The organism is Actinomadura xylanilytica, assembly GCF_030283145.1.
Lineage (GTDB): Bacteria > Actinomycetota > Actinomycetes > Streptosporangiales > Streptosporangiaceae > Spirillospora > Spirillospora xylanilytica.
The window spans coordinates 173,015-230,685 of the sequence record NZ_JASNWE010000004.1; the positions used below are offsets into that span (position 1 = coordinate 173,015).

At 73.9% G+C, this 57,671-nt stretch carries 45 protein-coding genes (2 of these 45 running past the window's edge); 19 read left to right on the plus strand and 26 right to left on the minus strand.

The features are described from left to right. The 10 genes in view from QP090_RS24570 to QP090_RS24615 are tightly spaced (at most 2 nt apart) and all read right to left on the minus strand, a layout consistent with a single transcriptional unit that may run on beyond the window. Positions 1 to 554 carry the 5' portion of a GNAT family N-acetyltransferase gene (locus QP090_RS24570; protein WP_285941670.1) on the minus strand. 166 nt of this gene lie to the left of the window's left edge, so 554 of the gene's 720 nt are visible here — the first part of the coding sequence; it begins with the start codon at positions 552 to 554; the stop codon falls past the left edge of the window. Continuing rightward, positions 551 to 2,122 (minus strand): AMP-binding protein, encoded by a 1,572-nt coding sequence (locus QP090_RS24575; RefSeq protein WP_285941672.1) that lies wholly within the window; start codon positions 2,120 to 2,122, stop codon positions 551 to 553. Before QP090_RS24575 ends, QP090_RS24570 begins: the two co-directional genes overlap by 4 nt. Beyond that, positions 2,119 to 4,884, minus strand: coding sequence for a non-ribosomal peptide synthetase (locus QP090_RS24580; RefSeq protein ID WP_285941674.1), 2,766 nt, complete (start codon positions 4,882 to 4,884; stop codon positions 2,119 to 2,121). Before QP090_RS24580 ends, QP090_RS24575 begins: the two co-directional genes overlap by 4 nt. Further along, positions 4,881 to 5,333: a phosphopantetheine-binding protein gene (locus QP090_RS24585; RefSeq protein WP_285941676.1), complete on the minus strand. Its 453-nt coding sequence runs from the start codon at positions 5,331 to 5,333 to the stop codon at positions 4,881 to 4,883. Before QP090_RS24585 ends, QP090_RS24580 begins: the two co-directional genes overlap by 4 nt. Further along, the gene (locus tag QP090_RS24590; protein ID WP_285941678.1) at positions 5,326 to 5,871 is read right to left on the minus strand and encodes a phosphopantetheine-binding protein; all 546 of its coding nucleotides are present in this window, start codon (positions 5,869 to 5,871) and stop codon (positions 5,326 to 5,328) included. Before QP090_RS24590 ends, QP090_RS24585 begins: the two co-directional genes overlap by 8 nt. Continuing rightward, positions 5,864 to 7,471 carry an AMP-binding protein gene (locus tag QP090_RS24595; protein ID WP_285941679.1) on the minus strand — a complete coding sequence of 536 codons (1,608 nt, stop codon included), beginning with the start codon at positions 7,469 to 7,471 and terminating at the stop codon, positions 5,864 to 5,866. Before QP090_RS24595 ends, QP090_RS24590 begins: the two co-directional genes overlap by 8 nt. A gap of 2 nt (positions 7,472 to 7,473) precedes the next feature. Further along, complete coding sequence (locus QP090_RS24600; RefSeq protein WP_285941681.1) at positions 7,474 to 9,201, minus strand: condensation domain-containing protein; 1,728 nt, start codon at positions 9,199 to 9,201, stop codon at positions 7,474 to 7,476. Next, a complete protein-coding gene (locus QP090_RS24605) occupies positions 9,201 to 10,040 on the minus strand; it encodes an ABC transporter permease (protein WP_285941683.1) in 840 nt (279 codons plus the stop codon). Before QP090_RS24605 ends, QP090_RS24600 begins: the two co-directional genes overlap by 1 nt. Then, complete coding sequence (locus tag QP090_RS24610; protein WP_285941685.1) at positions 10,037 to 11,065, minus strand: ABC transporter ATP-binding protein; 1,029 nt, start codon at positions 11,063 to 11,065, stop codon at positions 10,037 to 10,039. The genes QP090_RS24605 and QP090_RS24610 overlap by 4 nt, the downstream gene beginning before the upstream one ends. Continuing rightward, complete coding sequence (locus QP090_RS24615) at positions 11,062 to 11,334, minus strand: MbtH family protein (protein ID WP_285941687.1); 273 nt, start codon at positions 11,332 to 11,334, stop codon at positions 11,062 to 11,064. The genes QP090_RS24610 and QP090_RS24615 overlap by 4 nt, the downstream gene beginning before the upstream one ends. Before the next feature lie 146 nt (positions 11,335 to 11,480). On the opposite strand from QP090_RS24615, the gene QP090_RS24620 reads away from it, so the two are divergent. The 3 genes from QP090_RS24620 to QP090_RS24630 all read left to right on the plus strand — a co-directional run bounded on the left by QP090_RS24620 (position 11,481) and on the right by QP090_RS24630 (position 13,360). Next, entirely contained in the window at positions 11,481 to 11,735 is a 255-nt protein-coding gene (locus tag QP090_RS24620; RefSeq protein ID WP_285941689.1) for a phosphopantetheine-binding protein, read from the plus strand. Positions 11,736 to 11,753: 18 nt separating this feature from the next. Further along, entirely contained in the window at positions 11,754 to 12,536 is a 783-nt protein-coding gene (locus tag QP090_RS24625) for a thioesterase II family protein (protein ID WP_285941691.1), read from the plus strand. 110 nt (positions 12,537 to 12,646) lie between these two features. After that, complete coding sequence (locus tag QP090_RS24630; protein WP_285941693.1) at positions 12,647 to 13,360, plus strand: helix-turn-helix transcriptional regulator; 714 nt, start codon at positions 12,647 to 12,649, stop codon at positions 13,358 to 13,360. A 49-nt stretch (positions 13,361 to 13,409) separates the two neighbouring features. Here QP090_RS24630 and QP090_RS24635 read toward each other — a convergent pair whose 3' ends face one another. Further along, positions 13,410 to 14,300, minus strand: a complete 891-nt coding sequence (locus tag QP090_RS24635; RefSeq protein WP_285941695.1) for an EamA family transporter — start codon at positions 14,298 to 14,300, stop codon at positions 13,410 to 13,412. Positions 14,301 to 14,328: 28 nt separating this feature from the next. Continuing rightward, a complete protein-coding gene (locus QP090_RS24640) occupies positions 14,329 to 15,078 on the minus strand; it encodes an iron-containing redox enzyme family protein (RefSeq protein ID WP_285941697.1) in 750 nt (249 codons plus the stop codon). A 344-nt stretch (positions 15,079 to 15,422) separates the two neighbouring features. Between QP090_RS24640 and QP090_RS24645 the strand changes: the two genes are divergently transcribed. Continuing rightward, on the plus strand, positions 15,423 to 17,186 hold the full coding sequence (locus tag QP090_RS24645) for a serine/threonine-protein kinase (RefSeq protein WP_285941699.1): 1,764 nt from the start codon (positions 15,423 to 15,425) through the stop codon (positions 17,184 to 17,186). Here the strand turns inward: QP090_RS24645 and QP090_RS24650 are convergent. Further along, positions 17,173 to 17,817 carry a TetR/AcrR family transcriptional regulator gene (locus QP090_RS24650; RefSeq protein WP_285941701.1) on the minus strand — a complete coding sequence of 215 codons (645 nt, stop codon included), beginning with the start codon at positions 17,815 to 17,817 and terminating at the stop codon, positions 17,173 to 17,175. The two genes, QP090_RS24645 and QP090_RS24650, sit on opposite strands and share 14 nt — an antisense overlap. 97 nt (positions 17,818 to 17,914) lie before the next feature. Here QP090_RS24650 and QP090_RS24655 point away from each other — a divergent pair, with 97 nt between their 5' ends. Together QP090_RS24655 and QP090_RS24660 are read left to right on the plus strand one after the other, a co-directional pair. After that, positions 17,915 to 19,135 (plus strand): cytochrome P450, encoded by a 1,221-nt coding sequence (locus QP090_RS24655; protein WP_285941703.1) that lies wholly within the window; start codon positions 17,915 to 17,917, stop codon positions 19,133 to 19,135. A gap of 20 nt (positions 19,136 to 19,155) precedes the next feature. After that, positions 19,156 to 19,347 (plus strand): ferredoxin, encoded by a 192-nt coding sequence (locus QP090_RS24660; RefSeq protein WP_285941705.1) that lies wholly within the window; start codon positions 19,156 to 19,158, stop codon positions 19,345 to 19,347. A 435-nt stretch (positions 19,348 to 19,782) separates the two neighbouring features. Here the strand turns inward: QP090_RS24660 and QP090_RS24665 are convergent, their stop codons facing one another. Next, on the minus strand, positions 19,783 to 21,003 hold the full coding sequence (locus QP090_RS24665; RefSeq protein WP_285941707.1) for an acyltransferase family protein: 1,221 nt from the start codon (positions 21,001 to 21,003) through the stop codon (positions 19,783 to 19,785). A 530-nt stretch (positions 21,004 to 21,533) separates the two neighbouring features. On the opposite strand from QP090_RS24665, the gene QP090_RS24670 reads away from it, so the two are divergent. The 4 genes from QP090_RS24670 to QP090_RS24685 all read left to right on the plus strand — a co-directional run bounded on the left by QP090_RS24670 (position 21,534) and on the right by QP090_RS24685 (position 31,898). Further along, positions 21,534 to 22,817 (plus strand): hypothetical protein, encoded by a 1,284-nt coding sequence (locus tag QP090_RS24670; protein ID WP_285941709.1) that lies wholly within the window; start codon positions 21,534 to 21,536, stop codon positions 22,815 to 22,817. Positions 22,818 to 23,155: 338 nt separating this feature from the next. After that, a complete protein-coding gene (locus QP090_RS24675) occupies positions 23,156 to 25,816 on the plus strand; it encodes a CHAT domain-containing protein (RefSeq protein WP_285941710.1) in 2,661 nt (886 codons plus the stop codon). 111 nt (positions 25,817 to 25,927) lie between these two features. Beyond that, positions 25,928 to 27,322, plus strand: coding sequence for a hypothetical protein (locus tag QP090_RS24680; protein WP_285941713.1), 1,395 nt, complete (start codon positions 25,928 to 25,930; stop codon positions 27,320 to 27,322). 130 nt (positions 27,323 to 27,452) lie between these two features. Further along, complete coding sequence (locus QP090_RS24685) at positions 27,453 to 31,898, plus strand: Hsp70 family protein (protein WP_285941715.1); 4,446 nt, start codon at positions 27,453 to 27,455, stop codon at positions 31,896 to 31,898. 84 nt (positions 31,899 to 31,982) lie between these two features. Here QP090_RS24685 and QP090_RS24690 read toward each other — a convergent pair whose 3' ends face one another. From QP090_RS24690 to gdhA, 3 genes are all read right to left on the minus strand, one after another. Next, positions 31,983 to 32,405, minus strand: a complete 423-nt coding sequence (locus tag QP090_RS24690; protein ID WP_285941717.1) for a hypothetical protein — start codon at positions 32,403 to 32,405, stop codon at positions 31,983 to 31,985. Positions 32,406 to 32,411: 6 nt separating this feature from the next. Further along, complete coding sequence (locus tag QP090_RS24695) at positions 32,412 to 36,158, minus strand: DUF6531 domain-containing protein (RefSeq protein ID WP_285941718.1); 3,747 nt, start codon at positions 36,156 to 36,158, stop codon at positions 32,412 to 32,414. Positions 36,159 to 36,376: 218 nt separating this feature from the next. Then, positions 36,377 to 37,753 (minus strand): NADP-specific glutamate dehydrogenase, encoded by a 1,377-nt coding sequence (gdhA, locus tag QP090_RS24700; RefSeq protein WP_285941720.1) that lies wholly within the window; start codon positions 37,751 to 37,753, stop codon positions 36,377 to 36,379. A gap of 283 nt (positions 37,754 to 38,036) precedes the next feature. Between gdhA and QP090_RS24705 the strand changes: the two genes are divergently transcribed. From QP090_RS24705 to QP090_RS24715, 3 genes are read left to right on the plus strand one after another with little or no spacing between them, the layout of a single operon-like run. Next, positions 38,037 to 39,356, plus strand: a complete 1,320-nt coding sequence (locus QP090_RS24705; RefSeq protein WP_285941722.1) for an MFS transporter — start codon at positions 38,037 to 38,039, stop codon at positions 39,354 to 39,356. 9 nt (positions 39,357 to 39,365) lie between these two features. Next, complete coding sequence (locus QP090_RS24710) at positions 39,366 to 40,025, plus strand: response regulator transcription factor (RefSeq protein ID WP_285941724.1); 660 nt, start codon at positions 39,366 to 39,368, stop codon at positions 40,023 to 40,025. Continuing rightward, a complete protein-coding gene (locus QP090_RS24715; RefSeq protein WP_285941726.1) occupies positions 40,022 to 41,545 on the plus strand; it encodes a sensor histidine kinase in 1,524 nt (507 codons plus the stop codon). The genes QP090_RS24710 and QP090_RS24715 overlap by 4 nt, the downstream gene beginning before the upstream one ends. On the opposite strand, the gene QP090_RS24720 is transcribed toward QP090_RS24715, so the two are convergent. The 3 genes from QP090_RS24720 to QP090_RS24730 form a co-directional block, all read right to left on the minus strand. Continuing rightward, positions 41,536 to 42,450, minus strand: coding sequence for a TAXI family TRAP transporter solute-binding subunit (locus tag QP090_RS24720; protein ID WP_285941728.1), 915 nt, complete (start codon positions 42,448 to 42,450; stop codon positions 41,536 to 41,538). The two genes, QP090_RS24715 and QP090_RS24720, sit on opposite strands and share 10 nt — an antisense overlap. Positions 42,451 to 42,490: 40 nt before the next feature. Then, positions 42,491 to 43,150, minus strand: a complete 660-nt coding sequence (locus QP090_RS24725) for a DUF4232 domain-containing protein (RefSeq protein ID WP_285941730.1) — start codon at positions 43,148 to 43,150, stop codon at positions 42,491 to 42,493. Positions 43,151 to 43,212: 62 nt separating this feature from the next. Next, entirely contained in the window at positions 43,213 to 44,175 is a 963-nt protein-coding gene (locus QP090_RS24730; RefSeq protein ID WP_285941732.1) for a hypothetical protein, read from the minus strand. Positions 44,176 to 44,322: 147 nt separating this feature from the next. Here QP090_RS24730 and QP090_RS24735 point away from each other — a divergent pair, with 147 nt between their 5' ends. Then, a complete protein-coding gene (locus tag QP090_RS24735; protein ID WP_285941734.1) occupies positions 44,323 to 46,104 on the plus strand; it encodes a hypothetical protein in 1,782 nt (593 codons plus the stop codon). A 13-nt stretch (positions 46,105 to 46,117) separates the two neighbouring features. On the opposite strand, the gene QP090_RS24740 is transcribed toward QP090_RS24735, so the two are convergent. Then, a complete protein-coding gene (locus QP090_RS24740; RefSeq protein ID WP_285941736.1) occupies positions 46,118 to 47,665 on the minus strand; it encodes an FAD-binding oxidoreductase in 1,548 nt (515 codons plus the stop codon). Between the two features lie 397 nt (positions 47,666 to 48,062). Here QP090_RS24740 and QP090_RS24745 point away from each other — a divergent pair, with 397 nt between their 5' ends. Beyond that, on the plus strand, positions 48,063 to 49,142 hold the full coding sequence (locus tag QP090_RS24745; RefSeq protein WP_285941738.1) for a sodium:calcium antiporter: 1,080 nt from the start codon (positions 48,063 to 48,065) through the stop codon (positions 49,140 to 49,142). A 212-nt stretch (positions 49,143 to 49,354) separates the two neighbouring features. Here QP090_RS24745 and QP090_RS24750 read toward each other — a convergent pair whose 3' ends face one another. Beyond that, positions 49,355 to 50,089 carry a DUF4097 family beta strand repeat-containing protein gene (locus QP090_RS24750; RefSeq protein WP_285941740.1) on the minus strand — a complete coding sequence of 245 codons (735 nt, stop codon included), beginning with the start codon at positions 50,087 to 50,089 and terminating at the stop codon, positions 49,355 to 49,357. A gap of 246 nt (positions 50,090 to 50,335) precedes the next feature. Between QP090_RS24750 and QP090_RS24755 the strand changes: the two genes are divergently transcribed. The 3 genes from QP090_RS24755 to QP090_RS24765 all read left to right on the plus strand — a co-directional run bounded on the left by QP090_RS24755 (position 50,336) and on the right by QP090_RS24765 (position 53,666). Continuing rightward, positions 50,336 to 51,160 carry an SAM-dependent methyltransferase gene (locus QP090_RS24755; protein ID WP_285941744.1) on the plus strand — a complete coding sequence of 275 codons (825 nt, stop codon included), beginning with the start codon at positions 50,336 to 50,338 and terminating at the stop codon, positions 51,158 to 51,160. Between the two features lie 182 nt (positions 51,161 to 51,342). After that, positions 51,343 to 52,677 carry an NsdA family TPR-like regulatory protein gene (locus QP090_RS24760; protein ID WP_285941746.1) on the plus strand — a complete coding sequence of 445 codons (1,335 nt, stop codon included), beginning with the start codon at positions 51,343 to 51,345 and terminating at the stop codon, positions 52,675 to 52,677. Further along, on the plus strand, positions 52,674 to 53,666 hold the full coding sequence (locus tag QP090_RS24765) for an XRE family transcriptional regulator (protein ID WP_285941748.1): 993 nt from the start codon (positions 52,674 to 52,676) through the stop codon (positions 53,664 to 53,666). The genes QP090_RS24760 and QP090_RS24765 overlap by 4 nt, the downstream gene beginning before the upstream one ends. A 58-nt stretch (positions 53,667 to 53,724) precedes the next feature. Here the strand turns inward: QP090_RS24765 and QP090_RS24770 are convergent, their stop codons facing one another. Both QP090_RS24770 and QP090_RS24775 read right to left on the minus strand, forming a co-directional pair. Then, the gene (locus QP090_RS24770; protein ID WP_285941750.1) at positions 53,725 to 54,321 is read right to left on the minus strand and encodes a TetR/AcrR family transcriptional regulator; all 597 of its coding nucleotides are present in this window, start codon (positions 54,319 to 54,321) and stop codon (positions 53,725 to 53,727) included. A gap of 76 nt (positions 54,322 to 54,397) precedes the next feature. After that, on the minus strand, positions 54,398 to 55,165 hold the full coding sequence (locus QP090_RS24775) for a hypothetical protein (protein WP_285941753.1): 768 nt from the start codon (positions 55,163 to 55,165) through the stop codon (positions 54,398 to 54,400). A 515-nt stretch (positions 55,166 to 55,680) separates the two neighbouring features. On the opposite strand from QP090_RS24775, the gene QP090_RS24780 reads away from it, so the two are divergent. Continuing rightward, the gene (locus QP090_RS24780) at positions 55,681 to 56,670 is read left to right on the plus strand and encodes an alpha/beta hydrolase (protein ID WP_285941756.1); all 990 of its coding nucleotides are present in this window, start codon (positions 55,681 to 55,683) and stop codon (positions 56,668 to 56,670) included. Positions 56,671 to 56,703: 33 nt separating this feature from the next. Here QP090_RS24780 and QP090_RS24785 read toward each other — a convergent pair whose 3' ends face one another. Both QP090_RS24785 and QP090_RS24790 read right to left on the minus strand, forming a co-directional pair. Then, positions 56,704 to 57,336, minus strand: a complete 633-nt coding sequence (locus tag QP090_RS24785) for a hypothetical protein (RefSeq protein ID WP_285941759.1) — start codon at positions 57,334 to 57,336, stop codon at positions 56,704 to 56,706. After that, positions 57,329 to 57,671 carry the final stretch of a hypothetical protein gene (locus QP090_RS24790; RefSeq protein ID WP_285941762.1) on the minus strand. 899 nt of this gene lie beyond the right edge of the window, so the window shows 343 of its 1,242 coding nt (coding positions 900-1,242); the start codon falls outside the window, past its right edge; the stop codon is at positions 57,329 to 57,331. Before QP090_RS24790 ends, QP090_RS24785 begins: the two co-directional genes overlap by 8 nt.

A 57,671-nucleotide genomic window follows, 5' to 3' on the forward strand; every position in this document is an offset into this window, starting at 1 on the left:
CGCGGGATCGAGTCGAGCATGTCCGACAGGCCCGCCGCCGCGATGCCCCGGTAGAACTCGTCGCGCAGGATCGAGCACAGCACCGCGTCGTGGTACTCGCCGTCCAGGAAGAAGTAATCGCGGAGCACGCCCTCCACCGTCACGCCCCACTGGGCCAGGATCGGGACCACGTTCTTGTTGTACAGGCCGTAGAGGAGTTCCACTCGGTGCGCGTTCATCGCGTGGAACAGGTAGACGAGCAGCAGCAGCCCGCCCTCGGCCGCGTAGCCGTGATTGAACTGGTCCTTCTCACCCACTCCGGTTCCGATCGAGTAGCTGCCCTCGTACTCTTCCTTGCGGGTCCAGGTGACGACCCCGACGCGCCGCTTGCTGCTGTTCTCCACCACCATCATGAAATGGGTGTCGCCGTGCTGGTTCTCGTTCCTGAGATCCTCGGCGGAGATCAGTTTCGGACGGCCCGACGCGTACCAGCTCGATTCCGCGGCCAGCCATTTCGCGAGCCGCTCGTAGTCGGCGGGCGAGCACTGATCGAGTGAGACCAGGGTGCCTTTCATGGGTGTGCCTCTCGTCCGTCCGGGGGTTGTTCCAGCTCGGCCGCCAGCCGGCCGCGGTCCACCTTCCCGTTGCCGTTCACCGGGAGCGTCCGCCGATACCGGAAACGCGTTGGCAGCATGTAGGCGGGCAGCGCGCCGCGCACCAGCTCGACCAGGTCGCGGGCGGGCACCGGACGGCCCGTGTAGGCCGCCGCCAACCCCTGGTCCGCGGTGCCGAGCACCACCGCGTCGCGCACCTGCGGATGCCGCCGCAGGACCGCCTCGATCTCGCCCGGCTCGACCCGGTACCCCCGGACCTTCAGTTGATCGTCGGTGCGCCCGAGGTGGACGATCCGGCCGTCCTCCAACCGGACCCGGTCCCCGGTGCGGTACCAGCACTCCGGGTCGGACGGCGCGGGCGCCCGGGACGGGCGGGGGCCCGCCTCGCGGCGGAGGAACCGGCCGGGGTCGTCCCCGGGGTCCAGGTAGCCGGGGAACCGCTGCGGGCCGCGCAGGATCAGCTCCCCCTCATCCGCCGGGCGGCCCGCCGCGTCGAGGACCAGGTGCTCCACCGTCGGCAGCGGCGACCCGATGGGCACCGTCCCGTTGGACGTCCGGGGCCAGAGCCGCCGGTCGTCCGGCAGCCGGTAGGTCATGCAGAAGACGGTGGCCTCGGTGGGGCCGTAGGTGTTCTCGATGACGCTGCCGGGCGCCGCGTCCGCCCAGGCCGCCGCCTGCTCCGCGGTCAGCCGGTCGCCTCCGAACAGGGTCCGGCGCAGGCCGGGCATGCTGCCGGGGCGCAGGTCGCGGGCACGCAGGGCGAACGTCACCGCCGAGGGGACCGAGAACCAGTGCGTGATGCGGCGGCGGTTGACGTGGACCGACGGCCGGAGCGCCTCGTTCCCGGCCGGGACGACCACGGTCGCGCCGCTCCCCCACCCGTGGAAGAGGACGAACACCGAGGGGTCGAAGGTCAGGTCGAAGGTGAGCGAGAGCCGGTCGCCCGGTCCGATCGGCCAGCACGCGGCGGACGAGTCCAGGAACGCGTCCACGTTGGCGTGCGTCACCGGCACGCCCTTGGGCCTGCCGGTCGAGCCCGAGGTGAAGAGCGTGTAGACGACGTCCGCGCGCGCGGCCGGCGACGGCGGCGGCCCCTCGTCCCCGGTCGGCGGGACGCCGGGCAGCGCCACCACCGTCGCGCCGGTCGCCGACGCCACGGCGCCGAGGTGCCCGGTCCGCGCCCCGCCGCAGCTCGAGCCGTCCGCCAGGATCAGGTCGAGCCCGGTCGCCTCGGCCACCAGCCGGTTGCGCTCGGCGGGGACCGCCGGGTTCAGCGGGACGATCGTCGCGCCCAGCCGGAGTCCCGCGAGGTATCCGGCGTAGGCGAGGAACGTGCGCCCGCAGAGCACGCCCATCCGCCGCGGCGGCGTCCCCCCGTGCCGTTCGACGAGCAGCCCGGCGAGGCGCGCGGCGGCCCGGTCGAGGTCCCGGTAGCTCCACGCCTCACCGCCGATCTCCAGGGCGGACGCGTCGGCATGCCGCTCCGCCGCCGCGGCGAACCGCCCGAACAGCGACCAGGGCGCGGTCATCGGGCGCCTCCCGCCCGGTGCGCGGTCACGTAGGCGACCAGCCGCGGATCGCCCGGAACGTCCTCGCGCAGGACGACGGCGGCGTCGCGGACGTCGCCGTGCTCCCGGAGCACCGCCTCGATCTCCGCGGGCTCGATCCGGTGCCCGTGCAGCTTGACCTGCCGGTCGAGCCGCCCCAGGAACTCCAGGCCGCCGTCCGCCCGGCGGCGGACCAGGTCGCCGGTGCGGTACAGCACGGCCCCGGGCCCGCCGGACGGGTCGGGGACGAACCGGTCGGCGGTCAGGTCCGGCCGGCCGCGGTAGCCGGTGGCCACCCCGGCGTTCCCGATGCACAGCTCGCCGGGCACTCCGGGCGGCGCGGGCTCGTTCCAGCGGTCCAGGACCAGCACCGAGGTGTCCCCGATCGGCGTGCCGATCGGGACGTGGTCGCGCCCCGGCCGGACCCGCTCGGCGAGCGACCACACGGTCGTCTCGGTGGGGCCGTAGAGGTTCCACACCTCCGGGGCGAGGCCCGCGAGCCGGTCCGCCAGCGCCGCGTCCAGCGCCTCGCCGCCGCACCACACGCGGCGCAGCCCCCAGCGGGCCGGATCAGCGAGCAGGAGCTGCCGCCAGCCCGTCGGCGTCGCCTGGACGAGGGTCACGCCGTGGTCGCGCACCAGCCGTCCGGCCGCCTCCGGGTCGTGCCGCGCGGCCGGGGGCGCCACCACGACGCGGGCCCCGACGGTGAGCGGGAGCACCAGTTCCACCAGGGAGATGTCGAAGGCCGGGCTGGTCAGGGCGAGCACGACGTCCCGCGCGTCCAGCCCGGGGCGCCGCGCCATCGCCCGCAGGAGATGGCCGACGGCGCGGTGCGGGACCTCGACCCCCTTGGGACGGCCGCTCGACCCCGAGGTGTACATGACGTACGCCAGGTCGCGGGCCCCGCTCCTCGGCCCGCCGCCGCCCGCCCCGTGCGGCTGCGCGCGTCCCGTCCCGGCCATGACCTCGCCGACCGTCATCACCGTGACCCGCGGCGCCGCGGGCCCGTCCGGACGCGGCTCGGACGTGATGACCGCGGCGGCGCCGGAGCCGGTCACCAGGGACTCGATCCGTCCGGGCGGGTGGCCTGGGTCGAGCGGCAGGTAGGCGGCACCGGCCCGCCAGACGCCGAGCATGACGGCGACCAGGTCGGCGCTCCGGTCCAGGTGCAGCGCCACCACGTCCCCGGCGCCGAGGCCCGCCGAGCGGAGCCGGGCGGCGCAGGCCGCCGCGCGTTCGTCCAGGTCCCGGTAGGTGAGGACGGTGTTCCCGTCGATCACCGCGGGCGCGTCCGGCCGGTCCGCCATGACCCGTTCCACGAGGCCCAGCGCCGTGGGCGCCTCACCCTCCGCAGAGGCGGCCGGGGCGGGGGGCGGTTCCTGGCCGCCGGTCATCCTGAGGTCGCCGAGCGGGACGTCGGGGCGGCGCAGCGCGTCCGCGAGGAAGTGCTCGTAGTGGCCGAGCAGCCCCTCCGCCGTTCCCGCGTCGTACAGGTCGGTGCTGTAGTGCAGTTGCAGCCGCAGCCCGCCCGAGTTGGGGGTGGTCGCCGTGAGCGAGAGGTCGGTCTGGACGGCGCCGACGAAGCCCGACATGTAGCGGCAGCTCGTGCCGTCGGGCGCGAACGGCGCGTGCCCCGTGCGGACGACGTTGAAGAGCACCTGGTAGACCGGCGTCGCCGACAGCTCGCGCGGGCCGCCGGTCTCGGCGACCAGCTCGACCGGCGACACGTCTCGGTGCTCCAGGCAATCGAACAGCTCGCGGCGCACCTTCATGACCAGGTCCTGGAACGGCTCCGCCAGGCCGACGGCGACGCGCAGCGGGATCGCTCCGGAGAACAGGCCGACCAGCGGCTCGACGTCGGAGTCGTCCCGTCCGGACGTCGGCACGCCGATCACGACGTCCGCGCGGCCCGCGTAGCGCGACAGCACGGCGGTCCAGGCGGCGGCCAGCACGATGAACAGCGACGCGCGGCGCTGGTGGGAGAGCCTCGTGGCCGCGTCGAGCAGGTCGGGGCCGAGGGTCCGCTCCAGGGTCGCGCCGCCGTGCGTGGGTTCGGCGGGACGCGGCCGGTCCGAGGGGACGGTGGAGAAGGCGGGCGCGGCGGCGAGCCTCTCCCGCCAGAAGGACCGGAGCTCACCGCGGTCCCGCCCGGCGCCACCGGTGAGGCGCCGCCGCACGTGGTCGCGGTAGGTGACGGGGAGCGGTTCCGGCTCCCAGGCCCGGCCGTGCAGGAAGGCCCGGTAGGCGGCGTCGAGCTCCTCCCACACCAGGCCGAGCGACCAGGCGTCGGCGGCGAGGTGGTGGACGACCAGCAGGAGCACGGCCAGGCGCTCCGAACGCCGGATCAGCAGGGCGCGCATCAGCGGCGCGGCGGACAGGTCGAACGGCCGGCCCGCCTCGTCCTCCGCCAGCGCACGCCAGTCGGTCCCTGCTCCGGTCGCGTCGACGGTCACCAGTTCCAGCTCCGCGCCGTCGTGGACCTGGGCCACCGGCAGGCCGCCCGCCTCCCGGAACGAGGTGCGCAGCGGCTCGTGGCGGGCGGCCAGCGCCCGCAGTGCCCTGGTGAGGACGGCGACGTCGAGCGGCCCCTCGATCTCGTGCGCCGCGGCCAGGTTGTGCATCGCGGTGCCCGGGATGAGCCGCTCCCGGAGCCACATCGCCTGCTGCTCGCGCGACAGCGGCCCCCCGGCCGCGTCCTGCGCGGTCACGGCGTCCTGCGCGGTCACGGCGTTCTGCGCGGTCACGGCGTCCTCCCTTCGCGCACGGCGGCGGCGATCCCGTGGACACTCGGTGCCTGGAAGAACCGCAGTGCGGGCACGCGGGCGTCCAGCCGTTCGGCGATGCGGGCGATGGCCTGGACGGCGTGCACCGACGTCCCGCCGAGCAGGAAGAAGTTGTCGTCGGCGCCGACCCGCGCGAGTCCGAGGACCTCCGCCAGGACGGCGGAGATCCGCGCCTCGATCTCGTCTTCCGGGGCGGCGGGCCGGCCTGGCGCCGTTCCCGGAGCCGTCCCCGGAGCGGTCCCCCGGGCCGTCTCCGGACGTGTCTCCGGGATCGGCAGGGCGGCGCGATCGAGCTTGCCGCCCGCGGTCCGGGGCATCTCGTCCAGCTCCACGATCACGCTGGGCGCCATGTAGGCGGGGAGGCGGCGGGCCAGCAGGTCGCGCAGCTCCCCGGCCAGGTCGTCAGTCATCGTCCGCGGCGATCCTGGCCGCCAGCTCCGCGATGGTCGCCAGCTCGAACAGGTCCGCCAGGGACACCGCGGGCCCGGCCTCCCCCGCCAGCTCGGCCATGATGACGGCGGCGGCGCGCGAGTCGCCGCCGGCCTCGATGAAGTCGTCGTGCACGCCGATCCACGGGCGCTCCAGCACCCGGCACCAGACCTCCGCCAGCCGCCGTTCGGCCGCCGTGCGCGGGAGCGCGAAGCGGTACACGCTCGGCCAGGACTCCAGCTTGGCGCGCAGCTCCCCGACGTGCACCGTCCCGTCCGCCGCCCTGGGGATTCGCGGGAGCAGGACGATGGTGGGCGGCACCGCGTCCAGGCCGAGCACCGCGGCCACGTGGCCCGCCAGCTCGGGCCCGCTGGCGTAGCCGTCCGGCACCACCACGGCCACCTCGCCGTCCTCCAGCGCGCCGGGGGCGAGCACCGCGGCGTCCAGCACCTCCGGGTGCGCGCCCAGCAGCGTCGCGAGCGGGTGGGCGCGGGCCGCCGGGGCCATCGAGTCAGACACCTGATCCCTCCGTCTCCATGAGCCTGCGGCGGTGCAGCTTGCCCGCCTCCGTGCGCGGCAGCCGCGTGACGAACCGGACGTCCCACGGCACCTTGTGCGGCGCGAGCCGCGCCTCGGCGTGCGCGGACACCGCCTCGGCGGTGAGCCCGGCGCCCGGCCGCGCGATCACCAGGGCGAGCAGCCGCGCGCCGAGCGCCTCGTCCGGCCGGCCGATCACCGCGGCGTCGAGCACGTCCGGATGCTCGGCGATCGCCGCCTCGACCTCCGCGGGGTAGACGTTGCCGCCGCCCACGATCACCAGGTCGTGCCGGCGGGCGCCGAGGTGGAGGTAGCCGTCCCGGTCGACCCGGCCGTGGTCGCCGACGCTGAAGAAGCCGTCCACGGTCCGCTTGAGGCCGGACGGCCCGCCGCCGGACGGGGCGACGTCCCGTCCGACCGGGGCGTGCCGGGCGGTGCGCCGCATGTACACCTCGCCCTCCGCGCCGGGCGGCACCGATCCGCCGTCCTCGTCGAGGACGCGCACCTGCGTGCAGAAGCCGCGGCCCACCGAGCCGGGATGGGCGAGCCACTCGTCGCCGCGCAGGAGGGTGGTGCCGATCGCCTCGGTCGCCCCGTAGATCTCGAAGAGGCGCTCCGGGCCGAGCAGGTCGATCCAGGCCCGCTTCAGCTCGGCGGGACACGGCGCCGCCGTGTGCACCACCGCGTTCAGCGAGCCGAGGTCGGCGTCCTGGGTGCGCAGGGCCGTCAGCGCCCACCTCAGGTGGACGGGGGTGAGCTGGGCCCACTGGACCCGGTGGCGCTCGATCGCCCGCAGCATCTCCCGCGCGTCGAACCGCGGCAGCAGGACGAGCGTGTTCGCGTCGAGCAGCCCCTCCCAGCAGCACATGAACGGCGCCGCGTGGTGCAGGGGCCCCGCGATGAGCTGCCGCTGCGCGTGCCGCCATCCCACCGCCCGCAGCATCATGCTGGGCACCCGGACCGGATCGTGGTCGAGCGGCGCGGGATGCGCGATCACGCGCGGCCGTCCCGACGAACCGCCGGTGGCGAGCAGGTACCCGGCCTCCTCACCGGGCCGTGGCCGCACGGACGGGCCCTGCGGGGCGGACGGTCGCGGCGCGGCGGACGGTTCAGGCGGGGCGGACGGTTCAGGCGCGGCGGGCGGTTCAGGCGGGGCAGGCGGTTCAGGCGGGGTGACGCCGTCCCGTGCGTCCGCCAGGCGCACCGGCCAGTGCGCCGGGGCGAGCGCCGCCATCACCTGCCCGGCCTCGGCGGCGGGCGCCAGGGGGTCCAGCGGCAGGAACGGGATCCGGGCGCGCATGCACGCGGCGAAACCGATCACGGTGTCCGCCGAGTTGGTCGCGTCGATCACGACGACCGGCCGCCGCACGGCCCCGGCGGCCAGCGCCCCGAGCCGGGCCGCGAGTTCGGCGGACGCCCGGTCCAGCTCGTCCCAGGTGAGGACGGCGTCCTCGCGCACACGGCTTCCGGCGGCGCCGCCGGCGCGGCCTCCGGCGACGACGATGACGGCCGGGTCGTCCGGGCGGGCGCGGGCGATGTCGCGGACGCGGTCGTCGGCCGACGTCGGGGTGTCGTCGCGCATCGTCATCTCCGCTCCGGGGCCGGGGGAAGGTCCGGGTTCCGTTCCTGGGCCGGGCGCAGCTCGGCGGCGACCGCGCGCAGGCTCATGGGGGTCTCGACGTGCTCGGCCCGCAGCCCGTGGTGGCCCCGCCGGGCCAGCTCGTGGACGACCTGCGGCACCAGGCGCAGGCGCCCGCCCGCTCCGACGTAGTCCCGCGCCAGTTCCACCCGTTCCAGCGGGTGGGTCGCGAGGATGGCCGCCGTCACCGCGGCCTCGGCCGACGTCCCCGGCGCCCCCGGCGTCCCGCCGGATTCGGAGCTGGGCGCGGGCTCGGGCGGTGCGCCGGGCGCGGACTCGGCGGCGGTCCGTCCGTTCACCCGGGGCGCGATGTTGAGCAGCCGGCCGAGGTCGCACAGGCGGACCTCCGGCTCGGCCGCGAGCCGCCGCATGGCGAGCGCGGTCCAGGACAGCAGCCGGTCGATCTCCGGGGCGGGGAGCATGGCGGTGTCGGCGTCCAGGGTCAGCGCCATCTCCTCCCCGACGGCCTGGGCCTGGAACAGGGAGTAGCCGGCGCGCCCCTGCTCGCTTCCGCGATGCTCGATCGGTACGGAGACCCCGGCCCCGGGACGGGCGCCGAGCGGCCCGGGGCCGTGCCCGCGCCGTACCGGCGGCCCGCCCGGCACGTAGTCGAAGTCGAGCTGGAAGGCGGGCGCGAAGCCGCGTTCGCGGGCGTGCCGGACGAGGAGCTCGCGGAACTCGTCGGGCGGGTACTCGGTGTGCCGGTACGCGCTGACGCTCTCGCGCCAGACCTGGCCCAGCAGGTCCGGCATCATCACGTCCGCGGGGATGTCCAGGACGAGGTGGGCGGGCTGGTAGAGCCCGAGGAGGCTCGCGCGTTCGGCGGCGGACGTGCGGTTGGCGCTGATGCTGCGGACGGGGAGGGCCCGCCGCCCGGTGCGCAGCCGGAGCACCGCGGCCAGGACGGCCAGGATCGCGCTCGGCCTGGTCGTCCGGTGCCTGCGGCAGACGTCGTCGGTGTCGGCGAGGAGCCCGGCGGACCGGAGCACGGCCGCGGTGAAGCGGGGCCGCCCCGCCGGTCCGTCCGGGCCGGGGAACAGCGCCGGGGGGCAGCGGGAGAGGACCCGCTCCATCCAGAGCAGCGCCGCGCCGGCCTTGGCCCTGCCCTCGTCCGACCGCTGCCAGGCCGCCCGGTCCAGGGGATTCAGCGGCTCCGCGTCCGGCCCCGCCGGTGACGGCGGCCCCGCGGGCGACGGCGGCCCCTGGAGTGCCTCGAGGAACCGGCGCCGGAGCTCGATCACGCTCCAGGCGTCCATCAGGAACCGGTCGCCCGCGAAGCCCACCGCCAGGACGCGGCCGTCCTTGACGCCCAGCACCGCGCGCCAGCGGGGCCGCCCGAGCGACCTGCGGTCAGGGCGGCGGAACGTCCCGAGGCATCCCGGCACGTCCTCGCGGAGCCGGGCCAGGGTGGACGCCCACACCGGCGGGATCACGGTCCCGGGGGCGCCGACCTGCTGGAACACCGTGCCGGCGGCGTCCTGGGCGATGGCCGTCCGCAGCACCTCGTGCCGGTCCATCAGGACGCCGAACGCCGCGCGGACGTCCTGCTCGGACGGCCCGCCGGGCAGATACCAGACGTCGCCCATCGGCGGGTACTCCTCGCCCGGCGGGTTCCAGTACTGGTTCCACCAGACCATCTCCTGGTACCAGGTCAGCGGGCCGGTCCTCCCCATCAGAACAGCCCCAGCCGGCCGGTCTTGCGGGCGTACCGGACGCTGAGCCAGAGCAGCGCCATCGCGACCGCCCCGATCGGGACGGCCTCGGCGAGCAGGAGCAGCAGCCGCGGGAGCTCGCCCGTGAGCGATCCCGATCCGACCGTGACCGCGCGCAGCGCGTCAAGCAGATGCGTCGGCGGCAGGGACTCCCCCACCGCCCGGAGCGCGCCCGGCAGGACCGCCAGCGGGTAGGTGACGCCGCACAGGAGCGTGAACACGCCCCGGGTGATCTGCAACGCCCCGGCCGCGTCCTGGAGCGACAGGGATGCGGTGGCGAACACCGCGCCGAGGGCCATCAGCGCCGGGAACGCGACCAGCAGGACGGCGAGCCAGCACGCGAGGTCGCCCCAGCCGAGCGGCACGCCGAACACCAGCCGCATCGACACCGCCGCGCTCGCGAACACCACCAGCGCCGGGACGAGCTGCGCCGGGGCGCCGCCGAACAGGAGCGTGAACCGGGAGACCGGGCTGGCGAACACGATCTCGAAGGAGCCGCGGGCGCGTTCCTGCCTGAGCGCGAGACCCGGCCCCCACAGGACCGCGGTGAGCCAGAGGTACACCGACCAGCCCAGGTAGAGGAACGCGACGAAGTCGCCCGTCCCGGCCCGTTCGGCGAACGCGTCCACCGACGCGGGCGCGTCCGACGAGAGGGCCGTGGCCTGCGCGATGTAGGCCAGCGGGAGCAGCAGCATCCACAGGGCGAGGGAGACGATCTCGGCCGGGTAGCGGCGCATCAGCCGCAGTTCCTTGCGGGTCGTGGCCACGACGGCGCGGACCTCGCCCTCCAGCCGGTTCATCCGGCGCGCTCCGCCCCGGGACCGGTGACGGACAGGAACACGTCCTGGAGCGTCACGGGCTCGATGTCGACCTTGTGGACGACCGCGTCGTGCCGCTGCGCGACCTCGACCAGGCGGGGCAGCAGGTCGGTGCCCGGCGGCAGGTGCAGGACGAGGTCGACGTCGGCGCCGTCGGCGCGCTTGTCGGCCACCGTCGCGAACGCGCCGACCGCCGAGACCAGCTCGCCGTCCGCCGTGGAGCGCCCCACCCGGAGCCGGACCCGGGCGACCTGGTCGGCCTCGACCAGGCGCTTGAGCTCGGCCGGGGCGCCGAGCCGCACCACCCGGCCGCGGTCGATGACGGCGATCCGGTCGCAGAGCCGGTCGGCCTCCTCCATGTTGTGCGTGGTGATCAGGACGCTGCGCCCGTCCTCGCGCAGCCGGGCAATCCGCTCCCGGAGCTGCGCGGCCGACCGGGGGTCCAGGCCCGAGGTGGGCTCGTCCAGCAGCAGCACGGCCGGTTCCTGGAGCAGGGCCCGCGCCAGCGACAGCCGCTGCCGCATCCCCGTCGAGTAGCGTTCGGCGTAGTCGCCGGCGCGGTCGAGCAGGTCGGTGTCGCGCAGCACCTGGTCGATGCGGGCCCCGATCACGCGGGGCGGCAGGTGGTAGAGCGCGGCGAAGTACTCGAGGTTCTCCCGGCCGGTGAGCTTCCAGTAGACGCTGCGCTCGCCGCCGATCACCACCCCCAGGTGCCGGCGGGCCCGGCCTGGCTCGGCGACGGCGTCGACGCCGCAGACCTCGACGGTGCCGCGGGTCGGTTCGAGCAGGGTCGCCATCATCCGCACGGTGGTCGACTTGCCGGCGCCGTTGGGCCCGACGAGCCCGAGGATCTCCCCGGCCCCGACCCGGAGGTCGACGCCGTCGACCGCGCACACCTCGCGCCGGTCGTCGGGGGCGCGCCGGACCCGCTGCGCGAGGGTGCGGCGTCCCTGCCGGAAGGTCTTGGACACCCCGGAGAGCGCCAGCACGGCGCCGTCCCCCGTCATCGGCCGCCTCCGGGAACCGGCCCGTCCGCGGAGACCGGCCCGTCCGTGGAGACCGGCCCGTCCGCGGGAACGTCCGCCGATCGGGCGATCCACTCCAGGCAGGCGGCCTTCGGGCCGGTGAACCCGGCCGGCCGCCAGCCGCGCGGCAGCGGTCTGGCCGCGGGCCAGATCGAACGGCGTCCCTCATGATTACGCACCGTGATGAACGTCCCCGTCTCATCGTCGAAGATCGATACCCGGCTCACGAGGGGAGTCGACCAACCGGACATCACGCCCGACAAGTCGCTCTTCGGACGTCTCTGACCGATCCCCCTAACCCACGTCCCAGAAAGGAGACCCGCAAAGAAAGACTGGGCACCCTGATCAAGATCACGCAAACTTTCGGATCATCTCCGATGAGAGGGTGCCTGGAGAGATGACGAACCCCGCGGCATCACCGGACGACCTGAACTCACGGATGCGGCAGATCTGGGAGGAGGTTCTGAAGGCTCCGATCGGAGCCGACGAGACCTTCTTCGCCCTCGGCGGCGATTCCCTCAGCGCGACCCGCATCGTGACCCGCGTCCGCGAGCGGCTCGGAATCTCACTCTCCGTGCTCGACGTCTTCGACGCACCCACACTTTCCGAATTCAGCGCGCTCGCCCGCAGCGTGCCGATCCCGGTCGACTGACCACCGGAAGGGGCGCGGATGACGTTGGACGCGAAGGCATGGCTGGTCCGCCTCCCCGGCCCGGACGAGCCCATTCGGAACGGTCCGGCCGTGCGCCTGTTCGGCTTTCCCAACGTCGGCGCCGGGCCGACCGCCTTCGCCGGGCTGGCCCGCCGGCTCCCGGCCCGCGTCGAGATGTGGGGCGTGGCACTGCCTGGCCGCGAGGCCAGGTTCACCGAACCGCCGCGCACCGAACTCGCGCCGCTCGTGGCGGAACTGGCCGCCGCGCTGCTGCCCCACACTGATCACCCGTACGCGTTGTTCGGGTACTGCTCCGGCGCGCTGCTCGCCTATCTGGTGGCGCGCCGGCTGGCGGACCTCGGAGCACCCGATCCGGTCAGGCTCGTCGTGGCGGACTATCCGCCGCCGCACCTCCGGAACCGCACTCCGGACGCGTTACTGCCACTGGAGTCCGGCGCCTTCTGGGACCGGCTCATCGAGAATGGGGGAATTCCCGAACAGATCGTCCAGCTCAAGGATCTCCGCGAGGTCTTCGAACCGGCGTTCCGCGCCGATTACCGCCTCCTCGCACAGTACGAGCATCGGCCGGGACCACCGGTCCGATCCCCCATCACGTCGCTGACCGGCGGGCGAGACCCGCGCGCCGGCCACGACGCCGCCGGCTGGGGACGGCACAGCGACGGGGGCGTTGACCAAGAGAGAATCGGGCACCATAAGTGGATCCTGACCGAGTCGGTCGACGAACTGGCCGACCGGCTCGGCTGGATACTGGGACGATCCACTCCCATGGAGGGCAGATGACCGTGAACCGGACATCGCACAGCTTTCAGGTCTATCCAGTTGCCAACAGCGACGCTTCCACACCTGAGGACCCCCACAACATCGTCCTCCTTCACGATGGGTCCCTGCTGATGCGCGGCACCCAGAGCGCGCTGGAGTCGGTCGAGAACCTGTTCTCGGTCACCGCCGTCCAGTCCGTGTCGGCGGTGCAGGACCGCCTGGCGCGGGACCCCTCCGACATCCAGGTCCTGCTCATCGGCCTTCCGTCGGCCGTCGACGGGCCCTTCCTCGACCACGTGCACCAGTGGTCGCAGCGGGTGCTGATCCTGGGGATCTCCCGGATGATCGACCGCCGCCAGCTGTCCTCGCTGATCGCCGCCGGGGTGCACGGCTACCTGGACATGGACGCCGAACCCGAGACGCTCTTCGCGGCCTTGCAGATCGTGGCGAGGGGCCGCTTCTTCTTCTCCGGCTCGACCGTGGGCGAACTGTTCAGCCTGCCCGATTCCGACCCCGCGCCCGGTCCCGGGCCCTCGGCCGCGCCGGGCCGCCCGTCCGCGATCAACCTCCCGGCCGGCCTCACCGACCGGGAGGGACAGGTCCTCGCGCTCGTGGCGGAGGGCTGGACGCACAAGCAGATCAGCTCCAAGCTGGGCCTGTCCAAGGCGACCGTCGACACCTACGTCCAGCGCATCCGCCAGAAGCTGAGGCTCCGCAACAAGGCCGACCTCACCCGCGCCGCGGTCCAGTTCGGGATCGGCACCCCGCTCTCCGACGCGGGCCCGCCCCCGTCCCCGCTGCACTCCACCATCACCCAGATCCGCAACACCAACGCGGTCATCTGACCCGTCCGCCGCCCGCGGCCGGCCCGGGGCGCGGCGGGTTCCGCAGGGGTCAGTCCGGTCGAGGCGCGCGGGTGAGGCTCGTCCGGACCGCTCCGGCCGACGCGGCGACCACCAGGGCGATGCCCGCGAGCTGGACCCCGCGCGGCGCCTGGGCCAGCGCCACATAGCCGACGGCGAGGCTGATCACCGGGCTGAGGCTGAGCAGGACGCCGAACGTGTGGGGCGTGACGTACCGGAGGCAGAGCAGGTCGAGGCTGTAGGGGAGCGCGGAGGAGAACAGGCCGACCGCCAGCGCCAGGAGCAGGACCCGCCCGTCCAGCCGGGCGCCGACCTGGGTGACGGCGACCGGCGACCAGACGAGGGCGCTGAGGATCATGGCCGCCACCAGGCCGGTGCGGTCGGGAAAGTCGTCGCCGAGCCGGCGGGTGAGCAGGACGTAGGCGCCGCGGAGCACGGCGGCGGCGCCCGCGAAGGCCAGGCCCGCCGCCGACAGGCCGCCCGGGGCGGTGAGCAGGACGAGCCCGCCGGCGGCCAGCAGCGCCCACCCCGCGTCGGACCGGCTGCGGGCGGCGGCCAGCGCCACCGTGAGCGGGCCGAGGAGCTCGATGGTGGTGGCGACGCTGAGCGGCAGGTGGTCGATGGCGGCGAAGAACGCGAAGTTCATCCCGGAGATCACGGCGGCGTAGGCGCAGACGACGGGCAGGTGCCGCCGGGTGATCCGGCCGAGGCGCCGTCCCGGCAGCAGCGCGAGGACGAGGGCGGCCAGGATCACCCGCAGGGAGACCGTGCCCCAGGTCCCGATCCGGTCGAACAGGTGGGTGGCCGCGGCGGCGCCCACCTGGAGGCTGGTGATCTGGATCGGGACCAGGGCGGGCGCCAGCGCGGCCCGGCGCCCGGCACCGGCACCGGCACCGGCACCGGCACCGGCGGTCGCGGTCACGAGGCGCCCGGCCGGACGGCGGGTGCCGTCACCGCGCGGCGAGCATCGCTTCGTGGACGCCGGTCCAGTAGTCGGCGGTCAGGCCGAGGAAGCCGTCGAAGCCCTCGCGGACCCGGTCGAGGTCGTCATCTCCATGGCAGACGGCGGCGGCCGAGACGATGGCCTCGGCCTTGTGCTCCTTTTCCGCCTCGCCGATGTGGACGTAGAAGTACTCGCACTCCTCATGGAACTCGTCCTCGCCGTAGAGGTGCTTGTAATTGCGCACCCCTTCGTAGAGCCGGACGAGCATCGAGTAGGCGAGGTGCTCCTGCCCGAGCAGGGCGCCCTGGACGACCCGCTGGTCGGAATCGGTGAACAGGGCGCGCTGGCCCTTTCCGAAAGCGCGCGTGGAGGCCAGCGGCTCGGCTGCACGCAGTTCGTCCACCGTGAAGGGAGCGCCGCGCAGGCGGGTGAGCAGGTCGGTGAGGAACCGCTCGAGCAGGAGCAGGTGCGCTTTGGCGGGATCGCCGTTTCCGTACTCGGAGTACAGGTTCTTGACGCATTCCACGCGGGCCGCGAGGTCGTCGGTGTGCAGCACCGAAAGGGCCACCATGACCGAGGTGTTCACCGTCCGGGCGTAGAACTCGCGCGCGAACGTCTCGACCTGGGGATAAGGGAGCGGGGCGGACGCCCAGAGCCGGTAGAAGTCGTTGTCGAGCGCGGGACTGCGGTGGACGGCGGCGGCGAGTTCCCGTACGGGTCCGAGGTACGACGTGGCCAGGGTCTGCTGGGCGGACATGGTCCTCCTTGACAGCGGATGATCATTTCGTGCCCTGATGTCGCTTCTGCAAGCATCCTGCATTAAAGGGCACTCCGGGAAAACCCCCTATTTGCCAGGTTTCACATCAGCCCAGGCCGAACCGTCTCCGCCCATCGGAGATCGGCTCCGGCCGCCCCTCAGTGCGTCGCTCGACGAGCACCACGCCCCTCCCCGGCGAGCGCCCCGGCGGCCCGGGAGCCCGGGATCCGGGCCGAAATCCGCCCAAAGAGGGTCGAAGCAGGATCATGAACTCAAAGTCCTGGGCGGTATCCATCCAATAAGGTGCCTAGCGACCCGCTCCCACGCACCAGGAGTCACTTCCGATGCCGGAATCCGAGCCCCTCGGCCCCGACGACCCGTCCGTCCTGGGGCCCTACCGGCTGTCCGGCCGGCTCGGCATGGGCGGCCAGGGGGTGGTCTACCTGGGGCACGGCGCCGACGGCACACCCGTCGCGGTGAAGGTACTCCGCGAGGACATCGCCGCCGACGCGCGCGTGCGCGAGCGCTTCACCAAGGAGATCGCCGCCGCCCGCCGCGTCGACCCGTTCTGCATCGCGCAGGTCCTCGACGCGTCCCTGGAGGGCCGGCGCCCCTACATCGTCACCGAGTACATCGAGGGCCCGTCGCTCCAGCAGGCCGGGCCGCGCGCCGGGTCGGCGCTGCAACGGCTCGCCGTCGCGACCGCGACGGCGCTGGCGGCGATCCACGAGGCCGGCGTCGTCCACCGCGACTTCAAGCCCTCGAACGTCCTGCTCGGGCCGGACGGCCCCCGAGTGATCGACTTCGGCATCGCGCGCGACACCGAGTCGCCCCTCACCCTCACGAGCAGCATCATCGGTACCCCGGCCTACATGGCGCCGGAGCAGTTCGCCGGGGAGACCGTCGGCCCCCCGGCGGACGTCTTCGCCTGGGGCGCGGTCATCGCGTTCGCCGCCACCGGCGGGCCCCCGTTCGGCGCGGACACCTTCCCGGCCATCATGCACCGCGTCCTCCAGGCCGAGCCCGACCTCGACAAGCTCCCGGAGCCGCTGCGGTCCACCATCGCCGCGTGCCTGGTCAAGGACCCCGCCCAGCGGCCTCCCATGCAGACCGTGCTGCTCCGCCTCCTCGGCGCCCAGTCACGACAGACCGCGCCGCAGACACAGCCCACCGCGCCGCCGCCCGTCCCCGTGCAGCCGCCCGGTCCGCCGGCGGCGCACACCAACCCCCTGCCGCCCCCACCCGGCCCCGCGCCCACGCAGTCCGGTCCCCTGCCGCCCCAAGACGTCCCGCCTGCTGCTCTGAACAGCCCTCCCCCGATGCCGATGCCGGTGTCCCCGCAGACCGTGTTGGACGGCGGCAGGGCGGGCGGACGCACAAAGCAGGCGTCCTCCGGCCGGCGTCCCGCCGTCCTGCTGGGAGCGGGAGCGGCGGGTCTCGTGGCGGTGGCCGTCCTTGCGGGCGTGGTCGCCTGGTCCTGGCCGGACGGGTCCGCCGGCAGCGGGGGACGCGACGAGTCCGGGCAGCTCGGGAGCGGCTCCCAGGAGCTGGCCGGGGCGGGGAACCAGCCCGATTCCGGGGCCAGGGCGAACGGCGGGGCTTCGGCGAAGCCCTCCGCCTCCCCGACGACCACGAACGGGAGCCACGGCCCGTCCGGCTCGCCCAGTCCTGGCAAGAGCCCGGGCAAGGGCTCCGGCTCCGGCTCCGGCTCGGGATCAGGCTCGGGCACCGGTTCCGATGGCGGGGGCGGAGGCGGCGGGAGCACCGGTGGAGGTGGGGGCGGCACCGGGACCACCCCCGGCAGGCCGAGCGGAGGGGGCGCGCGGATCGCCTATTTCACGGTCGGCTCGGGAGGCAAGTGCTTCGCCAAGGGCGAATTCTTCCCCTTCAAGTACAGCATCGCGACGGACAAGAACCCGACGCCCATCAAGTTCAGCATCTACTTCGACGGCCGGCTGGGCAGAGGTCACCCGATCAGCACCGTCGGGGAACCGAACTTCAGCAATTCCAATTCCCAGTCCGAGGACACGGCCGGCACGCACACCTACAGGATCGTTCTGCACAGCCCGGTTCAGCAGGAGCGGACCGCCTCGGTCAAGGTCTGCTGACCCCTGGGTGGGGCGCGGACAGCACGAGGGGCAGGAAGATCTCGTCGACGATCTCCATGATGGCGCCGTCCGGGACCGGGGCCCCGTGCAGCAGGAACTCGCTGCGCAGCAGGTCGGTCGCCACCGTCGCCCGGCGGGAGTCCAGCACCGACGCGGCCACCTCGCCGCGCGCGACGGCGCGCTGGAGGACCGCGATCACGGCGGACGGTCCGGTGCTGAACGCCTGCTCCCGGACGGCGCGGGCCAGTTCCGGGTCGCTGACCATCTCGGCCAGCAGGCCGCGCAGCATCAGCCCGACAGGGGACGCCAGCCGGTCCGACAGCAGCCGTAGCAGCACGATCATGTCGGTGCGGAGCAGTCCGGTGTCGGGCACCTCGGCGCCGGTGATCGCGAACCGCCGCCAGACGTCCACCAGCAGTTCGGCGCGGCTGGACCAGCGCCGGTAGACGGTCGACTTGCTGGTGCGCGCGCGGGCGGCGACGCGGTCCATGGTCAGCCCGGCGTAGCCGGTCTCGGCCAGCTCCTCCAGCGCCGCGGTGAGGATCGCGTGCTCCAGCACCTCGCCCCGGCGGCGCGGACCCTTGCGATGGTCGGCGCGGCTCGTGGTGTCGGGTGACAGGACGGCTCCCAAGGTCGTGAAAGGACCCGTTGCCTTCCTTGGCAGGGGAGCTTACCCTCCAATACATAGAGGACAGGTCGTCCTCTATTTGACAGGTGTAAGGGGCCCCATGACCGACACCTTCTCCCCGTCCCCCGCCGTCCCCGCCTACCCCCAAGCCCGGACGTGTCCCTACCGGCTCCCCTCCGGCTACGACCACCTGCGCGACGACGAGGCGCCGTTGACGCGCGTCCGGCTGTACGACGGCCGCACCGCGTGGGTCGTCACCCACCACGAAACCGCGCGCACCCTGCTGGCCGACCCCAGGCTCTCGTCCGACCGGCTCCGCGACGGGTTCCCGGTCATCTCGCCGCGCTTCCTCGCCCTGACCCGGCGCAACATCCGTCCCGGCCTCATCGGGATGGATCGGCCCGAGCACGGCGCCCAGCGCAGGCTGCTGATCGCCGACTTCACGGTGCGGCGGATCAAGTCCATGCGCGGCGACATCGAGCGGATCGTGGCCGGGTTCCTCGACGAGATGCTCGCCGCCGGGCCGCCCGCCGACCTGGTCACCGCGTTCGCGCTGCCGGTGCCCTCGATGGTCATCTGCAAACTGCTCGGCGTCCCCTACGAGGACCACGCGTTCTTCCAGGGCGCCAGCCGCCGGCTGCTCCAGTCCGAGACCGCTGACGGCACCGCCGCCGCCCGCGACGACCTGGCCGACTACCTCAGGGACCTCATCGCCGAGCGGGAGCGCAGTCCCGGCCCCGGGCTGCTGGGCCGGCTGGTGATGGGCCTGGCGTCCGGCGAGGGGCCGGACCGCGAGGACCTGGTCTCGCTGGCCATCCTGCTCCTGGTCGCCGGGCACGAGACCACCGCGTCGATGATCTCGCTGAGCGTCATCACGCTGCTGGAGCACCCCGACCAGTTCGCCGCACTGCGCGCCGACCCGGAGGTGATGCCCGAGGCGGTGGAGGAACTGCTCCGCTACCTGTCCATCGCCGACCTGGCGGGCGTGCGCATGGCCACCGGCGACATCGAGGTCGGCGGCATCACCATCCGCGCCGGCGAGGGCGTCATCGTGTCCAACGCCATCACCAACCGGGACGGCGCCGCGTTCGAGGCCCCCGACGTCTTCGACGTGCACCGCTCGGCCCGCCACCACCTCGCGTTCGGCTACGGCGTGCACCAGTGCCTGGGGCAGAACCTGGCCAGGATGGAGCTCCAGATCGCCCTGACCGCCCTGTTCGACCGCGTCCCCACGCTGCGGCTCGCGGTGCCGGCCGACACGCTGACCCTGCGGCCCGCGTCCACGATCCAGGGCATCAACGAGCTCCCGGTCACCTGGTGAGGGGAACGGAGGAGGGTTCCATGCGCGTCACCGCCGACAGGGAGATCTGCGTGGGCGCCGGCATGTGCGCGCTCACCGCCCCCGGGGTCTTCGACCAGGACGAGGACGGCCTGGTCACCGTCCTGCGCCCGGCCCCCGGCGACGCCGACCGCCCCGACGCGCGCCAGGCCGCCGACCTGTGCCCGTCCGGCGCCGTCCAGATCACCGAGTGACGCCGTCCCGGACGCCCCGCCCGGCGGGGCGTCCGGGCGGTGCGCGTCCGGTCACCTGAGGGCGGCGGGCTCGGCGGTCACCGCAAAAGGGTCAGCACCCAGCCGTACACCAGCGGGAACGCGGTCAATGCGAGAGCGGCCCACCAGAGCCATGCCCGAGTTCGCGGGCTCCGGCTCGTCCCCAGCGACATTCAGCAACCTTTCAGTCAAGGGTGAACCGCACACCCTAGACCCGGCCTGTGTCAGGAATTCGCCCTCCGCTCGGGCGCGGCCCGATCGGCGAACACCGCGCACACGCCGCCCGCTGTCGAGCGGCTCGGGGATAGCGCGGATTTCCCCCTCCGCACTGTTACGGACGATGCGTAGTCCGGCGCAGATCCGGTCGATTCGGCGCCAATGTGGTGAGCACCGAGAACCGGCTGGACGGCCAGGCCCTTACGAGACGGGTACGGTGACCGGCGCGGGCTCGCCGACGCGGGTGGGACGGGCGATGCGGCGGCCGAGGCGCTGGGCCGGGGCCTCGATCAAGCGCTGGGCCGCCCAGCTCACCGCCAGCAGGACCACGACGAACGCGACCAGCTTCGGCACCTCCTCGCGGCCGGTGGTGCCGAAGAACTGGTTCGACAGCATCAGCATCAGCGGGTGCAGCAGATATACCGAGAAGCTCGCGGTGCCGAGCGCCGTCGCCCAGCGCGGGAACCGCCGGCGCCGGAGCAGCCACGCGGCGCCGAACGTCACGGCCGCCGCCACGATCGAGCCGGACCAGACGATCTGGACGTGCCACGCGTACGTCCCGTACCCGGCCGTGTTCCACACCCCGGTGCCGACCACGGCCAGCAGGACGAAACCCGCCGTCACCGCGGCGGTCCGGCGGCCGACCTGGCCGTGTTCGGCGCGGTAGAGGACGGTGCCGGTGAACATGACCGCCAGCATCGACATCCCCTCCCAGGCGGCGATCCGGCCGTTCAGCGTCACCAGCACGAGGGCCAGCAGCCCGCCGAGCAGCCCCCCGGCGGTGCGGACGGCGGGACGGCCCGACATCGCCGCCGCGATCGCCGCCAGGAACACCGCGGCGGTCACGCCGGCGACGGTGCCGGTGCCGGCGACCCGCGACAGCAGCGTCATCGGCAGCAGCCCGCCCACGAGCAGCGCCGCCGCCGCGACCCCGGCGGCGGCCGGCACCGAGCGGCGGTGCGCGCCCACCACGAACAGCGCGACGATCAGCAGGTAGAAGACCATCTCGTACGACAGCGTCCACAGCACGTTCATCGCGTTCGGCACGGCCAGCAGGTCCTGCAACATCGTCAGGTGCGCCAGCACCGCGGTCACCGGGTCGTACCGCTCCAGCCCGGCCCGCAGCCCGGTCAGCCCGAGCAGGAACGGCAGCACCGCCACCGCGCACGCCGCCGCCAGCAGCGGGTAGATGCGGAAGACCCGGCCGATCCAGAACTCGCGCACGCTCCCGCGCCGCTCCAGCGACGCCGGCACGATGTACCCGCTGACGAGGAAGAACACCAGCACCCCGTACCGCCCGGGGTCGAACCAGCCGGCCATCCGCACCTGAAGCCCCGGCACGTACAGGTAGCTCGCGTGATGCAGCGCCACCAGCAGCGCCGCCCACCCCCGCAGCACGTCCAGCCATCCCAGCCGGGCCACGGACGAAAGATCCGATTGGTGATCCACAACGACAGACTAGGCGGATATTCACATGTCGCCCATATTTCCCAGAGATATCCGTCTCTCCCACCGCCCCGAGCGGCCGGGGCCGCCGCCCGGCGGCCCCGCCGCGCGAGCCGGCGCACCTCCCCGCCGCCACATCCGCGTACGGGACGGGCACGGCCACCCGCACTCCGTCGACAAGTACCGCCGTTTCCTCTTGTCTTCGGAAGAGGAAACGGGAAACACCGGAACCCGCCTTGTCCGTCCGGCCCGGGTGACGCAGTCTTACAGGCGGTGACCCCCGGCTGTTCGGATGGACTGTTACGGAGGCTCATGTGCGGCAACAGCCCATCCACTTCGGAGAAGAACTCCGGAGAAGGCGTCCGCACCACAAGCGGAAGTATGGGGTGAACAGGCGGGAGCATCTATGCAGAGAGGGAGTGAGACGGTGCCGGGCATTGGCCTTTGACGACGGGCCGTCGTCGTCGGGGGATGGGGGTGTGAGCGGGCGCGAGTAGGTTTCAGGGGTGGAAGCACAGCAGAGGTCGGGACGGTTCGGCGCGATCGCCTTCGCGGGGGTGGCGGGGGCGGTCGCGGGGGCCGCGGTCGCCGCGCGGCGGGGGCGGCGGGCGGCCGGTGCCTGTGCGGTCGCGGGCGGGGTGGCGCTGGGCGCGTCGGAGGCGGTGGCGCGGGCGCGGCAGCGGCCCGGTGAGATCCCGGCGCTGTGGCAGCGCATCGCCGTCAGCGGGGCGCTGGCGGCGCCGCTGGGGTGGGCGGCCGGGCGCCTCACGGGCGCCGGTCCCCTGCCGGTCGGGACGGCCGCGGGGGCGGTGGCGGGCGCGCTGGCGCTCCGTCCGCACAAGGTGGCGCTCGGTCCGGTGGTCGGTGCCGGGGTCGGCGGTGCGCTGGCGGCCCGGAAGGGGTCCCCGGCGGTCGCCGCGGCGGCCTCGGTGGTGTCGTTCCGGGTGCTGTCGGCGCTACTGTTCCGGGACGCCCAGGTCAGTCTGCTGGCCGAGCGGGTCAGCGCCGACCGGCTCCCGTTCGTGGTGCCGCTGGAGGCGACGTCGCGGTACGTGGGCACCGGCTACGTCAAGGACCTCGCGGCGGTGCTCGGCGGCGTCTACACCGCCGCCGCCCCTGACGTCGGCATCGTCGCCTCGCTGGAGGAGCTGGCCGGGCCCGGGTTCGACCCGGCGGGCGTCGACCCGCTGGTGCGGGAGTTCTACGAGCACACGGCCCGGTTCACGCTCGACATCGTCCCCGAGTGGCGGTTGTGGGTGCGGCCCGGCTACCTGCTTTACCGAACGCTCCTCGCGCGCCCGCTCGGCCAGGCCAACGTCCCGATGAACCAGCGGGAGGCCCAGCGCGGGGTCGACGGCCGCATCGACACCATCGTCCCCGACGCGGCGGGCACCCCGACCCTGCGCGGCTGGATCCGTTCGTACGCCGACGACGACGAACCCATCTACGTGGGGATCTACACCACCTACCGGCACGGCGGCCGGGGCTACGTCAGCGTGGGCTTCCCGCTGCCGCAGGCGAGCTTCACCGCGACGCTGCTGCCGCGCGCGCGTCCCGGCGGGGGGCTGGTCCTCACCAGCGAGAGCGGGCTCGACCAGCCGGGCCACTACCTGACCTACATCGACCCCGACACCCGCGACCTCACCACGCTGGGCGTGCACGGCTTCGCCGAGACCCTGGACGTCCACGTCGAGGACGGCGCGCTGCGCGCCGAGCACGCGTTCTCGGTCTTCGGGCTGCCCTTCCTCGTCCTGCACTACCGGATGACCCGCAAGCCACTGCCCGCGTAGCGGGCGGGAAGGCCGGGACGAGCGTTCGAGCCGAAGCCAGGAGACTCACGCGGTCGCCTCCTCGATATAACCGGGCGCGGTCGTCCTCGGCGAGACCGGCGCCTGACCGGACGGCCCGCCGCCGCTCCGTGACCGCCGATCGAAATCACGCAATGCGTCGCAATGCACATTCCCATTGGCGATCTTCTGGAAGCATCGCCTTCGCCCGGCCGATCCACCCATAAAGATCATCTGTCGGGTGATCTTTCCTTTCCAGTGGACAATCCGTTCACCTCGGACATATGCCAGAACCCCCGAATCTGATATGTCCATGACCGGGGCGAAGGGATCTTTTGGCAGTGATCGAACGCAGCGACCATGACACCGGCGGGCCCGCCTCCGCCCCGCGCCTGCTCGCGGCCGTCGCCCACGCTCGGGAGCTCTTCGGGCGGGGGGACGTGGCGGACGGCGACGACGCCTACCGGCGGGCCGTGGCACTCGCCGAGGGCGACCTCCGGCTCAGGCTGGAGCTGGCCGCCGACCATCTCGGGCACCTCATGCGGCTCGGCGCCCTCGGACCGGCTCTGGAACGGTGCGATGAGTACCTGGCCCGGATCGGGCTCGGCCACCTCCCCCTCCGCGTCCTGCGGATGGAGATCCGCTTCGCCGCCGGAGGGCACGCCGGCGCCGCCGCCGAGGCCGCCGCGATCCGCACCGAGTTCCCGCCGGACGGACTCGGCCGCGACGGCAACGGCCGGATCCACCGGGTGCAGGGGCTGGCCGCCGCCGACCGGGGCGACCTCGACCTGGCCAGAGGCCATCTGGACAAGGCGCGCGCCCTGTTCTCCGGCGCCCGCGACCCGCGCGGCGTGGCCGTCATCGACCGCGACCTCCTGCTGCTCGACGTGCTGGACGGCAGGGACCCCGGTCCGGGCGGCGCGCTCCCCGCCGAGCCGCGGGCGGTGCAGGACCACCTTCTTCTCGTCCTCGCGCTCAGACGCCGGCTGGACTACGACGACGCCCTGCTCGCGGTGCTCCGGTGCACGATGCGCGCCGACCTCAGCCCGGTGCTGCGGTGGCCCGTCCTGCGCGAGCTGACCGTGCTGCTGGGCGCGGTATGCCGGCCCGAGGCGGCCGAGCGGCTCCTCCCGCTGCTCCGGGAGGCCGCGGCCGAGTCGTCCGACCCGGCCGGGGCCGCCGCGGAACTGGGCGCCCTGCTCAGCGCCGGCAGGACCGACGGGCCGGTCTCCGCCCGGTGCGTCGCGCGGATCCGGCACGCGCGCCGATTGATCGACGCGACCCGGCTCGACGAGGCCGAGCGCCTCCTGCTCGGCCTGCGCCCCCAGGTCCGCGCCGACCGCGAGGTCTCGCTGTGGCACCTGGCCGCCGGCGAGCTGGAGTTCGCCCGGAGCCGGTTCCCGCTCGGCCGGGCGCCGACCGTCGCGGGCCACCTCCAGGAGGCCGCCGGCCACCTTCACCAGGCCGCGGTCCACGCCCCGGCGAGCGGACCGGCCGAGGTCCGGGTCCGCGCCCTGCGGCTGCTCGGCCACACCTACACCCGGCTCGGCACGCCCGAGGCCGACGGCCGGGCGGTGGAGTGCTGGGCCGAGGCGCACCGGTTGGAGGAGCGCGCCGCCGGGCTCCAGCCCACGGGCGGCCTGCGCGCCGAGGTCCTGCAAGCCGTCCCGGACGAGCACGACGAGCGGCTGCGGGCCGCCGCGCGGACGGAGGAGACGCACGGCACCAAGGGGGTTCCGGCGGTCGTCGCCGCGATGGAGGCCGCGCGCGGCACGGCGGTCCTGGGCCGGATCCCCCTCGGCGGGGCGGGCCTCGTCCGCGACCTCCCGGGGCCGAGCGACCTGGGCGGCGCGTGGCGGTGGGCGAGGCGCCTCGCCGACTCCATGCCCCGCGACCAGCTCGCCTGGCTCGTCCACTCGGCGCCCGGCCACATCCACCACGCCTTCCTCGGGCGCGGGCTGCTCCAGCACACGAGCGTCCCGTGCGACAGGGGGGAGCTGACCAGGGCGATCGACCTGCTCGGCTGCTGCTGGAGCACCCCGTCCGCGCTGGAGGAGTGCATCGGGAACGGCCGGTTCGACGAACGCCTCGAACAGGTCGCCGAGCAGATCGGGCTGGACGTGGTGATCCCGCGGCTCCCGGCCGGCGTCCGGCGCATCGCCGTGGTCGCGGGGGGCGCGCTGTCGGACGTCCCGTTCGCGGCCATGACGGTGTCGGGAAGGGCGGAGCCGCTCGGGCTCCGGTTCGCGCTGTCCGACCTGCCGTGCCTGTCCGCCCGGCTCCCGCTCCATCTGCGGTCGCTCCAGGCGCGGGGCGACAGCCGGCTGCTGGTCCGGCCGGGCGGCGGCGGGCCCGGTCCGGCCACGATCGCCGCCGGCCGGGACGTGCTGGCCGGGGACGGGGCGACGCCGGAGGCGCTGCGGGAGGCCCTCGGGCTGGGCCGCCACCGCCAGGTGCGCATCGACGGGCACGACGGCCCCCAGGAGCACGGTGGCCATGAGGATCACGACGGGCTCGCCTCGGCGGACCCGGTGCTGGAGCTGGCGCCCCAGGGCTCCGAGGGCCACCTCCGTCCGGACGAGTTGCAGCGGATGGACCTGAACGGCTGCGGCACCCTCGTCCTCGGCGCCTGTGAGACGGGCATGGCCCGGCGCATCGGACGGGACGAGCGGCCGGGCTTCGTCCGGGCCGCGCTCAGCGCGGGCGCCGCGTCGGTGATCGCGGCCAGATGGGCGGCGCCCGGCGCCGTCACCGCGCCGCTGCTCGACCGCTTCGAGCGGTACGCGCGCTATCTGCCGCGCGACGTGGCGTTACAGCGGGCCCAGCGCGACGTCTACGAACGCGTGCTCGACGTCCCGGACGAGCCGCCCGCCTTGGAGCATCCGGCCCGCTGGGCCTGCTGGACGCTGTACGGCGATTCGGGCCGGCAGACCGACGCCGGCCCGGTGAGCCGCCGACTGCGCGCCCGCGCCATGAGGGGACGCGACGCGGACCGCCCCTGAAACCCGGCCGGCCCTCCGTGGCCGTTCCCGGCCGTCTATGCCGGTGTTCGGTGGCACGATTGGGCCCGGGGACCCTGGGAGCGGACCACTCCGCTCGATCACGATGTTTCCATGGGACATCGCGACCGAGGGGCCGGATCGGCCGAATACATCGCCATCCTCCTGCTCGTCGCCGCGATCTTCGCCGGGCTCAGCGGCCCCGTCTCCGGGAAGATCGCCCAAGCCTGCAACGACATGGTCTGCCGGCTTGTCGGCGGGCAATGCGAGCACCAGGGAACGTCCCCGCAGGGATCGGCCGCCGGGCCCGCGAATTCGCCCGGCCCCGCGAATGCACCCGGCTCGGAGAATTCACCCGGCCCCGCAAATTCACCCGGCACAGCAAGTTCGCCCGGCCCCGCGAATTCACCCGGCACCGCGAATTCACCCGGCACCGCGAGTTCGCCTGGTCCGGCGAATTCGCCTGGCCCCGCGAGTTCGCCGATCCCCACGAAACCGCCGGTCGAGAAGCAGGTCTGCTCCCCGAACCCGGACGCGAAGACGTTCGAGCGGCTCAACGCGCACAACGACTACCAGAACAAGACGCCCCTCCAGAGCGCGCTCAGCAACGGGACGACGAGCGTCGAGGCGGACGTCCGGATGAACGACAAGGGCGAGCTGCGCCTCATGCACGACAAGGGCAGCGACGTCGGCACGCTCAAGGAGAAGTACTTCGATCCGCTGACCGCACTGGCCCACTACAACGGCGGCACCGTCTACCCGGGACGCAATGAGAAGTTCCAAGTGTTCGTCGAGGTCAAGGAAGGCGGACCGGCCGCCTATGACCGGATCGTCGAGCAGATGAAGGGCCTGCCCGACAATGTGGAGGTCGTGCTGCCGGTCAGCCTGGCGAACCCGGAGCAGATCCGTCACCCGCCGCCGGGTGTCATCTACTCCACCAGCTCCGAGAACTGCCAGGTCCCGGCCATCCTGGATCCCACCAACAAGGCGCCCAACAATGCGAGGAAGCCGGCCTACGACGAAGAGTACGCCCTGCATGTGAGAGTGCTGAACGACGACTTCAAAAAATGCGTGTCCAAGGACAACTGGTCGCTTTCCCAAGAGGAGCGGGACGCCTACGCCGCCTTTGTCCAGCGGGCCCATGACGCCCGCCTCAAGGTCCGCATCTGGGGCGGCCCGGACGGCGCCCTCCGGGCTGACAAGGTGGCCAGCTACAACCCCTTCGGCGGGGACAACGACTTCAACGGCCACTTCATCTGGTGCCCCCCGGGCGTCGACCAGTGCGTCCTGCCCAACCAGACGGCCTGGTGGGACCTCCAGCTCGCGGCGGGCGGCGACTACCTGGTCACCAACCACCTCGGCGCCGGGGCCGAATGGCTGAAGTACTGCGGGCCGCGACCGCGCACGGGCCCCGGCCCGACCTCGACATGGTCCCCGCCCTCCTCCCAGCCGGCCCCGACACAGCTTCCGAGCGCCGCCCCCGGACCGGCGCCGCCCAAGAACCCCTGATCGGGGCGAGGGCGCCGTCCCGGGCCCGGCCGGTGCGGCGGACGGTTCTCGCATCACGACCGGATCGCCCCCTTCCTGGCGATTACCATGGCCGGACAACGGGATCGACCGGTCGCTTGGAGGGCAGGGCATGCCGGTGCGGGGGTGGGGTTCGGATCGGCGGCTGCGCCGGTTGGAGGCGGCCTTCGCCGGGGATCCGCCGGCCGGGCGGCAGCTCGAGAAGGCGGCGCGCGACTACGTCCGCGCCCTGGAGCGGGCGCTCGGCCAGGACCCCGCGCTGGCGCTGCGGCTGTTCCGCGCGTACGACTCCCGCGTGCCCGGCCACGTCTACGCGGCGGAGCTTCCCGCCGGGCACGCCGAGCTGCTCGCGGGCCTGGCCGCGGGGACCGACGCCGACGCGCTGACCGTGACGTTCGAGCTGGCCACCAGGCTCGGCTCCGCCCCGCTCCAGCGCGCGGCCCGCGACCGGCTGGCCGACGTGCTGGGCGGCACCGGCGACGCCGACCGCCTGGTCGCGCAGCTCGACCGGTGGCGCGGGCTCGGCCTGCTCGACCGCGACACCGTCGCCCGGTCGCTGCGCGGGCACCTGCCGACGTCGCCGCTCGCCCGGGACGAGCAGCTGTGGACCGGGTTCCTGTCCCGGCTGCCCGGGTCCGCGCTGCCGGAGCTGTTCGAGGTGCACGCCTTCCTCGGGAACGGCGCCGAGGCCGTACGGCTCGCCGACACCGCCGTCCGGCGCGAGGAGGCGATGCGCTGCTGCCTGCGGTCGCCGCGCCTCGACGATGTGCGGGCCGGCCTCGAGCTGGCGAGCCGGGAGGGCGCCGGCATCCTGGCCGACCTGGCCGGACGCGCGGCCGACCTGCACTTCGGCCGCGGCGAGTACGCCGAGGCGCTCCCCCACTACCGGGCCGCCGGGAGGCCCGACCGGCTGAGCGAGTGCCATGAGCGGCTCGGCCGGTTCGGCGACGCGCTGGCCGCCTGCCCCGACGACCGGCCGGACCGGCTGGAACGGCTGGCGGGGGCCTGCTGGCCCGAGGTCGACGCGCTGGTCGAACGGCGGGAGTACGCGGAGGCCGCGGTTCTCGCCGAGACCGTCGTCCGCCGCCTCGCCCTGATCACCGGCGCCACCGGGGCGCTCGCCGCGCGCCGCGCCGAGCTGACCGCCCGCCGCGCGGCGGTCGTCCAGGCGGGGCGCCGGCACTACGCGGCGCTGGCCGAGCCCGCGGGCCCGTCCGACGACGACGTGGGGCCGGCGGTCCACCTGGAGTGGAGCCGGTTCGAGGAGGGCGCCGGGGAGACGTCCGCCGCCGCCGAGCAGGCCGAGCACGGCGGCGACCTCTACCGGGCGCACGGGCTCTACCTCAAGGCCGGACGGCACGGTGACGCCGAACGGGTGCTCCGCGGCGACCCGGACGGCTGGGACGCCCGCGCGGGCGCCCGGGAGGCGGGCGGCGACCTCGTCGGGGCGGCCGAGCTGTACGCCGCGGCGGGCCGTCCGGAGGAGGCGGCCGGGCTGTACCTGCAGGCCGGGCGGCCCGCCGAGGCCGCCCGCAGCCTGATCGCCTGGCGCGGCGACGACGCGATCGAGGACCCGCGGCTGGCCGACTGCCTGCGCCGGTCCGGCGACACCGGGCGGCTCGCCGCGCTGTGCCTGGCGGCGGTCGAGCGGCACGGCCGCGACACCGCCGGGTTCGCCGAGCTGCGGCGGCTGCGCGACGAGGCGATGCTCCCCCCGGACCTGGAACCCGACGTGCGGCGCTGCCTGGAGGCGCTCGGCACGCGGGGCCGGGAGCCGTTCGAGGCGCGCGCCGCGGCCTGGACGGCCCAGGCGATACGGGACGTCGACCGCCGGTACGCGGGCATCTGGGCGCTCGACCTCGGCACCACCACCTGCGCGGTCTCCATCTACGACGGCGCGACGAAGGAGCCGGTGCTCTGCCCGTGGAAGGGGCACCCCTACTTCGCCTCCACCCTCACCCTCGACGAGGCGGGCAACGAGCGGGTCGGGATCGCCGGCGAGGAGGTCCTCGCGAGCTGGGTGAAGGGGCACATCAGCGCTGCCAAGCGCCGCATCGGCGGGCTGACCCGGTACCGCGTCCGCGGCCGGGTCTACCGCACCGAGGAGGTCGCCGCCCGGCTGATCGGGCACGCCCGGGGCATGGTGGAGGACTTCCTCGCCGAACGGGTGCTGGAGGCGGTGGCCGACCTGGCCCGCGCCGAGCTGGGCGAGGTCAGGGACGAGTGGCTGGGCCGGCTCGCGGAGGGGCACGACCTGCGGGTGGAGCGGCCCCGCGCGGTGCTGACCATTCCGGCGTTCTTCCGCAACAACCAGAAGCAGGCGACCCGCAACGCCTGCGCGATCGCCGGGGTGGAACTCGCCCGGCTGATCCACGAGCCGACCGCGGCCTGCATCACCGCCGCGCGGCAGCGCCGGCTGAGCGGCGAGGTGGTGGTCGTCGACCTCGGCGCCGGCACCCTCGACATCAGCGCCCTGTGGGTCGACGGCCGGATGTACGACGTGCACCAGGTGGGCGGCGACACCGGGTTCGGCGGCGCCGACTTCGACGCGATCATCGTCCGGGCGCTGGAGGAGCGGCTGGCGCGGACGGGCGTCACCGTGCCCGCGAAGGGCAGGGAGCGGCGCCGCTTCGAGATCGCCGCCGAGTACCTGAAGATCGGCCTCTCCGGGCAGCACGAGGTCGACTACCCGCTGCCGGGGTTCAACGGCGATCCGGGCTTCCGGCTGTCGCTGAGCAGGGACGAGCTGACCGGGATCCTCGCCGGGCCGCTGGACACGCTGCGCACGACCTGCCGGCGGCTCCGGGACTCGCTGAAGGAGCGGCCCGAGCATCTGGTGCTGGTCGGCGGCCCGATGCTCGCGCCGTACGTCCGGGAGGCGGTCGAGGAGGTGTTCGGGCTGCGCCGCACCGTGCTGTCCGATCCGCGCACCGCGGTGGCGCGCGGCGCCGCGACGCAGGCCGCGGTGCTCAGCGGCGCGCTGCGCGAGCAGGTGCTGATGGACGTCACACCGCTGGCGCTCGGCCTGCTGGTCGCGCCGTCCCCGGGCGCGGAGGAGTTCTCCCCGCTCATCGCGGCCAACACCCACATCCCGGCCGAGCGGCACGGCACCTACAGCACCACCCGGGACGACCAGGACGCGGTGCTCGTCCAGATCTACAACGGCGACCTGCGCCCCGAGTCCAAGATCGGGGAGTTCCGGCTCGGTGGCATCCCGCCCGCCCCGGCGGGCGAGCCCGAGATCGAGGTGACCTTCGCCATCGACCAGAGCTGCGTGCTGGAGGTGACGGCCCGTGACAGGAAGACCGGCAACCTCAGCTCGATCACGGTGAGCGACACGACGCTGCTGTCCCCCGGCGAGGTCAGCGAGATGGCGCTGCGGCACCGGCTGGAGCGGGAGCGGGAGACGCTGCGGACCGAGACCGCCGCGCTGCGCGAGCGGCTGGCGGGGCTCGCGGACGAGGCCGGGCACGCGGACGCCGAGGCGCTGCTGAAGGAGTTCCGCACGCGCCTGGCGGCGCACCGTCCGGGCGGCGTCCGGCAGGACCCGCGCACCGAGCGGGTGCTCACGGAGATCTACGGCCCGGCCGCCGCCGAGCTGGAGACCGAGCTGGCCTCGATGCGCGGCCCGCTCCTCGACCTGACCACCAAGGCCCGCGAATACCTCGGCACCCAGGGACCGGACCTGTCGGGCGACCTGGCGGAGGGACGGCTCCTGCTGGACCTGCTCGGGGCTCTGCTGGCCCGGCTCCGTCCGGCGCTGGCGCAGGTGACGCTGTGGAACGCGGTGCTCGGCCGGATCACCGCCGGGCAGGCCGACCCGCTGCGCAGGTTCCGGGGCCTCCACGCCACCGGCGACTACGCCCACGCCCTCGCGGCGCGGGCCGAACTGGGCGGGCCCTTGGACGATCCCGAGGACGTGCGCCGCGAGCTGCGGTGCCTCGCCGAGACCGGGGCGGCCGACGCGTACCGCCGCACGCTGATCGCGAACGCGGACCGGCTCGGTGCCGCCGTCCTGGACCCGGCCGGCCCCGGGGCGTTCCTCCGGCGCGTCCGCCCCGCGCTGGTGCGGACGGCGTCGGGCGGCGGCTTCCTGATCTCCGACCGCCTGGTCGTGACCGGACGCGACCCCGGCACCGAGGTCGAGACCTCGGCGGGACGGCGGCGCGTCGGGCACGTCTTCGCCCCGGAGTCGCCGCACCTCGGCGTGGTCCTGCTGCAACTGGCCGAACCCGTCCCGGCGGCGCCGCTGCGGCTGGGCCACGCGGGGCTGGTGCGCGTCGGCGACCCGGTGCACGCCGTCGGCGCCTCGGACGAGCTGCTGCTCTCGGGGGTGGTCGACTCCTTCGAGGCGTTCCCCGAGCAGGGCCTGCGCCTCTACCGGACGGGCCTGCCGGCGCCTCCGGACGGGGCGGGCGGCCCGCTGCTGAACGGGCTCGGCGAGGTCGTCGGCGTGCTGACCGGCGGCGCGCACACCGGCGGGGCGACGTTCGCGGTCACGGTCGACGACCTGGCCACGCTGCTGGCCGGCGCCGGCTTCGGCGCCACCGGCCCCTGACCTGCGACCTGCGCGGGCGCCACCGGTCCCTGATCGGCGACGTGCGGGGGCGCCACCGGCCTCTGACCGGCATGCCCCACAGGTCTACCGCGCCTCGTCGACCCAGCGGCGGAGGAGGTCCTCGGTCACGCCGTAGACCTCCGCGGTCTGCGCGAGCGGCCGGACCCCTTCGACGACGTCGCGGACGGCCTTCGGCGCGAACCGGGCGTCCCAGCTCCGAAGGATCTCCTCGGTCCGCGGGCGGAACCGCGGGAACCGGCCGGCGAGGCCCGCGAAGGCCGCGCGCATCTCCTCCCGGGTGGGGAAGAGGAACCCGTTGTTGATCGCGAGGGCGGCCTGGACGCGGGCCGGGTCGTCCCCCCGCAGCCAGGACCGGCAGACCTCCATGAGCTCCGTCCCGTTGTCCTCGACCTTCCAGACGAGGGTGTCGCAGACCTCGGCGAGGTCCTCGTCGTCCATCCTCTCGAGCAGGCCGGACAGGACCGTCTCCATGGGTATCTTCGGCACCGGGCATCAGATCCTTCGGTATCTGCGGGTGATGTGGTTGTCGGTGGTCGAGAGCGGGCTCCCGTTCGTCAGGCGCTGGGTCCCGAAACCGTGTTCGGGGATCATCGGTCCCTCGTGCTCCAGCCTGAAGCCCATGCCCTCGAGGTCGGCGGGCGGCTTGATGAACTTGTTCTTCGGGCTGCCGGTGACCGACAGCGTCCCACCCGGTTCGAGCACGCGCGCGGTCTCCGGGTTGACCGGGTTGTAACCGTAGGGGTTGACGGCGTGCACTTCGTTGAACGCGCCGTTCCTGAACGGAAGGTGGTTGGCGTCGCCGACGACGTCGACCCCCGGCCCCGGCGTCCTGTCCATGTTGACCGCGCCGGGCATGGGGTTCTGCCCGGCGCCCATGTTGAGCTTGCAGGGCGCGAGTCCGAGCGGGTCGATGGCCTCCATCGGGTTGGACACGTACGCGTGCGGGTCGGTGCCTCCCCGGAGGCCGAGCGGGTCGCCGCTCTGGTAGCGGGACGTCGCCGAGTCGTAGTAGCGGTGGTGGTTGTAGTCGAGACCGGTCTCCCGGTCGCGGTACTGCCCGGGGAACTGGAGCGGGCAGTCGGTGCCGGCGGGTTCCGTCCGGCCGCCCCACAGGTTCCGGCGCGGGTGCCATACGACCTGGCCCGAGGCGTCCACCATCTCGGCGGGCGTGCCGACCAGGTCCGCGACGATGGCGTAGAACCGCTCGTCGATCCCCTGTCCGGCGTCCGGGGCCCGTTCGAGCTGGGCGAGCGGGCGGATGCCGCCGGGCTCGTACTCCCAGACCGTGCTCGACCCGGTGTAGGCGCCCCGCTCGGGCGACCAGACGCGCTCGACCCGCTCCGCGAGGACGGGGCCGTCCCAGGCGAAGTCCACCTGCTCCAGCACGCCCTCGCCGTCCGGGGCGAGCCGCGTCTTGGCGATGCGGCGTCCGAGCGGGTCGTAGTGGTAGCGCCACTGCCGGCCGTCGGGGGTCTCGACGCCGGTGAGGCGGTCTTCGGCGCTCCAGCGGTACCGCCACGTGTCGGGCTTGGAGGACAGGCGGGACCGCTGGCGCAGCAGGACGCGTCCGGCGGCGTCGTGCTCGAAGCGCACCGAACCCGCGCGCCTCAGCATCGTCCCGGTGTACTCGCGGTCCCCCTGCGCCTCGGGGTCGGCGGTGGGCCCGGCGGCCTGGGCGATGTTCCCCGCGGTGTCGTAGGCGTACCGCTCGGTCCAGCCCTGGGCGTGGACGGCGGTGACGCGTCCGACGCCGTCGAACTCCAACGTCCGGTCGCCGCCGAGCCGGTCGCCGATCGCCGCGACGGCGCCGTCCGCCCGGTAGGCGTAGCCCCGGTGCTGGAGCAGCCGGGCCCGGCGCTCGGACGGGGCGGGCGCGCCCCAGACGGTCTGCGAGGTCAGCCGGTGCGCGGCGTCCCAGACCTGGCTGAGGACGGCGCCGGCGCCGATCCGGCGCTGCACCTCGCGGCCCGCCGCGTCGTGCTCGAAGTGGATCGACTGCCCGCCGGCCGCGAGGGAGCGCGGCAGCCCGACGGCGTCGTACTCCCACCTGCTCTCCGAGCCCGTGGGCGTGCGCCGGCGCACCCGCCGCCCGCGGGCGTCGTAGGACGACAGGAGCGGGCGCCCGTTGCAGTGCTCGGCGGTCACCCGGCCGAGCGCGTCGCGTTCGAACCGCAGTTCCGCGTGCGCGTTGGCCGCGCTCTCCAGCCAACCGTTCGCGGTGTAGGAGAAGCTGGTGACGCCGTCGTCCGACCGCTTCTCCACGACCAGGCCGCGCGCGTCGCGGGTGAACGCGATGGTCTGGCCGAGGCCGTTCGTGCGGGACGCCAGCCGGCCGGTCCCGTCGTAGGCGTACTCCAGGACCCGGCCGTTGAAGTCGCTCTCGCGGACGAGGTTGCCCGCGGCGTCGTACTCGTAGCGCCAGACCAGGCCCTGGGGGTTGGTGACGGCGGTCAGGCGCAGCGCGCTGTCGTGGGTGAACTCCAGGCGCGCCCCGTCCGCCCCGATCTGGGCGACCGGGAGGTCGAACGCGCCGTACTCGGTGCGGACGACCCGGCCGAGGGCGTCGACGTACTCGGTCCGGTTGCCCTCGGGGTCGTGGCTCCAGCGTTCGGTCGTGCCGTCGGGGAGGGTCCGCCAGGCGAGCCGTCCTTCGGGGGTCCGCCCGTAGCGGAAGGTCCCGCCGACCGGGTCGACGAGGCCGGTCAGCCTGCCCGCCGCGTCATAGGAGTACCGGGTGACCCCGCCGAGCGGATCGATGGTCGCGGTGTGCAGCCCGGCGGGGTCGGTCTCGACGCGGGTCACGTTGCCCAGCGGGTCGGTGATCGAGGTGAGCCGGCCGCGCTCGTCGCGGGCGTAGCGCTGCACCGAGCCCGCCGGGTCGGTCGCCTCGACCAGGTTCCCGGCGGCGTCGAAGGACTGCCGCCACACGGCCCCGCCGACGTCGGTGATCTCGATCGGACGGTGCGAGGCGTCGTACACGGCGGTGGCGCGCGTGCCGTCGGGGTGGGCGACCGCGGTGAGGTCGCCGTGCTCGTCGTAGGTGTAGCGGGTGGTGCGGCCGAGGGCGTCGGTGCGGGCGAGCGGGCGGTCGTGCCGGTCCCATTCGGTGCGGGTCGTCGCGCCGAGCGGGTCGGTCTCGGACACGACCTGGAAGAGCTCGTTGTACCGGTAGGTGGTGGTGTGGCCGAGCGCGTCGGTGACGACCGTGGTGCGGTTCCCGGGGTCGTGGGACAGGGTGGCGCTGAGGTAGCCGTCCTTGCCGGTGGCGCGGACGGCCCGCCCCTCGCCGTCGTACTCGTAGCGGTACCAGAACCCGTTCCGGTCGACCCAGCCGGTCAGGCGGCCCTCGTCGTCGTAGGTGAACCGCAGCGGCCGGCCGGAGGAGTCGGTCACCTCGGCCAGGTGGCCGCGCTCGTCGTACCCGTAGCGGACGAGGGTGACACCGCCCGGCGGGTCGTCCGCCTCCCCGGTGAGCAGCCGCAGCGCGGTGATCCGGTGTTCTGCGGGCCCGCCGGATCCGCCGGGCGGGCCCGCTGAATCCGGGCCCGCCGGGTGTCGCGCGGCCGGGTCCAGGGCCGCGCTGTCGACCGCGATGCGGTACCCGCCCGAGTGCCGGACCTCGACCAGGACCTGGTCCTCGTACAGCAGCTCGACGCGGTCGCCGTTCCGGTCGCTGATCGCGACCAGCGGCAGCCGTGACCAGCCGTGCTCCTCTCCGGGAGCGGCGAAGTGCAGGGTGCGGCCCGAGTGCGGGTCGGTGAGCTCGTACCCGCCTCCGGACGTCAGGACGAGCGGGCGCTGCGGCCCCTCGACCGGGCGGAACTCGATGTTGGGCAGCACCGCCTGCGGATACTTCAGCACCGTGGCGTCGTCCGGCAGGACATGGACCCCTTCGGAGTCCGGCTCCAGGTGCTGGTCCAGCGTCGACGCCCACGACGTGCCGAACAGCCGGCCGGCGCGGTAGGTGGAGATGTGGGTGCGCTGTAACAGCAGCGGGAGCGCTCCCGGTAACTCCACGTCGGTCTGGGTCAGCAGCACCTCGCCGGTGACGACGTCGATCGGGTCGTCGGTCGTGGACTTGGTGTCGTTCGGCCTGGCGCCCGCGCGGTCGTTCCCGCTGCGCCGCGGCGGGGGGTTCTCGCCGCGCCGGCCCGGGGTCCGGGGTGACCCGCCGTGCCCGCCGCCGCGCGAACGGCCCGGAGGCGACCGGAACGCCTCCCCCGCGGCCCGGCCGAACACTCCCCCGGCCGCTCCGTGCCCGCCCCGGCCTCGTCCGCCCCGGCCGCCGCCCCCGCCCCGGCCGCCACCTCCGCGTCTACCCAAGACGGGCTCCGGGCGTCTGGTCGATCGAAGGTCCGGTGCTCATCACTGGCTCTCCTCGGAAGCGGCGGGCGCCGAAATTTCCCGGGAGTATAACGACGCCGGACCGCTCAGCGGATACGCGCCGCGTGGGGGGACTACACCAGGCCCTGGGCGAGCATCGCGCCGGCGACCCGCTCGAAACCGGCGATGTTGGCGCCGATGACGTAGTCGCCGGGGGCGCCGTAGCGTTCGGCGGTCTCGTAGCAGGTGTCGTGGATGTCGCGCATGATCTGCGCCAGTTCCGTCTCGACCTGGTCGAACGACCAGGACTCGCGGCCCGCGTTCTGCCGCATCTCCAGCGCGCTGACCGCGACGCCGCCAGCGTTGGCGGCCTTGCCGGGGCCGAACGCGACGCCCGCGTCCTGGAAGACCCGGACCGCGTCGTGCGTGGTCGGCATGTTCGCGCCCTCGGAGACCGCCTTGACGCCGTTGCGGACCAGGATCAGCGCGGCGTCGACGTCCAGCTCGTTCTGCGTGGCGGACGGGAGGGCGATGTCGGCGGGAACGTCCCACACGCTGCCGCCCTGCACGTACCGGGCCGAGGCGCCGCGCAGGTCGGCGTAGTCGGCGACGCGTCCCCGCTGGCCCTCCTTGACCCGCTTGAGCAGGTCGAGGTCGATGCCCTTCTCGTCGACCACGTAGCCGTCGGAGTCGGACACGGTGATCACGTTCGCGCCGAACGCCTGCGCCTTCTCGGCCGTGTAGATCGCGACGTTGCCGGAGCCGGAGACGACGACCTGCTGCCCGTCCAGGTCCTCGCCGCGGCGCCGGAGCATCTCGGCGGTGAACAGCACGTTGCCGTAGCCGGTGGCCTCGGTGCGGCCCGCCGAACCGCCCCATTCCTGGCCCTTGCCGGTGAGGAAGCCCGCCTCCCAGCGGTTGGTGACCCGCCGGTACTGGCCGAACATGTAGCCGATCTCGCGGGTGCCGACGCCGATGTCGCCGGCCGGCACGTCGGTGTGCTCGCCCACGTGGCGGTACAGCTCGGTCATGAACGACTGGCAGAAGCGCATCACCTCGTCGTCGGAGCGCCCGCGCGGGTCGAAGTCGCTGCCGCCCTTGCCGCCGCCGATGCCGAGACCGGTCAGCGCGTTCTTGAAGATCTGCTCGAAGCCGAGGAACTTCACGATGCCGAGGTTGACGGTGGGGTGGAAGCGCAGGCCGCCCTTGTACGGGCCGAGTGCGCTGTTGAACTCGACCCGGAAGCCGCGGTTGACGTGGATCTCGCCGGAGTCGTCCTGCCAGGGCACCCGGAAGATGATCTGGCGCTCGGGCTCGGTGACCCGCTCCACCAGCTTGGCGGCGGCGACCTCGGGGCGTTCGTCCAGCACCGGCGCGAGGGACTCCAGCACCTCGGCGACGGCCTGGTGGAACTCGGGCTCGCCGGGGTCGCGGCGCAGCACCCGGTTGTAGGACTCCTCCAGTGCCGACAGCGTCGGAGGGGCGGCGGGCAGCCGAGGGGACAGGGGCATGGTGCGTTCCTTTCGCCAGACAACGATCTTGTACGTACCCGGCGATGGGAGGCGTTCAATCCCCGCGGGCCGTCCACCTCGCCGGGACGGGCCTGATGACGTCTGTCGCCAGAGTGACCGGTAACGGAGTATAGAAGCGGCCCGGAATCGCCGAACGGCCAGGTCACCGGCAGGGCGCGGGGGGGCCAATGTTAAGGGCGGATTAGATATCGGCCGCCGCCCTTCGCCCCGGCGGCCGTCCGGGGGACGCTCGCCTTCCACGGCTCCTCGCGGGAGGTCCTCGATGACGGCACGATCCGGGTCCGGGCGCACGCCTTGGAAGGCGGTGCTCGGCGGTTCGGTGGGCAATCTGGTCGAGTGGTACGACTGGTTCGTCTACGCCAGTTTCGCCACCTACTTCGCCGCCGCGTTCTTCCCCAAGGGGAACGCGACGGCGCAACTGCTCAACACCGCCGGGATCTTCGCGGTGGGGTTCTTCATGCGGCCGATCGGCGGGTGGCTGCTCGGCCGGTTCGCCGACCGGCGCGGGCGCAAGGCGGCGCTCACCCTGACGGTGTCGCTGATGTCGGGCAGCGCGCTGCTGATCGCGGTCGCCCCGACCTACGACTCCGTCGGCTACTTCGGCGCGGTGGTGCTGCTGGTCGCGCGGCTGATGCAGGGGCTCTCGGTGGGCGGCGAGTACGCGGCCAGCGCCACCTACCTGACCGAGGCGACGCCGCCGGGCAGGCGCGGGTTCGCCTCCAGCTTCCAGTACGTGTCGATGACGGCCGGGCAGCTCATCGGCCTGGGTCTCCAGATCGTCCTCCAGCGGACCCTGTCGGACGCGGCGCTGCACTCCTACGGATGGCGGATCCCGTTCGTCATCGGCGCGCTGGGCGCCGCGGTCGTGCTGTACCTGCGGCGCAGCCTGCTGGAGACGGCGGCCTACGACCAGGACGCCTCCGAGCATTCCGGCGAGCGCGGGACGATCCGCGCGCTGCGCCGGCACCGCAGGGAGTTCCTACTGGTCATCGCACTCACCATGGGCGGGACGCTGGCCTATTACACCTTCACCACCTACCTGACCAAGTACCTGTCCAACACCGCCGGGCTGCCCAAGCCCACCGCGGCGCTGGTGAGCTTCTGCGTGCTGCTGGTGTTCATGCTGCTCCAGCCCGCGGCGGGCGCCCTGTCGGACCGGGTCGGCCGCCGCCCGCTGCTGATCGCGTTCGGCGTCGGGGCGACGGTCGGCACCGTGCCGCTGATGACGGCGCTGGCGCACGCGGGCGGCTTCTGGCCGGCGTTCGGGCTGTCGCTGATCGGGCTGGTCGTCGTGACCGGGTACACCTCGATCAACGCGGTGGTGAAGGTGGAGCTGTTCCCCACCCACGTGCGGGCGCTGGGCGTCGCGCTGCCGTACGCGATCGCGAACGCGCTGTTCGGCGGCACCGCCGAGTACGTCGCGCTGTGGTTCAAGAAGGCCGGGATCGAGACGGGCTTCTACTGGTACGTCGCGGGCTGCGCCGCGGTGTCGCTGGTGGTGTACGCGCTGATGCGCGAGACCCGCGACGCCGCGCTGACCCGTGGCGAGGACGCCCCTGACGCCGTGCCGGTACGAGCTTAGGCTGGACGCATGCGCGTTCTCGTGGTCGAAGACGACGACCGGTTCGCGGACGCCCTCGTCACCACCCTCACCAGGCACCGCCATCAGGTCGCGCGGGCGGGACGGGCCGACGACGCGATCCGGCTGGCCGCCGGCGCCGACATCGTGCTGCTCGATCTCGGGCTGCCCGACATGGACGGGATGCGGGCGCTGGCCGAGATCCGGCGGGTGTCGTTCGTCCCGCTGATCGTGGTGACGGCGCGCGGCGACGAGCGCGCCGTCCTGAGCGGCCTGCGTTCCGGCGCCGACGACTACCTGGTCAAGCCGTTCCGCACCGACGTGCTGATGGCGCGGATGGACGCGGTGATGCGGCGCGGGCACCGGCCGCTGCCGAGCCGCGACCGGGTGGTGACGGTCGGCGATGTCCGCGTCGACGTGGCCGGGCGGCGGGTCACCGTGGCGGGCGAGCCGGTCGCACTGACCGGCCGGGAGTTCGACGTGCTCGCGCTGCTGGCCGGGGAGCCGGGCGTGGTGTGCACCCGGGAGAAGATCCTCGACACGGTGTGGGGCGACACGATGCCGTCGACGTCGTGCTCGCTGACCGTCCACGTGGCGAATCTACGCGCCAAGACCGGGCGGCCCGGCCTGGTCGAGACCCTGCGCGGCACGGGCTACCGGCTGGGCCGGTGAGGTCGCGCCTGGTCGCGACGTTCGCGGTGCTGATGATGCTGGTGATCGCGGCGCTGGCCGTCCCGCTGGCGCGGGCGTACTCCTCGCACCGGACCGGGCGGCTGCTGCTCGACCGGCGGGCCGACGCGACCCGGTTCGCCGAGCTGGCCGACCAGGCGGCGCGGGAGGGCGACCGGGCGACGCTGAATGGTGAGATCGCCCGCTACGCGGGCCTGTACGGCGCGGCGGTGCGGATCCGCGACCGCGACGGCGCCGTGGTCGCCGAGGCGGGGGCGATGCGCGGCCCCGACCGGGCCGCGACGCTGCTGGCGCTGTCGGGCCGGACGACCGAGGACCTGCCGGCGGTCACCCCGTTCGGGCCGCGCACGGTGCTGGTCGCCGAGCCCGCCGGACGCGACGCGCAGGTGTCGGGCGCGGTGCTGGTGCGGGCGCCGACCGGGCGGGCCCGCCGCGACGTCGCGGTCGTGTGGGGCGTCCTCGCGCTGGGCGCGCTGGTGACGCTCGGCTGCGCGGTGCTGGCCGCGCGGGGGCTCGCCCGGTGGATCCTGCGTCCGGTCACCGAGCTCGACCTGCTGACGCGGGCGCTGGCCGAGGGGCGCCGCGACGTGCGGGCCGTGCCCGGCACCGGCCCCGGCGAGCTGCGCCGGCTGGAGGAGCGGTTCAACGCGATGGCGGACGCGGTGTCCGGCTCGTTCGAGCGGCAGCAGATGTTCGTGAACGCCGCCTCGCACGAGCTGCGCACGCCGCTCAGCACGGTGATGATCCAGGTGGAGAACCGCCGGCACGAGGAGGCGCTGGACGAGCTGGACCGGCTCGTCACGCTGGTGGACGGCCTGCTGGAACTGGCCCGGGTGGAGCACGCCCCGGTCGTCGAGGACGTCGACGTGGCGGCCGAGCTGCGCGCGCGGCTGGCGGGCTGGCGCGAGCCGTTCGAGGCCATGGGCCTGGTGCTCGCCGTGGAGCTGCCCGGGACGCTGCGGGCACGGGCGGTGCCGGGCGCCGTCGCGCGGATCGCCGACATCGCGCTGGAGAACGCCGCGAAGTTCGTCCCCCCGGGCCGGACGGTCTCCGTCGGCTGGACCGGAGCGGAGCGAGGACCACCCGACGGCTCAGCGGGGGTCCGGGGGTCGCCCCCCGGAAAACCCGTCGGCTGGACCGGAGCGGAGCGAGGACCACCCGACGGCTCAGCGGGGGTCCGGGGGTCGCCCCCCGGAAAACCCGCCGGCTGGACCGGAGCGGAACGAGGACCACCCGACGACCCGACGGGGATCCGGGGGTCGCCCCCCGCTGGGGAAGTGGTGCTGCGGATCGCCGACGACGGGCCGGGGCTGCCGGCGGGCGACGCCGCGAAGGCGTCCGGCCGGTTCTGGCGGTCGGGGGCGCACACCAACGTCCCGGGCAGCGGGCTCGGCCTGGCCATCGCCGCCGAGCTGGCGCGCGCCTGCGGCGGCACGCTCACCGTCCGCGCGAACGAGCCGCGCGGCCTCGTCGTGGAGCTGCGGCTCGCGGATCAGCCGTAGACCGACCGGTAGTAGCGGACGGCGCCGGGATGCAGCGGCACCCCGCCCGTGCTCACCGCGTAGCGGCGGTCGAGCCGCGCGCCGGGGGCGTCGGGCGCCTGGAGCCGGTCGCGGCTGGCGAACAGCACCGCCGTCACGGTCTGGGCGACGCGGCCGGGCAGGCTGCCGCGGCACACGAGGTAGCTGGCCGTTCCCACGGTGGGCACGGGCACCGGCGTGCCGTACATGCCGGCCGACACCGTGACGGTGTCGTACATCGGCCCGTGCACCCGGCGCAGGCTCCGCACCAGGCCGCCGAGCGGGATGAGGCGGATCGGCGTCGCGCGGCCGAGCGCCACCAGCGCGGGGGTGGGCACGCCGCCCGACCAGAAGAAGGCCGCGATCCGGCGGGCGCGCAGGTCCGTGGCGGACGCTTCCAGCCCGAGCCGGACGGGCCGGACGGGCCGGGCGAGGTGGGCCGCCGCCAGGATCCGCTCCGCCGTGACCGCGGTGCCCGAACCGTCCGCCCCGATCGACACCGCGCGGCCCGCGAGGTCGCCGGGGGCCCGCACCGGGGAGTCCGCGGGGACGACGAGGTGCACGTAGTTCATGTACATGCGGGCCAGCGCGGCGACGGGCCGGTGCCGGACCCGCACCGCGTCCTCGGCGCTGTCGGCCAGCGCGAAGCCGAGGTCAGCGCGGCCCGCGGCGAGCAGCCCGAGGTTCTCCACGCTGGCGGCGGTCTTGAACACCCGGACCGGGCCGCCGCGGCGCCGCAGCTCGGCGGCGAGACGGTCGCCGAGCACGCCGTAGGGCCCGCCGATCGGGCCGGTGGCGAGCCGCAGCGCGGGGAGCCGCTCGCCGTCGGCCGAGCAGCCGGCCGCGGCGGCGGTGAGCGAGAGGAGAGCACGACGGCTCAGGGGCACGGGGGCAGGATAACTCCGGGGCGGCGCGGTGGACCGCCGGTCACGTCCCCTGGACCGAGGTCACGGTGAAGGTGTCGCCGCAGACGTGCGGCGAGGTGGTGCGCAGGGTCATCGCGGCCTTGGAACCGGGCGGGTACACCTTGAGCAGGCCCGGCTCCTCCCAGCAGCCGTCGCCCTTCACGCCTTTGTTGAGGGTGTGCAGGGTGACGTGGGCACCGCCGCCGGGCGCGATCCTCACCAGGCCGCCCGCCGGGCCTTCATGGGTCGCGGGCCGGCCGATGGTGCTGCCGTCGCCCCTCAGCAGCGACACCCCGGGGTACCCCTGGAGCGTGCAGCTGTGCGAGCCCTTGTTGGTGAGCCGCAGCTCGTAGCGCAGGTTGCCCGCGCCCACGTCCGACATGCCGAGGTGAATCCCGAGCTGGACGGACGTGCACCGCGATGAGGCGGCCCCGCCACCACCGGCACCGCCCGCGGACGCGGAGTGGGGCGCGGAGTGGGGCGAGGAGGTCGACGCGGAGGCGGTGCCGCCGGTGGTGCCGCCGGCACCGCCGGCGCTGTCGTCGTTGCAGGCGGACGCGCCGAAGGCGAGCACGGTGCAGGCGGCGAGGGTCACGCCGGAGCGCCAGCGGCCGCGGGCGGTTCCGTGGAGGCGGGGGGCGAAGAAGGAGGGCGCCGGGGGCGTCTGAGTGTGTTCAAGCACCCTCCTCCACTGCTCACTCGCGACCTGAAGGGAACACCCCGCCACTTATCGTGACTGATTCGTTATTGCCGGTCTCCCAGCTCCTCGATCAGCCGCCGGTAGGCCTCGAAGGCCGGCTTGGGCGTGTAGTCGTCCCGCAGGAGCCCGAACCGGTCGAAGATCCCGGTGCCCGCGCTGTCGGCGTCGCGCAGGCTGAAGAACGAGTACGCGGTGAGGTTGAGCTCGTCGCGGAGTCCGGCCAGCGTCCGGACGACCTCCTCGACGACCTCGGCCTGCCGCGCCTCGCTCCGGTCCGGTCCGGTGGGCCAGCCGTTCTCGCAGACGCGGAGGGGCACGGACGGGTCGATGCCGGCCTCCCGCAGGCCGCCGTCCCGGAACGCCGTGACCACCCAGGCGGTCGCGTCCGCGAGCCGCTCGGGCGGGACCGGCCGGAAGACGTCGGGGAAGAAGTCCAGGCCGACGTAGTCGAGCGACCGGTGGAAGCGCTCGTCCGCGAGCGCGCCGAGGTCCTTCCAGAACGTGTCGGCGGGGTCGAACGTCGGCACCGCGTTGAAGCCGACGCCGAGGTCGTGCCCACTGGCGAGCGCCTCCTCCTTGGCCGCGATCACGCCGTGCACGAGGGCCTCGCGCACGTTCGGCGTGCTGCCGTCCAGGACGGGGAGCACCGCGTTGGGCTCCTCGCAGATCTGGACCGTCGCCAGCCGCGGCCCTTCGTCCCGCACGGTGGCCCGGACGAAGTCGAGCCAGCCGTCCAGCGCGCCGGTCGGCTCGCGGAACGTCAGCACCAGGTCGAGCCTGCGCCCGTCCTCCAGGTAGCGCTCGGGCTCGGCCGGGGTGGGCGGGGCGTCCGGCACGACGGTGGCCGTGAACGGGCGGTACGCGCGGACCGTCAGGGTCCGCCCGTCCCCCTGGAGGCGGCGCAGCGCGTCGTTGATCAGGTCGGGGTCGTCGGGGCGGACGGGCTCCACGGCTCCCGTGTCGCTGCCGAGGAGTGCGCCGGGGTAGATGCCGAAGGCGAAGGTCATGCACCCACCCTAGGACAAATCTTGGAGTCACTGCAATTTTGATGTGACGCTAAATATTACCCCTGCTCCAGACCCTCCGCCGGAGCCGGATCGGGTTGCCTCACGGCCCCCGGCATGATGTCCGGGGGGCGCCCTACGGTGGGCGGTATGAATGATCCACTCCCCCGGGCCGACGCCGTCCTGCCGGATGAGGACACCCTGCGGATCCCCGACGCGTGGCGGGAGGTGCTGCACCCCCGGCGCGGCGGCGCGGCGCCGTCGCCCGCGGTCGAGCTCGACCCCGCCGCGCCCGGCGAACTGCGCGCCCGGACCGCAGAGGCCCGGCCGCTGCTGGAGCGGGTGCTCGGCCACGAGCGGAGCGCCCCCGATCTCGTCGAGGCGGCGCGCGCGTACCTGGCCGGCAAGGCCGATCCCGTCGGCGCGGCGGTCGTCACGCTCATCGTGCGGTCGCGGCGCGTCGACGGCCGCCATCCCGCGATCACGACGTGCGTCGACGCCTGGACCGCCGAGCACGGGCTCGCCTTCGCCGCGTGCGCGTGCGCCGAGCTCGACCAGGTGTACCCCCGGTTCTACGACGTGGAGGGGGGCGCGCCGGTCACCGCCAACACGTGGGCGTCGATCCATTGGGCCGAGGGCGAGACCGGCAGGCGGATGCGGGCCCTGCTGGCCGCCGCCGGCGACGCCGACTACGCCGAGGCCGTGGAGCGGCTGGCCGACCACCGCCGGACGCCCATGCAGCGGGCCGCCGTGTCCTTCCTCGTGCCGACCCGGCAGGACTGGGTGGACGAATGCTGCGCCGCGCCGCCCGTGCACGGGACCTACCGCACTTACGGCACCTCCGGCGCCCTGGCGCTCTGGTGCTCGCTCGGGTCCGCTGAGCAGATCGCGCGGCTCGGCGACCAGGCGGAGCTGGGGAATCTCGAGCGCTCCCTCGGCGTGCTCGCGACGGTCGCCGAAGGCGTCGGCCCCGCGATCGCCCCGCTGCTGGCGAGGACGCTCGACGAGGAGTCCGAGGCGAGCAACCGCGGGGCGCTCCTCGACGTGCTCGGCGCGCTCCCCACCGACGAGGCGTTCCGGCTGGTGGGCGAGCGCCTCAACCAGCAGATGGTGCTGGTTGAGGCGGAGGCGATGATCGAGCGGTTCCCAGTACGGGCGCTGCGCCTTCTCCCGCCACTCACCACGGACACCTCAAGGCGGGCGCGGCTGGCGTCCGGCCTCCTGAACGCCCACCTGGCGGCCCGGCCCGAACTGCTCGCCGCGGCGCTGCCCGGCCTCCCGGACGAGGCCCGCTCGATCGTCGAGGACGCCTGGCGGGCCAGGGCCGACGAGGCCCCCGAGCGGGACGTCCCGAAGGCGCTGGTCGCGGCGAAGCGGAAGGCCCCGCCCGCGTGGGCGGCCCCCGGCGCGCTCCCGCAGGTGCTGCTCCGCGGGCGCGAGCGGGCCCTGCCCGCCGAGGCGATCGGGCATCTGGTCACCGCGCTGGCGAAGGCGGGCCCGCGCCGCGCGCCGGCCGCCCCTGTCGCGGCGGCGCTGGAGGCGTGCGATCCGCGATCGCTGGCCGAGTTCGGCTGGGCGCTCTTCGAGCGCTGGCGGCTCTCCGGCGAGCAGCCCACGATCGGCTGGCCGGTGGGCCAGCTCCGCTGGACCGGCGACGACGAGACGGCGCGGCGGCTCGGCTCGATGGTGCGGTCCTGGCCCGGCCAGGGCGCGATCAAGGTGGCGCTGGGCGGGGTGGACGCGCTCACCGCGATCGGCTCCGACCTCGCCCTCGTGCAGCTCCACGGGATCTCCGAGAAGGCGCGGCCCAAGCGGCTGAAGGATCGGGCGCGGCAGGCGCTGGGCGAGGCCGCCGCGGAGCGTGGACTCTCCCGGAAGCAGCTCGCCGACCGGCTGGTGCCGGGCTTCGGGCCGGCCCCCGGGGGAGCATGACCACCCCCAGCGGTCAGCCGGGCGGCGGCTCGATGGACTGGCGGTTCCGGAACACGTTGAGCGGGTCCCAGCGCTTCTTGACCTTCTGGAGCCTTGGGTAGGCGTCCTTGTAGTACAGCGTCGACCACGGCTGGTCCGAGCCGTTCCACTCCGGGAGGTTCAGATCGGTGTCGGGGTAGTTGATGTAGCACCCGTCGCTGGGGCCGCCGACGGTGGGCACGCCCCCGGTCGCCGCGAACGTCGCCTTGTAGGTGTCGCGGATCCAGGCCATGTGCTCGGGCTCGTGGACGTCGTGCTCGGTCCAGTAGACCTGGTATTGCAGCTTCAGGATCGAGTCGCGCTGCCGCGCGGCGGTGTCGCGCGGCGGCCGGTTGACGGCGCCGCCGTAGGAGTCGACCTGGATGATGGCCTGGTCGTTCTTGTAGTCCTTGTACCTCTCCTTGCCCAGGTAGGCCCACATCGCGTCGATCTGCTCGGGGGCGAACGGCTCGCGCAGGTACGCCGACTTGTACTTCCCGCAGCGGTTCTGGCCACTGCCGTTCAGCGCCTGGGTCGCCGTCAGCCAGGGCATCACCCGGGGGATGTCCATGTGGACGACGGCCGGATGCTCGCCCATCGCGCCCTCCATCGCCCGGGACCTGGGCGCGATCCGGTCGTCGACGGCGGCCAGGAACTCGCGCATGGCGGCCGGCCCGGTGCCGTCGTCGACGTCCACCTGCGCGAGGAGCCCGATCTGGCCGTTGCTGACGTGGGTGAGCTTCAGAATCGCGAACAGCCGGCCGGCCGCCGTCCCGGGGTCCTGATGGTCGCGGAAGTACTCGCCGAAGGCGGTGACCAGGGTGGCGAACTCGTCCTTGGTGAAGTCCTTCCAGTCCCAGGCGAGGCCGGTCAGCAGCACCTGGGCGGGCGGTTCGGGCAGATCGCGGAACCAGAACCGGGTGACCACCCCGAAGTTCCCGCCGCCGCCCCCGGTGTGCGCCCACAGCAGCTCGCGGAGATCGCGGTCGGTGTCGTCGCGGGTCGCCAGGACCAGCTCGACGGAGCGGTCGGCCCGGACCACCGCCACCTCCACCGCGTACAGGTAGTCGACGGTGAGCCCGTACTGCCGGGACAGCAGCCCGTAGCCGCCGCCGGGGATGTGGCCGCCGAGCCCCACCGAGTAGCACGAGCCGCCCGGCAGGGCCGTGCCGCTGAGCGGGTAGAGGTGGCTGTAGACGTGCCAGTTCGTGGCGCCGGCCTCCACGCAGTACGCCCGCATGCCCGGGTCGTAGGCCACCGCGCACATCTGGCCGATGTCGAGGATCACCCGGACGTCGTCGCCGCAGACGAAGTCCTCGTAGCAGTGCCCCCCGGAGCGGACGGTGATCCGCGTGCGCCCCGGGTCCGCGGGCCTCTCCTTCACCGCCGCGGCCAGCGCCGCGCGGACCTCCTCGGCGGAGCGCACCACCCGGACGTACTCCGGATCGGCGATCCAGCGCTGGTTGAAGCCGCGGCTGAGCGCGGGGTAGCGCTTGTCGTCCGGCCGGACGGTCGGCTGCGGCTGGGCCGGGCTGTCGGTCATGGAGTCGCCTCGCGTGTCGGGGACGGGATGTCGCGGGCCCCCTTCCCGTGTGCGACTCTGGGCAATCGATCAGTGACAAGGTGTTGACCGTCCGGGAAGGGGCGGGGCTCCGGACGGCGCCGCCGCCGGTCCGCCGGGCTCGTCCCGGAAGGCCGATGGGGTAGTCTTCCGAGCGTTTGTGAAGGGGAGTAGCCCTGCGAACCGGTCGTCGACATGCTGGAGCCCTCGCGGCTCCCGGTGGCCGGGCCCGGTCTGACGACGGGCGGGCGAGACCTTCGGTCCCTTGTCGACGTGAGTGTGCGGCGTCGCCGGAGGGGTCGAGGTCGCGGGCTCCCCGGATGCGCCCCTGAATTCTCGCCCCCGGCGGTGACCGCCGGGAAGGCTTGAGGTGGCGGGCGTGGTGCATTTCGTCCTGCTGGTCGCGTGCGCGGTCGTGATCTACCTGTCGTGCGAGTGGTTCGTCAACGCGGTGGAGTGGCTGGGGCAGCGGCTGAACGTCGGCAAGATGGCGGTCGGCACGATCCTGGCGGCATTCGGCACGGCGCTGCCGGAGTCGGTGGTGACGCTGGTCGCGGTGACCACCGGCGGGAGCGACGAGGCCAAGGACATCGGGGTCGGCGCCGCGATGGGCGGCCCGCTGGCGCTGGCCACGGTCGCGTACGCGGTGACGGGCGTGGCGCTGCTGATGCGCCGCCGCAAGCTGGCCGCCTCCGTCCCCGCCTCGGGCGGGCCGTCCGGGCAGGGCGACACCGGGCGGGGCCAGAGCGAGGTGCTGACCGACCCGGTGCACGCGGCGCGGCTGGTCAAGGACCAGCGGTGGTTCCTGGCGGTGTTCGTGTTCAAGGTCGCGCTCGGGCTGGTGGCGTTCGCGTTCAAGCCCTGGCTCGGGCTGGTGTTCTTCGCCACCTACGCCGTGTACTTCTGGCGCGAGATGCGCGGCGGCGACGAGGCCGCCGCCGCCCTCGAGGGCGAGCACGAGGAGGACGACGCGCTGGAGCCGCTGAAGATGCAGCCGCGCCGGGCCGCCCCGGCGACGTGGGCCGTGGCCGTCCAGACGCTGGTCACCCTGGTGGTGATCTTCTTCGCCTCGCAGCTGTTCGTGCACCAGCTCGACGCGATCGGGCCGATGATCGGGCTGCCCGCGGCGGTGACCGCGCTGCTGCTGTCGCCGATCGCCACCGAGCTGCCCGAGATCATGAACGCGATCATCTGGGTCCGGCAGGGCAAGCTCAAGCTGGCCCTGGCCAACATCTCCGGCGCGATGATGATCCAGGCGACCGTCCCCTCGGGCCTCGGGCTGCTGTTCACCGCCTGGAAGTTCGACGGCGCGCTGGCCTGGGCCGGCCTGATGACCATGGTCGCGATCGTGTACCTGCTGGCGACCATGCGGGCCCACCGGCTGACCCCCGCCCGGCTGGCCTTCGCCGGCGTCTTCTACCTGGTGTTCGCGGCCGGGCTCGTCCCGATCCTGAACTAGCCGTGTTTCAAAGCCCGGCCCGGCGTCCTCGCCTGGCGGCTCGGACGCCGACCTGGCTTGGGCGAGCGCGACATCGCTCCGCGATCTGGCCGATGGGGCTCGCCTCCGGCTTCGCCCCACCGGCCAGGTAACGCGCTCGCGCGACGGCCGAGGCACTTTGAGACAGGCCCTAGCCGGCCGGGACGAGCCCGTCTCGCCGCGGCAGCCCGGCGCTACGCGGTCTTGACGGTGATGGCCCCGTTGCTGGTGGTCAGGTCGAGCCGGTGGGCGCCGGCCGGGTCGTCGGCCACCCCGATGTGCTTGCCGCCGTGGCTGGTCTTGGCCGACACCCGGTAGCGGCCGGCCGGCACGGTGACCTTGATGGCGCCGTTGGACGTCTGCGCGCGGACGTCCGACGGCGTGGCCGGGGCCAGGTCGATCGCGCCGTTGGACGTCCGGGCCTCGATCTTCCCGCCCCGCAGCCCCGTCCCCCTGATCCGGCCGCTGCTGGTGCGGACGCTGACCGGGCCGCCGGTCCCGTCCAAGGTGATCCGCCCCGACGAGGCGGTCACCCGCACCCCGCCCACGGCGGACAGGGTGATCGCGCCGGACGACACCCCGCCCGTCACCGGGATGCCCGCCGGGATGTCGGCGGTGTAGCCCACCGAGCACCGGTCGCCGCAGCCGCCGAGCACCAGGACGCCGCCCTCGACCCGGTGCGTCGGGCCGTCCGGCCGGTGGTCCCGGTAGCTGACCGAGCGGTGCAGGGTCACCTTGGCCAGGCCCTGCCTCCCGTGCAGCGCGATGCCGCCGGACCGGTTCTCCAGCCGCACCGACGTGATCTTCCCCGGCACCGCGGCGTCGTCCTCGAACGTCGTCCGCTTCCACGGCCCGTCGCACGCGCCGACCGTCCCCGCGCCGAGCGCGACCACCGTGACGGCCCCGAGTACGCGGAGCTTCTGGCGCATGGATCTTCCCCTCTTCGTGCCGCCCGGGCCGGGCGCGTCCACCTGAACGTTAGGGAAGCGGGGCCCGGACGGGCACCACGCCGCGGAGCCATCCCCCTCTGGCTCGCAAGTCTCACCACCGGGGCATCCGGGTCATCCCGGCGGTGGACCGGCCGGGAATCGGCGCCGGACGGTAGCCCTGGTGATCATGTGCGTGGAATCATGAACGCGCAGCACACCCCCCGCCCCTGCCCGCGAAGGCTGGTCATGCGCCCCAACGCACAGCAACCGCCACCGCTCGACAGCAGCCGCCCGTCCCCCGCTCGCATGTACGACTTCTTCTTGGGCGGCAAGGACAACTACGAGGTCGACCGGCAGGCCGGCGCCCAGGTCAAGGCGGCGCTCGGCGAGGTGATGTCGCACGACATCGTCTGGGAGAACCGCCGCTTCCTCCAGCGCGCCGTCCACTTCATGGCCGAGGCCGGGATCGACCAGTTCGTCGACCTCGGCACCGGTCTGCCGACCCAGGGCAACGTGCACGAGATCGCCCAGGAGGTCCACCCGGACGCGCGGGTCGTCTACGTCGACAACGACCCGATCGTGCTCGCGCACGGCCGCGCGCTCCTGGCCACCAACGACACCACCACGGTCATCACCGCCGACGTCCGCGAGCCCGGCACCATCCTGGAGCATCCGGACCTGCGGAACCTGATCGACTTCTCCCGGCCGGTCGCGGTGCTCTCCGTCGCGCTCTTCCATTTCATCGGCGACGCCGCGGACCCCGCCGGGATCGTCCGCGCGTTCCGCGACCGCATGCACCCGGGGTCCCACCTCGCCCTCTCGCACCTCACCGTGGACGGCCCGCCCGCCGACGAGGTCGCCCAGGTCGTCGACGCCTACAAGGACGCCACCAGCCCGATCGTGTTCCGCCCCCGCGACCGGATCGAGCCGCTCTTCGACGGCTTCGACCTCGTCGACCCCGGTCTCGTCCGACCCTGGCAGTGGCGCCCCGGCTACGGCCCCGCCGGCCCCCGGACCGAATGGCTCTACGCCGGAGTCGGCCGCCTGACCTCCGGCGGCGTGCCCGGCTGACGGTCCCACGCCGCGCCCATCGGCGGCCCTGAAACGGTCACCGACATCGACCGGTTCGAGGCGCGAAGCGCCCCGGCACTCACTCAAGTCAAAGCCCTGCACGACGGTTATGGAACACCGACAATGACGTCACTGTGGGGATGCACCATTGTGTCCCCCGCGTGCCGGAGGGTGCCGATGCCATGACCGAACAGCAGCGCCCTGCCTGGGCCGCCCGGCTCGGAGCCGAACGCGAAGCGCGCGGATGGGGCAAGTTCGCCATGGCCCGCCACCTACTGGCGGCCGTGGGGATCGCTCCCAGCCCCCAGAAGGTCAAGACCCTCACCCGGCAGATCCTCGGATGGGAGAAAGGCAGCCACTTCCCCCGCGACTGGGCCGCCGCCTACTCCGCCGCGTTCGACATCCCCGAAGACGAGTTGTTCCCCGCCCCGCCCCATGGCCGTCCCGCGACCCCCGTGGGTACCGTGGATCAAAGTCCCACTCCCGACCAGGGGGACGACGACGTGAAACGCCGCGCGGCACTCCAGCTCATCACCGCACTCGGCGCCGGAGCCGCCGTCCCGCCCGGCGTCCTGGAAACCATCTTCGCTGGGATCGAGGATGCGCTGGGCGACCCGATTGACCTCGCCGAATGGGAAGCAACCGTTCACGAGTACGGCCAACTGCTCATCACGCAACCGAACGGCACACTGATCAGCGCTCTGACAGCCGACATCATCGCCGTGGGAGAGCTCCTCAGACGTCACCGCGGCAGCCCGGACGCGTCCGGGCTGCTGCGGATCAGCGCCGGACTGTCCGGCCTCCTGGCGATCGACCTCGGCGACGTGGGCGACAAGCGCGCCGCGCGCGCCTCCTGGAGCATCGCCAAACGCGCGGCGGACGCGTCCGGTGACCGTGACCTTCGGGTCTGGGTTCGCGGCCGGGCCGCGCAGGACGCGGTGTGGGCCGGAAGACCCAGCGCGGTCGTTACCGACCTGACGAACGCGGCCATCGGGATCGCAGCCGGGGCGCCTTCGGCCGGACTGGCACGCGCGCATGCCGCGCACGCCTACCTCGCGGCCGACCAGGGCGACGCCGGCCGAGCGCACGAGTCGCTCGGCGCGCTCAAGCGAGCCTTCGACCGACTGCCCGACGCCCCGGACGACCAGTCCGTCCTGGCCTACCGGGAGAGTCAGCTCCGCTGGGCGGAGTCCTACGTCCACACCAGGGCGGGGGATCGCAGAGCGGCCACGACGCTGACCCAGGCCGGTGCCCTGTACCCGTCCGATGCGCTGGGCCCCGTGGTCAACCTGTCGCTCATGCGGGCCATCTTGATGATCAAAGCTCGCGAGATCGACTCCGGACTCGAAACGGCCTTGGCCCCGCTCCGCAGTCGGCCGGTCACGGTGGCCGGTGGGACGAGCCAACTGGTGAGGCAGATCTTGCGGGCACTGCCCGACCAGGCCCGGGCGCTTCCGGCCGCGCGCGAATTGCAAGCGCTGACTGCCAGGGCGAGACCCCAGAGTACGACGACGTGAAACGCCGCGCGGCACTCCAGCTCATCACCGCACTCGGCGCCGGAGCCGCCGTCCCGCCCGGCGTCCTGGAGGAACTGCTCTCCGGTATCGACCGCGTCCTCAGTCTCGACACCGATATCGAGGAGTGGGAACGGGTCGTCCATGACTACGGCCACCAGATCTACCGGCGGCCATTCGAAGCGCTGGCTCCGGCATTGACCGCGGATATCGTCGCTGTGGGCGAACTTCTCAAGCAGGGCCGTCCGCCCCGCCAGCAGGTCGGGCTGTTGCGGGTGAGTGCCGGGCTCTCGGGCGTCCTGGCCGAAACGCTCAGCAATCTCGGGGACGACCGCGCGGCGCGCCGGACCTGGCACACGGCGCGCCGAGCCGCCGACGCATCGGGCGACCGGACGCTACGGGTCTGGGTGCGCGGCCGAGCCGCCCAGAACGCGACGTGGACCGGCATCTCGCACCAAGCCGTGATGACCATGGTCGGCGACGCCGCCCGTATCGCGAACGGCACACCCTCATCAGGGCTCGCGCGTGCTCATGCCGCCGGTGCCTACACGGCCGCGTTCCACGGCGACCACGCCACCGCGCACGAGAGTCTCGACATGCTGAAGCGCACGTTCGACCGGCTACCCCACAGTTCCAGCGAACCGACCGTGCTGGAGTTCCGAGAAAGCCAATTGCAGTGGAACGAGGCGTACGTCCGCACCGTCACCGGCGACAAGAGCGCACTGAAGGCGGTGGACGACGCCCACACCCTCTACCCTCCGACCGCGGTAGCGCCGATCACCAATCTCCATCTGATGCGCGCCATCGACCTGGTCAAGTGCGGCGGAGTGCGGGAGGGGCTCGAACTGGCCGTCACGTCGCTCAGCGACCGTCCCCGCCCGGTCATGGCCACGCGCCAACTGGTCGGCCAGATGCTGGGCGCCCTCCCCCACCCCGCCCGAGCGCTTCCGGCCGCGCGGGAACTGCGAGCGCTGGGCGGCGTCCAGGTGTGACGTCAGGGTGCGGCGGGTCGGCGGGTCTCCGCGGACCCCGGCGCCCGCGTCCACCCGGTCATCGGGCCTCAGCGCGGGACGGCGGGCGGTCGTCGTACCAGGTGCGGTAGGACGCGTCGAGCGAGTCGACGAGGCGGTCGAAGGCGAAGCCGAGCGGGCGGGCCAGGCCGAACCCGCCGGCCGCCTCGAGCGCGACGAACCCGTGCAGCGCCGCGCGCAGCATCCGGATCGCGTCGGTCGCGTCGTCGCCGGTGATGCCGTAGCCCTTGAGCGCGGCGGCGATGACGCCGACGGCCGCCGCACCGGCGGCGAGATGGTCCTCGTCGCCGGGGCGCGGGGCCCACACGGTGGTGGCGTAGCGGCCGGGGTGGGCGGCGGCGTACCCGCGGTAGGCGGCGGCGATGGCGTGCAGCGCGTCCCGTCCGGACAGCCCGACCGCGGCGCGGGAGAGGACATCGGTGAGTTCGCCGACCGCGAGGACCGCGATGCCCCAGCGGACCGCGTCGAGGCTGTCGACATGCTTGTACAGGCCGGGCAGCGACACCCCGCAGCGCTTGGCGACGGCGGCGAGGGTGAGCCGCTCGAGCCCGGTCTCGTCGGCGGTCGCGGCGGCCTCGGCCACGATGCGGCCGGGGGTCAGTCCAGCGCGGGGCATGTCGTTCTCCTCGCCGTCTCCGCGGAGGGTCGGGTGCCTGGACGATCTCGCACCCGGCCCGCCGTCCGCACGGCGGTCACGCGGCGGGACGGGCGGCACGGGCCACCGCGAGGGCGCTTCCGGTCATCCACACCAGCAGCAGGGGGCCGGAGACGTAGGCCACGGGCGCCAGTGCGGGGACGAGCAGAAGGTACCCCAGACCCGAGACGGCGATCGACACGGCCAGCGCGAGCCCCGTCCAGCGGAGCCGGCGGGTCAGAACGGGCAGCGCGGTGAGGGCCAGGGCCGCGAGGAGGAACATCTTGGCGCCGTCGCCCCGGTTGGAGACCTCCAGGAGCGTGCCGGCCAGGCCGGTGTCGCCGTTCGGCACCGCCGACGCCGACAGCCACGCCCCGCACGTGAACTGGACGAGCGAGAGGAGCGCGGCGGCGAGGCCGAGCGCGCGGAGGGCCGTGGCGGTGCGGACCGTGGCGGCGGCGCGGGCGAGGGCGAAGGAGATGACCGCGATGCCGATGGCGGGCAGTCCCTCGGAGAACAGGTACTGGGCGAAGAGGGCGCCCTCGCGGCCGGTGACGGTGTCGACGATGGCGGTGCCGGTGGCGTCCACGTCCAGCATCGGGGCGCCGACGAGCATGCTCGTGATCCACGAGGCGGAGAAGGCGACGCCGACGGCGCCGGTGAGGGTCCCGAGCGCGCGGAACCGCCCGCCGGTGCCGGTGCCCGTGGTGGCGGTGCCCGTGGTGGCGGTGCCCGTGGTGGCGGTGCCCGTGGTGGCGGTGCCCGTGGTGGCGGTGCCCGTGGTGGCGGTGCCCGTGGTGGCGGTGCCCGTGGTGGCGGTGGCCATGGTCTCTCCCTGGAGCCGTTGGTTAATGCGATTAACCTCAAGTTAATCGCACTAACCAAGATGCGCAAGGGGGCCGGCGCGGACAGCCCGCCCACCGCTCGGCAGGGGACGGCCACCCCGGGGCTCGGGCGGCTCCGGGCACCCCCTTCTCCCCAGCCGCAACTCCGGCGCGTTCCCTGGGCCATTCGCACCTCGGCGACACCGAGGGCACTTGCCTATATCTTGCCGGCGCCCGCGCATATCCATGACCTTTTTCCTTCGGATTGAACTCGCCCATAATTGGGAATATCCGATAGCAAAGGATCGGACGGCGCAAGACGGCACGGCAGCCGCGAAGATGGGCGCGACCAGGGCTTTCCGGTTCATGATGCCTGCGCACTCCGGCCGGGGGCTCATCACGAGCGGGCGGCCCGGCCGAGGAGCAATTCAGCCGCCGGGCTCGACGGAGCCGCTGACGGCGCTCCCCCTTCTGAGGGCCGGACCCACCTAACCGGCCGTTCGCGAAAGGTCCCGCATTGGGCCGTCATTCCACCCCGGCCGCGCTGTTCGGGGTTCTCATCCTGCTCATCCCGCTCGTCATCACTGGCCCTGCGGCCGCGCCCGCGTCCGCCCGTCCGAGGGTGGCCGCGGACGGGGCCGCGGTCGTCGCCGAGACGGCCGCCGGGCCGCGCGCGCTGGACCTGACGGTCCAGTCGCCGGCCATGGGCGGGCGGCAGAAGGTGCGGCTGCTGCTCCCGCCCGGCTGGGCGCGGGACGCCGCCCGCACCTGGCCCGTGCTGTGGCTGCTGCACGGCGGCGTCGACGACTACACCGCCTGGACGCGCGACACCGACGTCGAACGGCTCACCGCCCGCTCGGGCGTCCTGGTCGTCATGCCGAACGGCGGCTCGTGCGGCAACTACTCCGACTGGTGGAACTACGGGCGGGGCGGGCCGCCCGGCTGGGAGAGCTTCCACATGACCGAGCTGCGGCAGATCCTGGAGCGCGGCTACCGAGCTGGGACGGAGCAGGTGATCGCCGGCAACTCCATGGGCGGCCTCGGCGCGATGCTGTACGCGGCGCGGTTCCCCGGGGCGTTCCGGGCCGCGGCGTCGTTCAGCGGCTACCTGCACACCCTGGACGGCCACCGGCCGGGGGACGATTCGACGGGCTGGGGGCCGTCGTTCTCGTGCCCCGGCACCGACTGGCGGCGGGTCTGGGGCGACCCCGACGACCAGGCCGCGGTCTGGCACGCGCACAACCCGTACGACCTGGCCGGACGGCTGCGCGGCGTGCGGCTGTGGGTGGCCGCCGGCAACGGCGAGCGCGGGCCGCTCGGCCGGCTGCCCTTCACCGACCCGGTGGAGGCCGCCGCCGGCGGCCAGGCCCGCGCGTTCGCCGGGCGGCTGGAGGCGCTGGGCATCCCGGTGACCACGGACTTCTACGACGGGCAGCACGACTGGCCGTACTGGCAGCGCGAGCTGCACCGCGCCTACCCGGCGCTGCTCCAGGCCCTCGGCGCCTGACGCCTGTGCAGTGCCCCGGAAAGAGAGCGGCGGTCAGGCCGGCTTCTTCTCGAGCCGGGGGAACTCGCCGTTCAGCCGTCCGTCGATGAACTCCTCGAACTCGGGGAGGTCGTCGCGGCGGCGGCGCAGGATCTCCAGGGAGCCCGTCCACAGGCTGTTCACGAGGCCGTCCACGCCCGCCCGGCGCACGCCGCGCGCCGGGTCGTCGAGGGCGCGTTCGAACACCTCCAGCAGGCGGACGTCGTCGGCCAGCAGCGCGCAACCGGGGTGGTCAGGGTCTTCGGGCGCCCCCACGGCGGCTTTCCGGGCCAGGCCGAACTGCCGGAACGCCAGCGCCTGCACGGCGCGCATCCGGTCCAGTGCGGCGGACGCGGTGCGGGCCCGCTCGAGGAGGGCCTCCAGGGTCTCCAGGCCCAGCTCGCCGGCGAGCCGTTCGGCGAACGCCTCCGGTTCGGCCTCCACGAGGCGGAGGCCGGTGCGGTGGTCCTCGATCAACGTCACGTACCCGTCCCCGTCCCCCTCTCCGACCTGCCAGCTCCAGTAGCGGGGGCCGCCGACGGTGCGCGGCACGTCCGCCGCGAGGGTCCAGCCCTCGGCGGCGGCGTGCTCGTGCACGCGCGCGGAGGGGGTACCGGCGGGCAGCGTCCCTTCCCTCGGCTCACTCATCGTCGCCGTCCTCGTCCTCGTCCTCGTCGCCCCAGTCCGCGCCTTCCTCGAAGAGGTCGCGGTGCGCGTCGCCGGTCCCTCTGTCGAGGATCCGGTGGACCTGCTCGGCCATCTGCTCGTCGGGCTCGGTGAGCAGGAGCTCCTCCAGGAGGAACTCCAGGTTGTAGTTCAGCGCGAACGTCATCAGCGGCGCCCGGACGCCCGGGTCGCGGTGCGCGAAGTGCGGCCGGAGCCGTTCGGCGGCGTCGAGGTCGCCGTGCGCGAGGGCGACCGCGATCTCCATCTTCCCGAGCACGTGCCCGGGGTCCTCCTCCACCGCCAGCTCCCGCTCCCAG

Excerpts from the sequence above, each read along its gene's own strand:
- QP090_RS24620 (WP_285941689.1), top strand. The coding sequence starts at position 11,481 with ATGACGAACCCCGCGGCATCACCGGACGACCTGAACTCACGGATGCGG.
- QP090_RS24660 (WP_285941705.1), top strand. The coding sequence starts at position 19,156 with ATGCGCGTCACCGCCGACAGGGAGATCTGCGTGGGCGCCGGCATGTGC.
- QP090_RS24610 (WP_285941685.1), bottom strand. The coding sequence starts at position 11,065 with ATGACGGGGGACGGCGCCGTGCTGGCGCTCTCCGGGGTGTCCAAGACC.
- QP090_RS24640 (WP_285941697.1), bottom strand. The coding sequence starts at position 15,078 with ATGTCCGCCCAGCAGACCCTGGCCACGTCGTACCTCGGACCCGTACGG.
- QP090_RS24595 (WP_285941679.1), bottom strand. The coding sequence starts at position 7,471 with ATGCGCGACGACACCCCGACGTCGGCCGACGACCGCGTCCGCGACATC.
- QP090_RS24705 (WP_285941722.1), top strand. The coding sequence starts at position 38,037 with ATGACGGCACGATCCGGGTCCGGGCGCACGCCTTGGAAGGCGGTGCTC.
- QP090_RS24735 (WP_285941734.1), top strand. The coding sequence starts at position 44,323 with ATGAATGATCCACTCCCCCGGGCCGACGCCGTCCTGCCGGATGAGGAC.
- QP090_RS24645 (WP_285941699.1), top strand. The coding sequence starts at position 15,423 with ATGCCGGAATCCGAGCCCCTCGGCCCCGACGACCCGTCCGTCCTGGGG.
- gdhA (WP_285941720.1), bottom strand. The coding sequence starts at position 37,753 with ATGCCCCTGTCCCCTCGGCTGCCCGCCGCCCCTCCGACGCTGTCGGCA.
- QP090_RS24615 (WP_285941687.1), bottom strand. The coding sequence starts at position 11,334 with ATGTCCGGTTGGTCGACTCCCCTCGTGAGCCGGGTATCGATCTTCGAC.
- QP090_RS24760 (WP_285941746.1), top strand. The coding sequence starts at position 51,343 with ATGACCGAACAGCAGCGCCCTGCCTGGGCCGCCCGGCTCGGAGCCGAA.
- QP090_RS24710 (WP_285941724.1), top strand. The coding sequence starts at position 39,366 with ATGCGCGTTCTCGTGGTCGAAGACGACGACCGGTTCGCGGACGCCCTC.
- QP090_RS24585 (WP_285941676.1), bottom strand. The coding sequence starts at position 5,333 with ATGACTGACGACCTGGCCGGGGAGCTGCGCGACCTGCTGGCCCGCCGC.
- QP090_RS24740 (WP_285941736.1), bottom strand. The coding sequence starts at position 47,665 with ATGACCGACAGCCCGGCCCAGCCGCAGCCGACCGTCCGGCCGGACGAC.
- QP090_RS24655 (WP_285941703.1), top strand. The coding sequence starts at position 17,915 with ATGACCGACACCTTCTCCCCGTCCCCCGCCGTCCCCGCCTACCCCCAA.
- QP090_RS24685 (WP_285941715.1), top strand. The coding sequence starts at position 27,453 with ATGCCGGTGCGGGGGTGGGGTTCGGATCGGCGGCTGCGCCGGTTGGAG.
- QP090_RS24605 (WP_285941683.1), bottom strand. The coding sequence starts at position 10,040 with ATGAACCGGCTGGAGGGCGAGGTCCGCGCCGTCGTGGCCACGACCCGC.
- QP090_RS24785 (WP_285941759.1), bottom strand. The coding sequence starts at position 57,336 with ATGAGTGAGCCGAGGGAAGGGACGCTGCCCGCCGGTACCCCCTCCGCG.
- QP090_RS24730 (WP_285941732.1), bottom strand. The coding sequence starts at position 44,175 with ATGACCTTCGCCTTCGGCATCTACCCCGGCGCACTCCTCGGCAGCGAC.
- QP090_RS24625 (WP_285941691.1), top strand. The coding sequence starts at position 11,754 with ATGACGTTGGACGCGAAGGCATGGCTGGTCCGCCTCCCCGGCCCGGAC.
- QP090_RS24750 (WP_285941740.1), bottom strand. The coding sequence starts at position 50,089 with ATGCGCCAGAAGCTCCGCGTACTCGGGGCCGTCACGGTGGTCGCGCTC.
- QP090_RS24575 (WP_285941672.1), bottom strand. The coding sequence starts at position 2,122 with ATGACCGCGCCCTGGTCGCTGTTCGGGCGGTTCGCCGCGGCGGCGGAG.
- QP090_RS24770 (WP_285941750.1), bottom strand. The coding sequence starts at position 54,321 with ATGCCCCGCGCTGGACTGACCCCCGGCCGCATCGTGGCCGAGGCCGCC.
- QP090_RS24775 (WP_285941753.1), bottom strand. The coding sequence starts at position 55,165 with ATGGCCACCGCCACCACGGGCACCGCCACCACGGGCACCGCCACCACG.
- QP090_RS24600 (WP_285941681.1), bottom strand. The coding sequence starts at position 9,201 with ATGGGGAGGACCGGCCCGCTGACCTGGTACCAGGAGATGGTCTGGTGG.
- QP090_RS24755 (WP_285941744.1), top strand. The coding sequence starts at position 50,336 with ATGCGCCCCAACGCACAGCAACCGCCACCGCTCGACAGCAGCCGCCCG.
- QP090_RS24630 (WP_285941693.1), top strand. The coding sequence starts at position 12,647 with ATGCGCGGCACCCAGAGCGCGCTGGAGTCGGTCGAGAACCTGTTCTCG.
- QP090_RS24680 (WP_285941713.1), top strand. The coding sequence starts at position 25,928 with ATGGGACATCGCGACCGAGGGGCCGGATCGGCCGAATACATCGCCATC.